58 protein-coding genes and 2 tRNA genes (1 of these 60 cut by a window edge) are annotated in these 56668 nt (G+C 36.1%); 33 read left to right on the forward strand and 27 right to left on the reverse strand.

The features are described from left to right. Position 1: 1 nt before the first annotated feature. The 5 genes from ACLMCG_RS20765 to ACLMCG_RS20785 all read right to left on the reverse strand — a co-directional run bounded on the left by ACLMCG_RS20765 (position 2) and on the right by ACLMCG_RS20785 (position 2517). Positions 2-73: transfer RNA gene (locus tag ACLMCG_RS20765), tRNA-Glu, on the reverse strand. Positions 74-83: 10 nt separating this feature from the next. Continuing rightward, a complete protein-coding gene (gene rpsT / locus ACLMCG_RS20770) occupies positions 84-338 on the reverse strand; it encodes a 30S ribosomal protein S20 (RefSeq protein ID WP_002983073.1) in 255 nt (84 codons plus the stop codon). Positions 339-404: 66 nt separating this feature from the next. Beyond that, positions 405-725 (reverse strand): hypothetical protein, encoded by a 321-nt coding sequence (locus ACLMCG_RS20775; RefSeq protein ID WP_047380487.1) that lies wholly within the window; start codon positions 723-725, stop codon positions 405-407. 374 nt (positions 726-1099) lie between these two features. Then, positions 1100-1171 (reverse strand) — tRNA-Glu (locus ACLMCG_RS20780). Between the two features lie 59 nt (positions 1172-1230). Next, positions 1231-2517, reverse strand: a complete 1287-nt coding sequence (locus ACLMCG_RS20785; protein ID WP_223598510.1) for an N-acetylmuramoyl-L-alanine amidase family protein — start codon at positions 2515-2517, stop codon at positions 1231-1233. A 53-nt stretch (positions 2518-2570) separates the two neighbouring features. Between ACLMCG_RS20785 and ACLMCG_RS20790 the strand changes: the two genes are divergently transcribed. The 3 genes from ACLMCG_RS20790 (at position 2571) to ACLMCG_RS20800 (ending at position 6125) form a co-directional block, all read left to right on the forward strand. Next, positions 2571-5156, forward strand: a complete 2586-nt coding sequence (locus ACLMCG_RS20790; protein WP_223598511.1) for a putative LPS assembly protein LptD — start codon at positions 2571-2573, stop codon at positions 5154-5156. Positions 5157-5289: 133 nt separating this feature from the next. Next, positions 5290-5670 (forward strand): RidA family protein, encoded by a 381-nt coding sequence (locus ACLMCG_RS20795; RefSeq protein WP_034694591.1) that lies wholly within the window; start codon positions 5290-5292, stop codon positions 5668-5670. Continuing rightward, positions 5670-6125 carry a hypothetical protein gene (locus ACLMCG_RS20800; RefSeq protein ID WP_047376540.1) on the forward strand — a complete coding sequence of 152 codons (456 nt, stop codon included), beginning with the start codon at positions 5670-5672 and terminating at the stop codon, positions 6123-6125. The genes ACLMCG_RS20795 and ACLMCG_RS20800 overlap by 1 nt, the downstream gene beginning before the upstream one ends. A 71-nt stretch (positions 6126-6196) precedes the next feature. Here ACLMCG_RS20800 and ACLMCG_RS20805 read toward each other — a convergent pair whose 3' ends face one another. Next, positions 6197-7732 carry a trypsin-like peptidase domain-containing protein gene (locus ACLMCG_RS20805; protein ID WP_223598512.1) on the reverse strand — a complete coding sequence of 512 codons (1536 nt, stop codon included), beginning with the start codon at positions 7730-7732 and terminating at the stop codon, positions 6197-6199. A gap of 363 nt (positions 7733-8095) precedes the next feature. On the opposite strand from ACLMCG_RS20805, the gene ACLMCG_RS20810 reads away from it, so the two are divergent. Together ACLMCG_RS20810 and ACLMCG_RS20815 are read left to right on the forward strand one after the other, a co-directional pair. Next, the gene (locus tag ACLMCG_RS20810; protein WP_223598513.1) at positions 8096-9457 is read left to right on the forward strand and encodes a rhodanese-related sulfurtransferase; all 1362 of its coding nucleotides are present in this window, start codon (positions 8096-8098) and stop codon (positions 9455-9457) included. 62 nt (positions 9458-9519) lie between these two features. Continuing rightward, entirely contained in the window at positions 9520-10095 is a 576-nt protein-coding gene (locus ACLMCG_RS20815; protein ID WP_413961128.1) for a 5-formyltetrahydrofolate cyclo-ligase, read from the forward strand. On the opposite strand, the gene ACLMCG_RS20820 is transcribed toward ACLMCG_RS20815, so the two are convergent. Both ACLMCG_RS20820 and ACLMCG_RS20825 read right to left on the reverse strand, forming a co-directional pair. Further along, on the reverse strand, positions 10044-10625 hold the full coding sequence (locus ACLMCG_RS20820) for a hypothetical protein (protein ID WP_413961129.1): 582 nt from the start codon (positions 10623-10625) through the stop codon (positions 10044-10046). The genes ACLMCG_RS20815 and ACLMCG_RS20820 overlap by 52 nt on opposite strands. After that, entirely contained in the window at positions 10609-11790 is a 1182-nt protein-coding gene (locus tag ACLMCG_RS20825; protein ID WP_413961130.1) for a hypothetical protein, read from the reverse strand. The genes ACLMCG_RS20820 and ACLMCG_RS20825 overlap by 17 nt, the downstream gene beginning before the upstream one ends. A 183-nt stretch (positions 11791-11973) precedes the next feature. On the opposite strand from ACLMCG_RS20825, the gene ACLMCG_RS20830 reads away from it, so the two are divergent. Beyond that, positions 11974-12315: a hypothetical protein gene (locus ACLMCG_RS20830; protein ID WP_047376546.1), complete on the forward strand. Its 342-nt coding sequence runs from the start codon at positions 11974-11976 to the stop codon at positions 12313-12315. A 129-nt stretch (positions 12316-12444) separates the two neighbouring features. Here ACLMCG_RS20830 and ACLMCG_RS20835 read toward each other — a convergent pair whose 3' ends face one another. The 4 genes from ACLMCG_RS20835 to rmuC all read right to left on the reverse strand — a co-directional run bounded on the left by ACLMCG_RS20835 (position 12445) and on the right by rmuC (position 16469). Next, entirely contained in the window at positions 12445-13212 is a 768-nt protein-coding gene (locus tag ACLMCG_RS20835) for a TrmH family RNA methyltransferase (RefSeq protein WP_413961131.1), read from the reverse strand. Between the two features lie 23 nt (positions 13213-13235). Beyond that, a complete protein-coding gene (locus ACLMCG_RS20840; protein WP_413961132.1) occupies positions 13236-14024 on the reverse strand; it encodes a lysostaphin resistance A-like protein in 789 nt (262 codons plus the stop codon). 90 nt (positions 14025-14114) lie between these two features. Further along, on the reverse strand, positions 14115-14951 hold the full coding sequence (locus tag ACLMCG_RS20845; protein WP_413961133.1) for a LytTR family transcriptional regulator DNA-binding domain-containing protein: 837 nt from the start codon (positions 14949-14951) through the stop codon (positions 14115-14117). A 12-nt stretch (positions 14952-14963) separates the two neighbouring features. After that, on the reverse strand, positions 14964-16469 hold the full coding sequence (gene rmuC, locus ACLMCG_RS20850; RefSeq protein WP_413961134.1) for a DNA recombination protein RmuC: 1506 nt from the start codon (positions 16467-16469) through the stop codon (positions 14964-14966). A 184-nt stretch (positions 16470-16653) separates the two neighbouring features. Between rmuC and ACLMCG_RS20855 the strand changes: the two genes are divergently transcribed. From ACLMCG_RS20855 to ACLMCG_RS20875, 5 genes are all read left to right on the forward strand, one after another. Further along, positions 16654-17328 carry a response regulator transcription factor gene (locus ACLMCG_RS20855; protein WP_309434704.1) on the forward strand — a complete coding sequence of 225 codons (675 nt, stop codon included), beginning with the start codon at positions 16654-16656 and terminating at the stop codon, positions 17326-17328. A gap of 2 nt (positions 17329-17330) precedes the next feature. Then, positions 17331-18692, forward strand: a complete 1362-nt coding sequence (locus ACLMCG_RS20860) for an ATP-binding protein (RefSeq protein ID WP_413961135.1) — start codon at positions 17331-17333, stop codon at positions 18690-18692. 145 nt (positions 18693-18837) lie between these two features. After that, entirely contained in the window at positions 18838-20112 is a 1275-nt protein-coding gene (locus ACLMCG_RS20865) for a TolC family protein (RefSeq protein ID WP_413961136.1), read from the forward strand. A 12-nt stretch (positions 20113-20124) separates the two neighbouring features. Beyond that, the gene (locus tag ACLMCG_RS20870) at positions 20125-21231 is read left to right on the forward strand and encodes an efflux RND transporter periplasmic adaptor subunit (RefSeq protein ID WP_413961137.1); all 1107 of its coding nucleotides are present in this window, start codon (positions 20125-20127) and stop codon (positions 21229-21231) included. Beyond that, positions 21231-24329 (forward strand): efflux RND transporter permease subunit, encoded by a 3099-nt coding sequence (locus ACLMCG_RS20875; RefSeq protein ID WP_413961138.1) that lies wholly within the window; start codon positions 21231-21233, stop codon positions 24327-24329. Before ACLMCG_RS20870 ends, ACLMCG_RS20875 begins: the two co-directional genes overlap by 1 nt. 55 nt (positions 24330-24384) lie before the next feature. Here ACLMCG_RS20875 and ACLMCG_RS20880 read toward each other — a convergent pair whose 3' ends face one another. From ACLMCG_RS20880 to ACLMCG_RS20905, 6 genes are all read right to left on the reverse strand, one after another. Beyond that, on the reverse strand, positions 24385-25140 hold the full coding sequence (locus tag ACLMCG_RS20880) for a DUF5995 family protein (RefSeq protein ID WP_413961139.1): 756 nt from the start codon (positions 25138-25140) through the stop codon (positions 24385-24387). A 72-nt stretch (positions 25141-25212) separates the two neighbouring features. After that, positions 25213-25446: a hypothetical protein gene (locus ACLMCG_RS20885; protein WP_077413577.1), complete on the reverse strand. Its 234-nt coding sequence runs from the start codon at positions 25444-25446 to the stop codon at positions 25213-25215. 230 nt (positions 25447-25676) lie between these two features. After that, a complete protein-coding gene (locus tag ACLMCG_RS20890) occupies positions 25677-26651 on the reverse strand; it encodes a DUF6624 domain-containing protein (protein WP_413961140.1) in 975 nt (324 codons plus the stop codon). A 147-nt stretch (positions 26652-26798) separates the two neighbouring features. Beyond that, a complete protein-coding gene (locus ACLMCG_RS20895) occupies positions 26799-27269 on the reverse strand; it encodes a YciI family protein (RefSeq protein WP_223598528.1) in 471 nt (156 codons plus the stop codon). A gap of 129 nt (positions 27270-27398) precedes the next feature. After that, positions 27399-28577, reverse strand: a complete 1179-nt coding sequence (pncB, locus tag ACLMCG_RS20900) for a nicotinate phosphoribosyltransferase (protein ID WP_413961141.1) — start codon at positions 28575-28577, stop codon at positions 27399-27401. Positions 28578-28672: 95 nt separating this feature from the next. Beyond that, complete coding sequence (locus tag ACLMCG_RS20905) at positions 28673-29149, reverse strand: Dps family protein (RefSeq protein WP_047380538.1); 477 nt, start codon at positions 29147-29149, stop codon at positions 28673-28675. 229 nt (positions 29150-29378) lie between these two features. Between ACLMCG_RS20905 and ACLMCG_RS20910 the strand changes: the two genes are divergently transcribed. From ACLMCG_RS20910 to ACLMCG_RS20950, 9 genes are all read left to right on the forward strand, one after another. Then, positions 29379-30515, forward strand: coding sequence for a hypothetical protein (locus ACLMCG_RS20910; RefSeq protein WP_413961142.1), 1137 nt, complete (start codon positions 29379-29381; stop codon positions 30513-30515). A gap of 228 nt (positions 30516-30743) precedes the next feature. Further along, a complete protein-coding gene (gene rpsL, locus ACLMCG_RS20915; protein WP_002983146.1) occupies positions 30744-31157 on the forward strand; it encodes a 30S ribosomal protein S12 in 414 nt (137 codons plus the stop codon). Between the two features lie 23 nt (positions 31158-31180). After that, the gene (gene rpsG, locus ACLMCG_RS20920) at positions 31181-31657 is read left to right on the forward strand and encodes a 30S ribosomal protein S7 (protein WP_034694654.1); all 477 of its coding nucleotides are present in this window, start codon (positions 31181-31183) and stop codon (positions 31655-31657) included. A 6-nt stretch (positions 31658-31663) separates the two neighbouring features. Beyond that, positions 31664-33781, forward strand: coding sequence for an elongation factor G (fusA, locus tag ACLMCG_RS20925; protein ID WP_047376558.1), 2118 nt, complete (start codon positions 31664-31666; stop codon positions 33779-33781). A 16-nt stretch (positions 33782-33797) separates the two neighbouring features. Continuing rightward, positions 33798-34103 carry a 30S ribosomal protein S10 gene (rpsJ, locus tag ACLMCG_RS20930; protein WP_002661363.1) on the forward strand — a complete coding sequence of 102 codons (306 nt, stop codon included), beginning with the start codon at positions 33798-33800 and terminating at the stop codon, positions 34101-34103. A 304-nt stretch (positions 34104-34407) separates the two neighbouring features. Continuing rightward, a complete protein-coding gene (locus tag ACLMCG_RS20935; RefSeq protein WP_413961143.1) occupies positions 34408-36579 on the forward strand; it encodes a TonB-dependent siderophore receptor in 2172 nt (723 codons plus the stop codon). An 18-nt stretch (positions 36580-36597) separates the two neighbouring features. After that, on the forward strand, positions 36598-37215 hold the full coding sequence (locus ACLMCG_RS20940) for a hypothetical protein (RefSeq protein ID WP_413961144.1): 618 nt from the start codon (positions 36598-36600) through the stop codon (positions 37213-37215). Between the two features lie 269 nt (positions 37216-37484). Continuing rightward, positions 37485-38681, forward strand: coding sequence for a PepSY-associated TM helix domain-containing protein (locus ACLMCG_RS20945; RefSeq protein ID WP_413961145.1), 1197 nt, complete (start codon positions 37485-37487; stop codon positions 38679-38681). A gap of 95 nt (positions 38682-38776) precedes the next feature. Then, entirely contained in the window at positions 38777-39277 is a 501-nt protein-coding gene (locus tag ACLMCG_RS20950) for a low affinity iron permease family protein (protein WP_413961146.1), read from the forward strand. A gap of 25 nt (positions 39278-39302) precedes the next feature. Here ACLMCG_RS20950 and ACLMCG_RS20955 read toward each other — a convergent pair whose 3' ends face one another. The 7 genes from ACLMCG_RS20955 to ACLMCG_RS20985 form a co-directional block, all read right to left on the reverse strand. Further along, the gene (locus ACLMCG_RS20955) at positions 39303-42029 is read right to left on the reverse strand and encodes a hypothetical protein (RefSeq protein ID WP_413961147.1); all 2727 of its coding nucleotides are present in this window, start codon (positions 42027-42029) and stop codon (positions 39303-39305) included. A 79-nt stretch (positions 42030-42108) separates the two neighbouring features. Next, positions 42109-43086, reverse strand: a complete 978-nt coding sequence (locus tag ACLMCG_RS20960; protein ID WP_413961148.1) for a hypothetical protein — start codon at positions 43084-43086, stop codon at positions 42109-42111. Between the two features lie 170 nt (positions 43087-43256). After that, the gene (locus tag ACLMCG_RS20965; protein ID WP_413961149.1) at positions 43257-43679 is read right to left on the reverse strand and encodes a hypothetical protein; all 423 of its coding nucleotides are present in this window, start codon (positions 43677-43679) and stop codon (positions 43257-43259) included. A 176-nt stretch (positions 43680-43855) separates the two neighbouring features. Continuing rightward, positions 43856-44668, reverse strand: a complete 813-nt coding sequence (locus ACLMCG_RS20970; protein ID WP_374200530.1) for a hypothetical protein — start codon at positions 44666-44668, stop codon at positions 43856-43858. Between the two features lie 5 nt (positions 44669-44673). Beyond that, positions 44674-45405 carry an MIP/aquaporin family protein gene (locus ACLMCG_RS20975; RefSeq protein WP_413961150.1) on the reverse strand — a complete coding sequence of 244 codons (732 nt, stop codon included), beginning with the start codon at positions 45403-45405 and terminating at the stop codon, positions 44674-44676. A gap of 21 nt (positions 45406-45426) precedes the next feature. Beyond that, on the reverse strand, positions 45427-46923 hold the full coding sequence (gene glpK / locus ACLMCG_RS20980; RefSeq protein ID WP_223598540.1) for a glycerol kinase GlpK: 1497 nt from the start codon (positions 46921-46923) through the stop codon (positions 45427-45429). A 10-nt stretch (positions 46924-46933) separates the two neighbouring features. Next, positions 46934-48532, reverse strand: coding sequence for a glycerol-3-phosphate dehydrogenase/oxidase (locus ACLMCG_RS20985; protein ID WP_413961151.1), 1599 nt, complete (start codon positions 48530-48532; stop codon positions 46934-46936). A gap of 116 nt (positions 48533-48648) precedes the next feature. Between ACLMCG_RS20985 and ACLMCG_RS20990 the strand changes: the two genes are divergently transcribed. Further along, the gene (locus tag ACLMCG_RS20990; protein WP_223598542.1) at positions 48649-49413 is read left to right on the forward strand and encodes a DeoR/GlpR family DNA-binding transcription regulator; all 765 of its coding nucleotides are present in this window, start codon (positions 48649-48651) and stop codon (positions 49411-49413) included. 89 nt (positions 49414-49502) lie between these two features. Here ACLMCG_RS20990 and ACLMCG_RS20995 read toward each other — a convergent pair whose 3' ends face one another. Next, a complete protein-coding gene (locus ACLMCG_RS20995) occupies positions 49503-49946 on the reverse strand; it encodes an N-acetyltransferase family protein (RefSeq protein WP_413961152.1) in 444 nt (147 codons plus the stop codon). Between the two features lie 16 nt (positions 49947-49962). Then, positions 49963-50355, reverse strand: a complete 393-nt coding sequence (locus tag ACLMCG_RS21000) for a rhodanese-like domain-containing protein (RefSeq protein ID WP_413961153.1) — start codon at positions 50353-50355, stop codon at positions 49963-49965. A gap of 132 nt (positions 50356-50487) precedes the next feature. Between ACLMCG_RS21000 and ACLMCG_RS21005 the strand changes: the two genes are divergently transcribed. From ACLMCG_RS21005 to rplN, 12 genes are all read left to right on the forward strand, one after another. Further along, complete coding sequence (locus ACLMCG_RS21005) at positions 50488-51384, forward strand: LysR family transcriptional regulator (protein WP_413961154.1); 897 nt, start codon at positions 50488-50490, stop codon at positions 51382-51384. A gap of 191 nt (positions 51385-51575) precedes the next feature. Beyond that, the gene (gene rplC, locus ACLMCG_RS21010; RefSeq protein ID WP_047422405.1) at positions 51576-52199 is read left to right on the forward strand and encodes a 50S ribosomal protein L3; all 624 of its coding nucleotides are present in this window, start codon (positions 51576-51578) and stop codon (positions 52197-52199) included. Continuing rightward, a complete protein-coding gene (gene rplD, locus ACLMCG_RS21015; protein ID WP_047422406.1) occupies positions 52190-52819 on the forward strand; it encodes a 50S ribosomal protein L4 in 630 nt (209 codons plus the stop codon). Before rplC ends, rplD begins: the two co-directional genes overlap by 10 nt. Positions 52820-52822: 3 nt before the next feature. Then, positions 52823-53113 (forward strand): 50S ribosomal protein L23, encoded by a 291-nt coding sequence (rplW, locus tag ACLMCG_RS21020; protein WP_047376571.1) that lies wholly within the window; start codon positions 52823-52825, stop codon positions 53111-53113. A 22-nt stretch (positions 53114-53135) separates the two neighbouring features. Then, on the forward strand, positions 53136-53957 hold the full coding sequence (gene rplB, locus ACLMCG_RS21025) for a 50S ribosomal protein L2 (RefSeq protein ID WP_123909155.1): 822 nt from the start codon (positions 53136-53138) through the stop codon (positions 53955-53957). Positions 53958-53959: 2 nt separating this feature from the next. Then, entirely contained in the window at positions 53960-54238 is a 279-nt protein-coding gene (rpsS, locus tag ACLMCG_RS21030; RefSeq protein ID WP_034678015.1) for a 30S ribosomal protein S19, read from the forward strand. A gap of 2 nt (positions 54239-54240) precedes the next feature. Then, the gene (gene rplV, locus ACLMCG_RS21035; RefSeq protein WP_034694674.1) at positions 54241-54639 is read left to right on the forward strand and encodes a 50S ribosomal protein L22; all 399 of its coding nucleotides are present in this window, start codon (positions 54241-54243) and stop codon (positions 54637-54639) included. 7 nt (positions 54640-54646) lie between these two features. Next, positions 54647-55396: a 30S ribosomal protein S3 gene (gene rpsC / locus ACLMCG_RS21040; protein ID WP_034694675.1), complete on the forward strand. Its 750-nt coding sequence runs from the start codon at positions 54647-54649 to the stop codon at positions 55394-55396. 98 nt (positions 55397-55494) lie between these two features. Further along, complete coding sequence (gene rplP, locus ACLMCG_RS21045; RefSeq protein WP_029297776.1) at positions 55495-55920, forward strand: 50S ribosomal protein L16; 426 nt, start codon at positions 55495-55497, stop codon at positions 55918-55920. Between the two features lie 12 nt (positions 55921-55932). Beyond that, complete coding sequence (gene rpmC / locus ACLMCG_RS21050) at positions 55933-56118, forward strand: 50S ribosomal protein L29 (protein WP_034694678.1); 186 nt, start codon at positions 55933-55935, stop codon at positions 56116-56118. Positions 56119-56130: 12 nt separating this feature from the next. Continuing rightward, positions 56131-56385, forward strand: coding sequence for a 30S ribosomal protein S17 (gene rpsQ / locus ACLMCG_RS21055; protein ID WP_027371715.1), 255 nt, complete (start codon positions 56131-56133; stop codon positions 56383-56385). A 2-nt stretch (positions 56386-56387) separates the two neighbouring features. Next, on the forward strand, positions 56388-56668 hold the 5' portion of the coding sequence (gene rplN / locus ACLMCG_RS21060; protein ID WP_002983226.1) for a 50S ribosomal protein L14. The gene runs 88 nt beyond the window's last position; 281 of the gene's 369 nt are visible here — the first part of the coding sequence; it begins with the start codon at positions 56388-56390; its stop codon lies beyond the right edge, outside the window.

Below are 56668 nucleotides of genomic sequence, written 5' to 3' on the forward strand. Positions count from 1 at the left end.
GTAGCCCGTAGGGGAATCGAACCCCTCTTACCAGAATGAAAATCTGAGGTCCTAACCGATAGACGAACGGGCCAGCTATATTTTTACGCTAATTTGTTAACGTGCTTTGTCAATTTGCTTTTCAAGTTAGCTGCTTTGTTCTTGTGGATAATATTTTTCTTAGCTAATTTATCCAATAAAGCGATAACTTTTGGCAGTTGTTCTGTAGCAGCAGCTTTGTTCTCTTCATTTCTTAAAGCTTTTAAAGCTGTTCTAGCAGTCTTGTGGTAATATCTGTTACGAAGTCTTCTAGTTTCGTTTTGTCTGATTCTCTTTAGTGCTGATTTATGATTTGCCATATCGTTTAAATGTGAGTGCAAAACTATAAACTTTTTTTAAAACTACCAAATTTATTTTCAAAAATTTTAATTTTCTTCTGAAAGGTACTTTCTTAGTTTATTTATTGCTTGTTCTATTTTTAAATTTTCTTGTTCTTTTTCTAATTTTTTGATCGTATTTCCCAGCATGATCAATGCATTATTCCATTCTCCAGTCGTGTTGGTGAAAGTGAGTCCGTCAATTGTTACTTCAAAAGCAACCCTCTCTCCAGTCCTGTAAAGTCTGAAACTGATTTTATCATCTCTGCCTGTAATCCCGTCTTCATTGATTTGTAAATCGTAACTTTTTGGGTTAGAGTGGATTTTCTTAAAAAGCAATTTTGCTTCTTGTATTTTTAAATCCGGCATGATATAAAATTTGGTAGCTTGTAGAAAACTACAAACAATGATTTATCAATATTATTTTTCATCAGTGCTGCCATATTTGGGTGACCAACCATGGCTAAAATTTTTGCAAATATAATGCTTTTGTGACATATAACATAAATGGAATGAATTTTTACGATAAAAGTAAAGGTTCTATATTATAATGATAGTAATTTTCAGGTTGTTAGAATGTCCCAATTTCTAATAATTCTGTCAGAACATTGTAAAAGTCCTGAGAATTTTAACCTTAAAAGAGTTGTTAAAAAATATCCGGGGTTAATTTTTGAAAGTAAAATACAACGAAAAATAAGCCATAAAAAAACCTTTAACGAGTCCGTTAAAGGTTTGTAAATTTGTAGCCTATAGGGGAATCGAACCCCTGTTGCAAGAATGAAAATCTTGAGTCCTGACCACTAGACGAATAGGCCAAATTTTGAGGTTGCAAAAGTAATCATTAACTTTTTAACTTCAAAATTATTTTTTTTAATTATTTATACACTTTTTGTATCACCGTGTTTTTGATACCTTTAGCTTCAAGTTCCTTTTGAAGTTTGGCTGCATCTTCTAACGTGTATACTTTTCCATAGGTATAATAAAAAACGCCATTGTCTTTCTCTCTTTCTACGTCTTTCAGGTTCTGAAGGATATAAGAATTACCATTCAGCTTATCCCCGGAGTATACCTCTATGGTGTAATATCCCATATTAATCCTTTGATTAGGCATAAATCCTACGGCAAAAGCATTTCTAAAGCCTGCATCCTTGGCTGTTTTAAGATTAATATCTTTTACGGAAGCCATATTGGTTACAGCATAGTAATACTTGTATTGTCCGTTCTCCTTAAGAGTAAGAATATAGTTCAGTCCTTTCAGGGCGGGATCATTTTCATTGTATTTCGTAGGAGAACTCATCAATAGAATTCTGAAATCATTTTTTAAAGGAACTTCTGCCGGTTTTTCAGGCTCTGGCTTTCTGACAGCAATAGAACCGCCGGATTTTCTGTCAACTGCTTTTTTATAATCAATAATCGCATTGTAAATACTTTCTGCAATTTCAGTCTGTCCTTTGTCTGAAGCTATGTAGTGGCTTTCTTCCGGATGGTTAATGAAACCTGTTTCTATCAGTACAGATGGCATGGCATTCATACGGAGAACGTGAAGGTTTTTCTGGAAAACTCCTCTTGAAGAACGCTTATCTTTATTCACGAAGTTATCCTCTACCAATCCTCCCAAAAGAAGACTTGACTCGAGATACTTGTTCTGCTGAAGTTTTAAGGCAATCAATGACTCCGGAGAATCAGGGTTATAGGATCCGAAGGTCTGCTTATCTTTTTCATCCAGGAAGATCACGTCATTTTCCCTTTTGGCTACTTCAAGATTTTCATTGTTCTGGTTAGGTCCCTGTACATATGTTTCTGTACCATAAGCTGTAGGCCTTTGTGAAGAATTACAGTGAATTGATACGAAAAGATCTGCTTTGCTCCTGTTGGCCAGATTGGTTCTGTCAGATAAAGAAGGATACTCGTCAATCTTACGGGTATATATGACTTTGAAATCTCTGTTTTTCTCTAACATTGCGCCTACTTTTAATGTAATGGCAAGTGTAATGTCTTTTTCCGCGACTCTTCCGATATCAGAATAGGTCCTGTTGGCCCCATGATCACTTCCTCCGTGTCCCGCATCCAGAACGATAGTAAACTTCTTCTGAGAGAAAATAAAGTTGCTGGTAAGGATAAGGAGAAATGATAAAATTATTTTAAAATTTTGTTTGTGCATCTTACAGTTATAAAAATTATATTAATTTTGGGCCTTAATTATATATAATAAAATTGGCCAAAACCGTCCTCAAAAATATATTACAAATTTTAATTATCCTAATTTTTAACAATTTTTTAGCACAGAAAACTCCTGAAAAATTGCCTAAAAATGCGGTTAATGATACTATTTCCAAAAAGGATACCATAGTTGTAAAAAAAGAAACTTTGGATGATGTTCTTCGCACAAAAGCTGATGATCAGAGAAGAGACATCCCAAAAAAAATGACTTTTCTGAACAAAAATGCGCAGGTGAAGTATCAGGATATGCAGATTGATGCAGACTATATTTCAATAGATGATAATAAAAATCTGATCTACGCCAGAGGAAAGCAAGACTCTTTAGGAAAAATTATAGAACCTGTAATCACCACACAGGCCGGGAAAAAATACGAAACCAACGAATTCAGCTATAACACAAAAACCAAACAGGCCATCGCCTTCAATGCAAGAACAGAAGAAAGCGAAGGAGTAATTATAGCTCAGAAGACCAAAAAATATAACGACTCCGTATTCGCAATGAGAAAAGCGGATTATACCACGGATGATTATTTCATTAAGAAAAAAGATACGGCTGCGGATTATTTTATGAGAGCTTATAATATCAAGCTGATTAAAACTAAAACAAAATCCCAGATTGTAACAGGACCTATCCAAATGTTTATCGAGCAGGTTCCTACACCTCTTTACCTTCCGTTTGCTATTTTACCGTTTTCAGATAAAAGAGCAGCAGGTATCCTGATTCCAAGTTTCGGGGAAAGGGAAGATGTAGGGTTTTTCCTTAACGGAATAGGGTATTACCAGCCCATTGGAGAACATTTTGACGTAAAGGTTCTTGCTGATATCTATACAAAAGGAAGCTGGAACTTACGTCCTCAGGTAAATTATCAGAAGAAGTACCGTTACTCCGGAAACTTTACAGCGGATGTCGGAACCATGGTAAGAGGTATCAAAGGTCTGGACGATTATACTAAAAACAGTACCTATAGAATCAACTGGACGCATTCTCAGGATTCTAAAGCGAACCCTTTCCTGACATTCAGTGCCTCTGTAGATATCGTAAGTACAAAGTTTTATAACAACCCGCTTAACAACAACTATATTTTCAACCAGAATGTATTGAATACCCAGCAGAATTCTACGGTAACCCTTACCAAAAGATTTCTGAAACTTCCGGCAACAATTACAGGGACGGCTTCTTATTCACAGAACTTTGCAACAGGGCTGGCAGACCTTCGTCTTCCACAGATGAACGTAGCAATCAATCAGTTTTACCTGTTTAAATCAAGAACGGGAATAAGACAGGGACTTCTTGAAAATATTACAGTGAATACAGGTTTCAATCTTACCAATTTTGTTAATACTCAGGAGAACGAACTGTTTAAAAAAGAAATGTGGGACAAAATGCAGACGGGACTTAAAAATAATATCGCGTTGGCTACCAATACCACCGTGGCAAAATATTTCACGTTCAGTTTAAGTGCGAATATCGATAATGCATTGACTACAAAAACACTGAACAGATTCTATGACCCGGTAAAGAATGTAACAGTGGATGAGATCAATAAGAACTTTACAGGATATTCTACATTCTCTACTTCTGCCAGTCTTCAGACTACGCTTTTCGGAATGATGAAATTCAAAAAAGGGTCTGCAATAGAAGCGGTACGACATATGATGACACCAAGTGTCAGCTTTACATACTCTCCGGATTTTTCAAGTCCAAATTTCGGATATTATAAAAATTATTACAATGCAACCGGAGCGTTGACTCCTTATTCTATTTTCGAGAAAGGAATCATAGGAAGTCCGTCAAGTGGAATGCAGGGAGCTTTAGGTTTCAATATCGGTAACAATATCGAGATGAAAGTAAAATCTAAAAGTGATTCTACAGGAGTTAAAAAAATCAAGATATTTGAATCTTTAAACCTTTCAGGAAGCTACAATTTTGCAGCGAATGATCATCCTTGGTCTGTGTTCTCAATCAACGGGCAGTCTTCATTCTTTAATAATAAACTTACGGTAAATACCAGCCTTGCACTGGAACCTTATAAAATCGATTTCTCTTCCGGCCAGGATACTGGGGTAAGAACAGAGCAGTTCGGGCACTTCAGTGTACAGGGATTCAATGTTCAGCTGTCTTATCCTTTAAGCAGCGAAATTTTTGGAGAGAAAACAGATTATGCTAAAAAATATTCTTCAAAAGGAGAGGTCCGAAATGAAAATTATTATTTTGATGATGATCATTATGCTCATTTTGACCAGGCATGGACTTTAAATATCAGTGCAAACTATGCCTATTCAAAAGGACTGAGCAGATTTGCCAATAAGATTGCTTCCATAGGATTAGACGGAAGCCTTAAGCTGACTCCTTTCTGGAATATCACAGGAAGTACGCATTATGATATGGTGACTAAAGAATTGGCGTATACAAGAATTGGTTTCTCAAGAGATCAGCGAAGTTTTACGATCAATTTCAACTGGGTTCCTTTCGGGCAGTATAAAGTGTATGACTTCTTTATTGGTATCAAAGCCAATATCTTAAGTGATGCATTAAAGTACAAAGACAGAAGCTTTACCCAGCCTAATGCACCTTTCTAATATCAGATTGGCATTTGAGAATATAAATTTTATATTTGCAACCAAAATAAATTCTAATGAAATCACTACAGCTGAAATTTTATTGCCGGCAAAAGTGATGACATATGACCTTAGAAAAAAATAAATATCCGCTATGAAACAAATAATCAACACAGTTAATGCACCTGCAGCAATCGGCCCTTATTCACAAGCTAATATGGCAAACGGAGTTTTGTATATCTCCGGACAGATTCCTGTAGATCCTGCAACTGGTAAACTGGTAGAAGGAATTGAAAAAGAAACGCATCAGGTAATGAAAAACCTTGAGGCAATTCTTACTGAAGCTGGCATGACTTTCAAAAACGTTGTAAAAGCGACAATCTTCCTTAAGAGTATGGATGATTTTGCTGTAATGAATGATATCTATGCTTCTTACTTAGATTCAGAAAGTTATCCTGCCCGTGAAACAGTACAGGTTTCTTGCCTGCCTAAAAATGTGGATATCGAAATTTCTATGATCGCACATCAGGATTAATGAATTTTATAAGAAATACAATTGCGGTTCTGGTAGGTCTTGGTATTGCAGGACTTATTATTACTCTTGGTATAAGGGTTTTTCCGCAATGGGTTACTTTTGAGGCTTTTGCTCCGTTTGAGCACTGGCAGAGGTTTCTTTTCAGTATGAAAGATGATCAGGCGTTCTTTGGCTTCCTGTTGTTTATTTCCGGATTGGGAACTACTATTGGTGGCGTTGCAACAGCTATCATCGTTAAATATGCTAAAGTAGCTTATGCCATCCTGATCGGTTTTATTATGCTATTTATCGCGATGCTGGATGTAATTATATTTCCTTACCATCCTACATTTTATAAGATCTCTATTTTCCTTACGTTCTTTCCGTTTTCATGGATTGGGGGTAAGATTGTAGAAGTTATTTATGAGCGGAATAAGCAGAAAAGAATTGCTGAAAAAATGAATAAGCCTAAATAAATAATAAAAAAACGCTGCAGATCTTTGCAGCGTTTTTTTGTTGATATGAAGAACTAATTTTGTTTTTCTGATTAAGGCATTTTAAATCCTTTTGTATAGATTCTTCCGTAGTCATCTACAAATTTTACCTGTACATTTCCTTGGTATTTATCCAGGATCTTTTCTACATCTTTCTGAGAATTTACAGGCTTGCCGTTTACTTCAATGATGATGTAGTTGTCTACAATTCCAATTTTAGCCATTTCACTGCCTTCAGATACGCTTTTGGCAACAACACCACTGTTCAGCCCGTATTCTGTTTTGAAACGCTCTGTAAGAGGCTCAAATTCAGCTCCGATTTTTTCAGTGACGCTCAGGTCAGCTTTAGTTCTCGTAGAAGTACCTCCTTTCTGGTCTCTAAGTGTTACAGTAGCAGTACCGTCTTTACCGTTTCTTGAATACGTTACCTGAACTTTATCGCCAGGACGCTTGCTTCCGATTGACATTGAAAGATCAGCAAAATCTGTTATATCGTAGTTATCTACTTTAGTAATAATATCTCCTTTTTTCAATCCTGCATCTTCAGCACCGCTGTTGTCACCGAATCCTGTAATATAAATTCCTGAACCAACTTTCAGACTCGTCTTGAACTGTTTGTTGTATGAAGTTACCAACTGATCGTTTGAAAGGTCTAAAGACTGAACACCTAAGAATCCTCTCTGTACAATTCCGAATTTCTTGATATCCTCAACAATTTTTCTGGCTAAGTTAGAAGGAACCGCAAATCCGTATCCCTGATAATATCCTGTAGTAGACTGGATGGCAGAGTTGATCCCGATAAGTTCCCCATTTGTATTCACCAAAGCTCCTCCTGAGTTACCCGGGTTGATTGCAGCATCCGTCTGGATAAAACTTTCAATAGGATTAGCTGCTTTCCCCTGGCTGCTTAAAATTCCGATCCCTCTTCCTTTAGCTGAAACAATACCTGCTGTTACCGTTGAGTTTAATCCAAGTGGATTTCCTACTGCAAGCACCCATTGTCCTACATCGATATTGTCTGAATTCGCAAAATTTAAATAAGGAAGACCTTTTTCTTCAATCTTTAATAGAGAAATATCTGTATTTGGGTCAGTCCCTACCAAAGTAGCGATATATGATTTTTTGTTGCTCAATACTACTTCCAGTTTATTGGCACCTGCAACCACGTGGTTATTGGAAATGATGTAACCGTCCGGAGAGATGATAACACCTGAACCCATTCCCGATGGCATATTGTCAGGAGCCTGTTGTTGCTTCTGTCTCTGCTGGCCCTGGCCTCTTCCCCCGAAAGGATCCCCGAAGAAAAAGTCAAATAAATCCTGCTCTGAAGCTCTGCTTGCTGTTCTGCTTTGGTAATTTTTGATGGTAACTACAGCCGGAACGGTTGTTTTGGCTGCTTTCACAAAATCGTCGCCTACTGCTCCTGTATTCATTCCTGCGAATGAAGTATTAGGTGCGGACGTTGTGAAGTAAGATTGATCTCCATTGTTGGAGTTGTGTCCTAAATATTGTATGGCTCCAACGGTAGTAGCTCCGGAAATTACTCCTACTACTGCAAATGGTAATAGTTTTTTTAAAGTACTCTTCATTGTATATCTTTCTTGTTTATTAATTAATTTCTTTTTTATGTTTTTGAGTAAACAAATTTAATGTTAAATAAGTAAGCAATTAGTATGCTATGTTTCAATTTTAACTAAAATTTAACGGCTATTATGTCATTTTATGCCTTATGTCATAATTGTTAATGCCAAGGTTAACAAAACTTAAAAAAATATTAAAGAAAATATGTCAGGTTATAGGGTATAAAATACATTCTGTTTTCCATTATTTATTGCCAATTATTCAATGTTGGCCGTTCATTATTCATTACCTGTGATTTGTGTCATAAATATACTTAATTCAAAAATTATTATCTTTGCAAAAATTTTATTCTCACTTAAAACGTTTATAGCATGCAACTGTATAACACCTTAAGCGCAGAAGAAAGAGCTCAACTTATTGATGAAGCCGGTAAAGACCGTCTTACTTTGTCTTTCTATGCGTATGCCAAAATTGAAGATCCCAAAAAATTTCGCGACGAATTATTTATAGCCTGGAACGCACTGGATGCGCTTGGCCGTATTTATGTAGCAAAAGAAGGAATTAATGCTCAGATGAGTGTTCCTGCAGATCAGTTTGAGGCTTTCCGAAATACGCTGGAAGTTTATGATTTTATGAAAGGAATCCGTTTGAATGTCGCTGTTGACCAGGATAACTATTCTTTTTTAAAATTGACAATTAAGGTTAGAAATAAAATTGTTGCAGACGGTTTGAACGATGAAACTTTTGATGTTACCAATAAAGGAATTCACTTAAAGGCTCAGGAGTTCAATAATTTACTTGAAGATCCAAATACAATTGTCGTAGACTTCAGAAACCACTATGAAAGTGAAGTAGGCCACTTTGAAGGGGCGATTACTCCTGATGTGGAAAATTTCAGAGAGAGTTTACCCATTATCAACGAACAGTTACAAGACTTTAAAGAAGATAAAAATCTTTTGATGTACTGTACCGGAGGAATCCGTTGCGAAAAAGCCAGTGCTTACTTCAAACATCAGGGCTTTAAAAATGTTTACCAATTGGAAGGGGGAATCATTGAGTATACCCGCCAGATCAAAGAAGAAGGAATAGAAAGTAAGTTTATTGGTAAAAACTTCGTATTTGACCACCGTTTAGGGGAAAGAATTACAGACGATATTATTTCACAATGCCACCAGTGTGGAAAACCATGTGATAACCATACCAACTGTGCTAATGATGCATGTCACCTTTTATTTATACAATGTGATGAATGTAAAGCGGCAATGGAAAACTGCTGTTCTACAGAATGCCTGGATACAATACATCTGCCTTGGGATGAACAGGTGAAACTAAGAAAAGGACTGCAGGTTGGGAATAAAGTATTCAGAAAAGGAAAATCTGATGCCTTGAAATTCAAAAATTCAGGCGATTTATCTGATAAACCTTTGGCAAAAGCTGAAACAAAGAATATCCGCCAAAAGATTGCTGTTAAAAAGGAATTGATTGGAAAGGCAGAACATTATTTCTCAAAATCAAAAATTGCACAGTTCTTAATTGAACAAAAAGATTTGTCAGTTGGAGATAAAGTATTAATTTCCGGTCCTACAACAGGAGAACAGGAAGTTACCATTACTGAAATCTATGCCAATGGCGGTCCTTGTGAAACTGCAAATATAGGAGATCAGATTACTTTCGAACTTCCATTCAGAGTTCGTTTATCTGATAAACTGTACAGAATTGTGCAAAACGCATAATCAATAATAGAACTTTAAAGCCTGTCGGTAACAATTATTTCAGTCAAAACAACTTAATAATTATGCTAAAAGCTGAGCTTAGAAAAAAATATACTCAAAAAAGAAAAGCCTTGTCTCCAGATGAGGCTTTCTTGTTATCTGAGAAAATTTTTGAAAATTTCATTCATCATTTTAACCCTCAGGAAGGAGAGAAGGTGCATATTTTCATCCCGATTCCGGCAAGAAAAGAAATTGATACCCAAATCTTCATTCGGTATTTTTTAGATAAGAATATCCGTGTGTATGTTCCTAAAATTGTTGGTGATAAGCTTATTAGTATTGAAATCTTTGAAGATACTGTTTTTGAAACCAACAGCTGGGGGATTTCAGAACCTGTTTCCAATGAAAATTCGGGTGAGAATAACTTTCAATATGTGATTACTCCATTGCTGTATTGTGACAGAAAAGGAAACAGAGTAGGGTATGGGAAAGGTTTTTATGATGGGTTATTCCAGGATATCCTAGTAAAGACCAAAAAAATCGGAGTCAATTACTTTGACCCCGAAGAATATGTTGATGATGTCTGGGAAAATGATATTCCCGTCGATTATTTAGTTACTCCTACTGAAGTACTGTCTTTCTTAAGCGGTTGGGAATAGAAATCTAAAAAGTAGAATTTAAATTCCTTTTTGAGCTTGGAAGTAGACAGCAATATGTATTGTGCATTCTTTTCAAAGCTTCCCAAAGATTTGTTTTTACTATCAAAATATTCCACATTAAACTTGGCATAGTCTAATGTATCTTTTTTATAGAATTCTTTATAAACATTCAGGTTACTCACCTTTGCTGTTTTCACTTTCATGCTATCCAGTTCCTTCAGTAATTTTTTAAAGGTCACAGAATCCGGTTTGTGAAAATAGCTTTCCATTTGTGAATAAATAACGGTGTCTATTTCTGTATTTCTGTTTCCGGATAGGTAAAGGGTAGACAGGTCAAAAAGTTCCTGAACTTTCTGTTTGGTAATGGAATTAATCGCCTGCATGCTGTCCATCTGTACTGCAGGATAACTCTTTTCATTGTTGCTGTTTCGTAGCTTATCTAGGTCGCTTACCTCTGAAGTTTTATTATTACAGGCAATAAATAATGCCAGAAGTACGGTAAAAATTAAAAAATTACTTATTCTTTTCATTTGTGGTAGCAATTTTAAATTTGATGGATACAATCTTACCTTTGTTATCCTTTTTCATTTCTATTACATTCAGGTTTTTCAGTGAAGTCGTTGGAGTGGTTACCAGAGTAATGTATTTCTGTTTATCCAGTCTTTCTATTCCGTAGGTATCATTGTCATATACCTGGTAGATCACTGCACTGCTGCTGATCAGATTCTCCAGCTGACTTCTTTTCTGCTTAATAAGAGCAACTTGTTCGTCCGGATTTCCTCCTTTGATATCTTTTATCGAGAAATAATACACTGCCATCTTATAATCATCCGGCTTTAGTTCTATTTTTTCCTCTTCAGGCGCATTTTCAAGGTTTCTATTGACTTCCAGGGGCTCATAGAAAGGAGCGCTGATACGCATTTTTAAATTTTTATCCTTAGTAGAATAATAAAAACACTCACCAGGTTTTATTTTATACATCAATGGAGATTCGTTTTCCTTCACCACCATTATTTCTAAAGTGTTGATTACAGAAACTCCTCTGTCCTTGTCAATGAAACAATATTTATAAGTTTTAGAAAAAAGAACGTCTTTAAATCCTAAAAGACCAGTGATTGTAATTAAAACGGAAGTAACCAATGCCCAGGCGTTCTTTTTAAAGAAATTTTTCTTAGGCTGTGCAGATGAAATTTCAATTTCCTGAGTAGTATTTTTATTTTGGTTAACTTGTTGATTTTCAGTAATTGATTTTTGTAAATCAGTGTTTTCTGGGGTGGTGTTTTCGGTTTTTTTAGGCTGAAATTCAGTTTTTGGAATTTCAGGGGCTGTAGAAACTGTTTTCTCAAGTTCATTGATTTCTTCCTCCTCCAGATTTTCATTTTCCTGCAGCAGTTCACCCGCAAAAAGGTGCAGTTTCTTAAACTCATACCAAGAGTCGTAACCTGCATAAATACTCAATAAATTGAGCATGTCTATCCTTGGTAATTTAGTAACCGGTGAACTTTTGAAATAGGTATAAAATGACTTTTCACTAATGTTACCTTTTGCTTTTTTGCGCAGGTCTTCCTGAAAATATATTATATCAATACCCTTCCACTTGGATATATCATCCTGCGAAGGGGTATGTTCTTTTAAGTATTGACCCTGAACATCCTTTTTTAGCTGCTCAAAGTGTAATAGATCTAAATCTGTCAATTTTTCAAAAAATAATTAAATTGTTGATTATCAGTTATGTTTTTTTGTAAAACTATTTTACAAAGGTATTACAATTATTTTTCATAAACAAATTTTCTAACTGCTATACCTTTGTCTTGTTCAAATAACAGAACAGAAGAAAATTTTATAAAACAATATTAACAAAATTAAATTTAATTTATTATGAAAAAGTCATTATTCGTAGCTGCTATCGCTGCAATCTCTCTAGTTGCTTGTAAAAAAACTGAAGCTACTTCTACTGAAGGAGCAACTGATTCTGCTGCTGCTACTGTAGCTGATTCTGCTGCTGTAGTTTCTGATTCAGCTGCTAAAGTTGTTGATTCTGCTGCAACTACTGCTGTAGAAGCTACTAAAGATGCTGCTGCTGCTACTACTGCTGCTGGTGCTGAAGTTGCTAAAGATGCTGCTAAAGGAGCTGGAGAAGCTGCTAAAGGAGCTGCTGATGCTGCTAAAGGAGCTGCTGACGCTGCTAAAGATGCTGCAAAAGACGCTGCTAAGAAATAATTCTAGCATACGCTTAACAATAAAAGAACCGTTTCACTCAGTGAGACGGTTTTTTTATGCTTAGTCATTGCGAGCCGAAGGCGAAGCAATATCATTATAATAAAGTCAGAAGGACTAATCAAATATTATTTATCCTTTCTTTTGTTTTAAAGATTCATAGCAGGTAATCGCTACTGCATTGCTCAGATTTAAAGAATCAATGCTTCCGGCCATCGGGATCAATGTGTTTTTTCCTTTTCCGATCCAGAAATCACTCAATCCAGAATGTTCAGTACCGAATAATACTGCTGAACGCTGTGTGAAATCTCTCTTATAAAGATCTTCTGCACTTTCATCCATCAACGTAGTATAAATATTGAAGCTGTTTTTTTGCAGAAATTCTAATGTTCCTTCATTTTCAGCCTGATATACTTCCATCCCGAAAAGACAGCCTACACTAGATCTGATCACATTAGGGTTATAAAAATCTGTTTTTCCATCAGCAACAATCAGAGCATCTACTCCAAATGCTTCGCAGCTTCTTAAAATAGCTCCCAGGTTTCCTGGTTTTTCTACTCCTTCAACAACAATTACCGTAGAATTTTCTTTAGGTACAAATGATGAAAGAGGTGTTTCTTTTGCCTGATAGATCCCGATAATGCCTTCGGAACTGCCTCTGTATGCTATTTTTTCATATACCTTTTCACTTACATAATGGATTTTCCCCTTAGGAAGGACTCCTTTAAAGATATTTTCGCAAATAAAGAATTCCAGCGGTTCAAAATGATACTGCATCGCTCTTTCATTTTCCTGCTGGCCCTCTACTACAAAAACTTTTGATTTTTTACGAAACCTGTTGTCAGTAAGGAGCTTAGTGACATTTTTTATTTTTTCGTTTTGAAAACTTTCTATCAACATTCCGCAAAATTATGCAAAATTTATCATTGAACTTCTCTGGTTTTGATAAAAAGGCTTTTCCATGTAACTTCAAATGCGATTTTATTTTTTCTTTTTAAATAAATAACAATGGTTATAATAGCAGCAATGGAAAAGAATTTGTAGAGATTTCCATAAAAATTGCCTGAAACATTCTCTGAAACAGTAAAGATTTCCCAGTACAGGTTCATAAAGAAATGAAGAAATATAGCAGTCCAAAGATTATATTCCGATTCAAAATATACCCAGACAAAGAATAAAGACCCAAGAAATGTAATAGTGAATATTTCTATAAGCTCTGTTATATCCTGACTTTGGTATAAATGGACCTGTGCAAACAATAGAGATCCGAACAGGGCTGATGATAAGAAACCCAGTCTGGTAAACCTATATAATATTCCTATAAGAAAAGCTCTGAAAATAATTTCTTCAAAAAAGGCTGAAGATAATGTGTTGATAAACAGGGATTCAAAATCTATTTTTCCAGCTGTTTTAAAATGAATCAGATATCCGATAAGCATGGGAAGGGTTCCTGTGAAAGCTAAGCTAAATCCCTTGATAATGGATTTGTTTAGAGAAAAAAGATCCGAAGTACTTCTTTTAGGTAACAGAATTTTTAAAGTGATTATCAATGGAATTAAGGTCATTGAATAAGCTATCACATGGGCGATTGATTTGCTGTGAAATACGTTTTTTGAAAAGACCTGAATGCTTTTGAAACAGAATTGATCAAAGAAATAATAGGCTGTAAAACCCAGAATAAAGATTGAAAAGAAGCTGATGTTTTTACTCATATCATTAAATTTTGAGCAAAAATGTAGCTTTAGATCAGTACGTTCAAGTTAATGTGATGAATGACAAAGAATAGTGACGAATGACAAAATTTATGAATTTTGTCTTTGCAGCTGTGGGATAATTTTGGAAATAAAACTTCTTGAAACAGGGATTTCAAAATCAATTTCCGGGAGAATTAATTTATATCCCTGAGCATTTCCTTTAAGGTTCTTGACCTTTTCAAGATTGACAATATAAGAACGATGGCATTTTTTAATGGAATTGGTTTCGATCTGCTGTAAAGCGTTGGATAAACTGATTCTGACCAGTAATTTTTTTACAATATTATTTTCTAAAAAGTAAAATGTACAATAGTTTTCCATTGACTGAACGCATAGAAAATAGTTTTCATTAATGCTCAATTCGATATTCTGTGCTGATATCTGTAATATATTTTCCTGTAATTTAGGAACAGAAACCGGAAGATGCTGAGAAATATTCCGGGCAGTATTTTCATGAATATTTTTTAAATAGATATACCGCGATAAAATATATATGATAGAAATTGGGATGCCGACTGCCAGAGAATAAAGCAACATATAAAAATAATTACCGAGATCAAGTTGTACGTGACTTACGAACAATGAATTGTAAAAGTAGGATAGAATTGATCCTAAGAATAAAATGAAAATTATTTTTAAAAGCTCTGCCCCAATATTCCAGTTACTAAAACGGGAAGTCATAAGATTAGCTATGAAAAATGCGGTTCCGAAAATAATGCAATAGGGAAAAAGTAATAAAAACTTATAGGGATGATGAAAGGTTTCCGTACCGAAAGGTTGAAAAATAATCAAAAACAGATACACCAAAATTCCTGCTCCCAGAGAAGAAACGAAAATTTCTTTGAAAGATTCGGATTTTGGATAAGGGTATGTAAATGAAAACATAAAATCGGAGATTTAGCTTTCTGATGGATCAATGAGATTGCTGTTGTCAATAAGACTTTGAGGTAGATCTTTTTTATTTTTAATTCCCAGCGATTTCAATTTTTGAGTCTGGATCACAAGGTTGTCGTTTCCGGTATGAAGCTGTTTGTAAGCATCGTTATAGACGTTTTTTGCCTGGTCAAGATTTCGTCCTACTTTTTCCAGGTTCTCTACAAAACCTACAAACTTGTCATACAGTCTGGCACCGCGTTCTGCAATTTCTATGGAGTTTCGGTTTTGATACTCGCGTTTCCAAAGATCAGCAATCAGTTTAAGCGAAGTGATAAGATTACTTGGATTCAGTAACAAAATTCTTCTTTCATATGCATAGTTCCAGAGATTCTGATCTGCCTGCATCGCTGCAATATAAGCGGGTTCACTAGGAATGAACATCATCACGAAATCCAATGATTTTCCATAGTCATCATATGCTTTTTGACTTAGCTGATTAATGTGGTTTTTAATTGAACCAAGATGCTGGCTCACTTTTATAGCATAAATATCAGCATCAGTTTCGTCTACCAGTTCTGTGAAAGCTGTAAGTGAGACTTTAGAATCGATGATGACATTTCTTTCATCAGGATATTTTACAACAGCATCCGGACGCATTTTTTTACCGGAAAATTCTGAGAATAAAGCCTTATTGTCTTCATCACGTAATTCATGTTCAAGGAAATATTCCCTTCCTTTTACCAAGCCTGATTTTTCAAGAATACTTTCCAGGATCATCTCGCCCCAATTTCCCTGGGTTTTGCTTTCTCCCTTCAGAGCGCGGGTTAGTTTTTTTGCATCATCAGAAATCTGTTGGTTCAGTTCTGCCAGTTCTTTTACTTTTTCAGCAAGAGAGAAACGTTCTTTATTTTCCTTTTCGTAAGCTTCATTGACTTTATTTTTTAAATCAGCTATTTTTTCCTGGAAAGGCTCAAGGATATTTTTTAAGTTATTTTGATTTAAAGCAGTAAACTTTTCTGTTTTTTCTTCTAAAATTTTATTGGCAAGATTTTCAAACTGAAGTTTAGAATCTTCCTGGATTTTAATAATTTCTTCTTTTTGGGTATCAAGAGATTTTTGCAGGCCTTCATTCTTAGCAGAAAGCTCAGAGTTTTTAGCAAAAAGAGTCTGCTTTTCAATAAGGTGAGTTTCTATTTGAGATACCTGTCGCTGATTGATTTGCTTCAAATCCTGAAATTGGATGTTTAAAGAAGAATATTCTGCGGAGATTTTAGAAAATTCATTTTTCAGATCGTCCAGAAGATCCTGTTGCAGCATATTGGCTTCTTTCTCTTTACTGATGTTTTGGTTAAGTTCCTGAATTTTCAGGTTTGAATTTTCAAGATCAGATTGATTTTTAATGGATAAGGTTTTCAATTCGTCATAAGAACTTCTTGAAACCATAGATGATTTCAATGCAAAATATAATATAACAGCGCCCAATATACCACCGGCAACAAATCCAATAATTAAATATATCATCTCCATTTTCCAAAATTATGAAAAAAGGCTGGAAGCTGCATGTGCAATAATCGTTGTTTGTTCTACTATTTTTAAAGGAGAAATAAACGTCTGGTAATTGTTTTATTGCATTCAATTATTTCCCTCTTCCATTATCTCAGGTTCCTTTCTGAACAAGAATGCCTATATTTATGGGAAATTTCAGTGACTTATGAATATTTTGTTGGTAGAAGATGATCAAAGAATCAGCAATTTTCTGATAAAAGGCCTTTCTGAGGCTGGATACAATCTGACCCTTGCCGACTCAGGAGAAAAGGCTCGTGAACTTCTTCATACCTATGATTTTGATATTATTTTAATGGACATCATGCTTCCCGGTTTGGATGGGATGCAGCTTACGCAGATCATACGATTTAAAGGAAATTATACTCCGATTTTAGTTTTAAGTGCATTGAACAGTCCGGATGATAAGATCAAAATGCTTGATATGGGTGCTGATGATTATCTCTCAAAACCCTTCCATTTTGAAGAACTGATTTCAAGAATTAAAGCGTTAACCAGAAGAAATAAATTAAGCTATCAGAAGGAAGATCAATATTTGTCGTGCGGAAATATTGTCATTGATACGGACCTTCACAAGGTAACGCAGAATGATAAGGAAATAGAATTTTCCCCTACAGAATATAAACTTTTTACTTTCCTGATGGAGAATAAAAATAAGGTATTGAGCAGGACTCAGATTTTGCATAAAGTATGGGGGATTGATTTTGATAACACCACCAATGTTGTGGATGTTTATATTTCTTATGTCCGAAATAAGATTGATGAAACAGAACAGAAAATTATTCATACCGTAAAAGGAACCGGATATTTAATTAAAGACTGAAAATGACGCTCAGAAATAGATTTACCCTTATTTCAAGCCTTTCATTCGGCATCGTTTCTATCATCACATCTGCGGTGATATTTTTTGCTTATTATGACAGTACTAAGATCTTTTATTTCGAAAAGCTAAGGAATACAGCTCTTATTTCTGCTATTTATTATCTTGAAAAAGATGAACTTCCAAAAGACAGACATGCCCAGATCAAGAAAGAGTACAATCATCTGATTCAGAATAACAGGGTAGCGGTTTACAATCAGAATAACGAAGTTACTTTTGGGCATAACCTTAATGATAAGAATATAAAGCTTTCCCATTTGCAGTCAGTTCGGACTAATAAAGGAATCCAGTTTATGTCTGATAACCAATTCTACTATGGAATTTTTTATCCGGACAATCAGGGGGATTTCGTAGTTTTTGTAAAATCATCAAATGATTCGTTTCAATCCCAGATATTGAGGCTTGCCATTATTATGCTTTCTGTATTGCTGATTGGTTTGCTGGCCATTTATTTTCTAAGCCGGTATCTTTCAAAGGTGGTTTATAAGCCTATTTCAAATGTTGTAGAGCTTATCAATAAAGTGGAGTACAACAATATTTCTACAGCAATTACTTCTACCAATACCAATGATGAGATTGAAGATCTTATTAAATCGTACAATAAACTGTTGGGAAGGATCTCAGAAAATGTGCTTTTACAGCAGAATTTTATCAATTATGTTTCTCATGAATTTAAAACTCCTTTGGCTGCAATCTCCGGGAATCTGGAAGTTTTCGCCCAAAGAGACAGAACTCCGGAAGAGTACAGGGAAGTAGCGAAAGAATCATTAGAAAATGTGTACGAGATTGAAAATATTCTCAACAATCTTTTGCTGATGTCCGGAATGACAAAGCTTGAGTCTTCTCATAAACAAATGAGGGTGGATGAACTCATCTGGAAAATTTATGAGAAATTGGAACCTAAGGCAAAAGAAAATAATTCATCCATTAAAATACAGCTTCAGGTAACAAAACCTGCTTTGTTGGAATTTCCGGGAAACGAAACACTGCTTTATCTTGCTATGTATAATATTGTTGAAAATGCGATTAAGTATTCTTACGATAAACCCGTAGTGCTTACTTTGTCTGAAAAAGAAAATCAACTGTATATTGAAGTTCGGGACGAAGGACGAGGAATTCCTACTGAAGATCTTGCTAAAATATCCGAAACTTTCTACAGGGGAAAAAATGTAGATACGGTGAAAGGAAGCGGAATTGGTTTATCCCTTTCAAAAAGTATCTTCGATCATCATCATATTGTTATGAAGATTGATTCTGTTGTCAACACCGGAACTACTGTCCTTCTTCAATTTCCGGTTCACTCATAATCGTGTTATTGGTGAAATTATTCGTGTTTTTTGTGTTTTAAAAAGTTCTAATCAAACTCTAATGTTGAACTAACCGAATTTTAATTTTCTTTAAAATTCCCTCTAATATTAGACGAATAGCTTTGTGGTCTTAAAATAAAAGATCTTGAAGAAGCTATTTTTAACCCTATTTTATATTCACTGTTTCAGTTTCTTTTCAGCGCAGATTTCAGATACTATGAAAATCAGCAGAAAGGAAGCTGAAACTATTTTTCTGGCTAAAAACCTTGACCTTATTGCACAGAAGCTTGAAATTTCACAAGCTGAAGCAAGAACTGTTCAGGCTAAATACTGGCCAAATCCCAAATTAAGCATCAGCGAAGTCAATCTATGGAGAACCTATGACATAGAAGAACAGCCGGCATTAATAGGAAACTGGGGAAAAAATACACAGATCTCTGCTGAAATAGAACAGGTGATTCAGACTGCGGGAAAGAGAAGAAAAAATATTGAGCTTCAGAAAATAGAAGTGGAAGGAGAGAAGTATGAACTGCAGGAAGTATTGCGTGAGCTTAAGAAAACACTGAGAAATACAATCACCGAAATTCTTTACAATCAGGAACAGCAGAAAATCTACCAGGGACAAATTGCTTCCATTGAGAAATTAACAAAATCCTATAACAATCAGTTAACGCTGGGAAATATCAGCAAAGCCGAATATGTCAGGCTGAAAGCACAGGAAATTGAATTCAAGAAAAAACTGATTTCATTAAAACAGGAAATTGAAGATCAGCAGGTAGAGCTGAAGGCTTTATTGATGCTGCCTTCTCAAACATATCTGGTGATTTCAGATTCATTTGTCATGCCGGAAAAACAACTTTCAGAGCTGGAAGTGAACCAATGGATGGAAAAGGCAAAAGAAAACCGCCCCGATATCATGATTGCAAAAAATAAAGAAAAACACGCTGTCAAAAATCTGGAGATTCAAAATGCGATGAAAACACCGGACGTAGCTGTTTCTATTGGATACGACCGTGGGGGAAATATCATGAAAGACTTTATAGGACTGGGAATTTCTATGGATTTGCCCATTTTCGACAGAAACAAAGGGAATATCCAGGAAGCGAAACTTGAAATCGAGAAAAGTAAGCTTGAGACCCGTAAAAATATGCTCAAATCAGAAAATGAAATTGTCTCTGTTTTCAGAAACTATATCAGAACACAGCAGGTTTCAGAAGAAATCGATGAAAGCTATGAATCTACATTGGATGGTTTGCTGGTAAGTCATGAGAAAAATTTCAGACTAAGAAATATCAGCATGCTGGAATACATGGATTTTCTGGATACCTACATCGGAAACAAAATGATCATACTGGATACAAAAAAAGAACTTAATCAATACTACGAAAACCTGCAGTATTTTGTGGGACAAGACTTATAAGATATGAACAAAATGATTACAAAATACATTGCTACGGCCTACCTGTCTGCCCTCATTATTTTTACAGGCTGTGCCGGAAAAGAAGAAAATAAGGAAGCTGAAAAAAGTTATTGCATCAGTAAAGAGCTTAAAAAAGATATTAAACTCGTTAAAGCAGAAATGCTTCCCATAGAAGAAAGTATCACGCTCACCGGAGAAGTGGAAAGCAATTCGGATAAAACAGTTCCTTTTGTAAGTCTTGTAGACGGAGTTGTGATAGATACTTATTTTTCCCTTGGAGATTATGTAAAAAAAGGACAGACGCTGGCCAGTGTAAAAAGTACGGCTGTCAACGAAATGCAGGATGATACCCAAACTTTGCAGGCTCAGCTGGCAGTAGCGAAGAGAAAACTGTCTTCTGTAGAAGCTATGTATAAAGATGATATTGCCTCTCAGAAAGATTTACAGGAAGCAAAATCAGAAGTAGCCATTTTGCAGTCTAATATTTCCAAGACACAGAAAAATATGCAGCTGTATTCAGCGGGTGGAAATACTATTCAGATCAAAGCGCCTGCGGACGGATATGTTATCTCCAAAAATATTTCTAAAGGAATGCCGGTTACAGCAGGTGGAGACCAGCTTTTTACCATTTCCAATCTGGATAAGGTATGGGTAATGGCGAATGTGTACGCAACCAATATGAGACACGTTTATGTAGATCAACCCGTAGTGGTGAAGACTCTTGCCTATCCGGATGACAGCTTCTCAGGAAAGATTGATAATATCTCTCAGGTTTTCAATGAAAATGAAAGAGTACTCAAAGCGAAAATCATTATGGATAATAATGGGATGAAGCTAAGACCGGGAATGTCCGCAGATGTTGTATTGCCGGTGAATTCACAAAATAAAAGTGCATTGGCTATTCCTGCCAAAGCTTTAATCTTTGATAATAACCAAAGCTATGTCGTAGTCTACAAAAAAGACTGCGAGCTTGAGATAAGACCCGTGACAGAGATTGCTTCCAATAGCCAGTATATTTATGTAGAAGGCAATTTAAAACCAGGTGAAAATGTCATTGCTTCCAACGGACTGCTGATCTATGAGAACCTGAAAAACCAATTAAATAATTCCACGAAGTAATGCGAAAATTTGTACAGAATATAGTTTCCTTCTCTTTAAAAAACTCATTGATTGTTCTTTTGGGAACTTTTCTATTGCTTGCCGGAGGAATCTATTCCTATATACATACTGCTATTGAAGCATTTCCGGATGTTACCAATACCAGAGTAAGAGTCATTACCCAATGGCCGGGAAGAAGTGCTGAAGAGATAGAAAAATTTGTCACCTTACCCATTTCAAAGGAAATGAATGCCATCCCGAATAAAACATCGGTGCGTTCTATTTCCCTTTTCGGATTATCTGTGGTCACTGTGATTTTTGATGATCATGTCAATGATTTTTATGCCCAGCAATATGCGTCAAATAAACTGGGAAATGTAAATCTTCCCGCAGGAGCCGAATACAGTATTGAGCCTCCTTCCGGGGCGACCGGTGAAATTTACCGGTATATCATTAAAAGTAAACTTCCGATCAAAGAAGTTACCTCTATTCAGGATTGGGTAGTAGAAAGAGAATTGCTGGCCGTTCCCGGTGTAGCAGATGTAGTGAGCTTTGGTGGAGAAGAAAAAACATATGAGATAAAAATTAATCCTACGGAATTACACAATTACGACCTTTCCCCTCTGGATGTGTATGAAGCAGTTTCGAAGAGTAATATCAATGTAGGAGGAGATGTAGTGGCAAAAGGAGATCAGGCTTATGTAGTGAGGGGGATTGGTCTTTTAGAGAAAAAAGAAGATATTGAGAATATTCAGATCGAGGTGAAAGGTTCTACGCCAATTCTGGTAAAGCACGTTGCTGAAGTAAAAGTTTCCGCAAAACCAAGATTGGGACAGGTAGGATATAACAAGGAAAATGATGTTGTAGAAGGAATTGTCATCATGCTTCGAGGTGAAAACCCAAGCGAAGTCATAGCAAGACTGAAAGACAGAATAGAACAGCTGAATGGAGGAGAACTGCCGGGAGATGTTCAGATTGTTCCGATCATTGACCGTACGGAACTGGTCAATACAACTGTTCATACCGTTTCCAAAAACCTTATTGAGGGTGTGATTCTTGTTTCCATCATTGTGTTTATTTTCCTTTATAACTGGAGAACAACCTTTATTGTAGCATCGGTCATTCCTTTGGCTTTCCTGTTTGCTATAATTATGCTGAAAATTCAGGGATTGCCGGCCAACCTGATTTCAATGGGAGCGCTGGACTTTGGGCTGCTCCTGGAAGGAACACTCGTCATTGTTGAACACGTCTTTGTTGCCCTCGAGGTTAAGGCCAAGAAAATAGGGCTGAAGAGATTCAACAAAATATCAAAACTGGGAATCATAAAGAAAAGCGCAGGAAGCGTAGCAAGTTATATTTTCTTTGCCCTGTTGATTCTTATCGTTGCCCTGATGCCGATTTTCTCTTTCCAGAAAGTAGAAGGTAAAATGTTTTCTCCTTTGGCATTTACACTTGGATATGCTTTATTAGGATCGTTGATATTAAGTTTAACGTATGTTCCGGCAATGTGTAAACTTTTACTGACGAAAAATATTGAAGAAAAAGAAAACTTTATTTCAAGATTCTTCAGAGTCAATATCTATAGAATTTACGAATTCAGTGACCGTCACAAAAAAGGATTTATCATTGGTTTTGTTGCTTTGCTTGCAGTCTGTGGATGGAGATTCTCCAATTATGGATCTGAATTTTTACCTAAACTGAATGAAGGTGCCATCTATGTAAGAGCAACCCTTCCAAACAGTGTCAATCTGGATGAATCTGTGCGGTTAACCAAAGAAATGAAAGAAATTCTCATGAAATATGATGAAGTGAAATTTGTCATGACTCAGACAGGCCGCCCGAATGATGGTACCGACCCTACAGGTTTCTTTAATATCGAATTTAATATTCAGCTGAAACCGGAAAATGAATGGAAGAAAAAAATATCCAAAGATGAACTTCTCGAAGAAATGAGAGTTTCCCTGGAAAAATATCCGGGAATCAACTTTGGATTTAGTCAGCCAATTCAGGATAATGTGGAAGAATATGTAGCAGGAGTAAAAGCTCCGTTGGTCATTAAAATTTTCGGGAATGATTTATTTGAGCTAGAAAATTACGCCAATAAAGTAGCCAATTCCATCAGAACGGTTCCGGGAATATCGGACGTGAATGTTTTCAAAAATATCGGGCTTCCGGAATTGAGAATACAGCTCCATGATTCTAAAATGGCAAAATATGGTGTTTCCACAGCAGATGCACAGGCCGTGATTGAAATGACGATCGGAGGACAGGCAGCAACCAAATTTTATGAAGAAGAAAGAATGTTTGACGTCATGCTTAGGTTTGAAAAGCAATACCGTGATACACCGGAAAAAATGGGAGATATTCTCATCCCAACTCAGGATAATAAAAAAGTGCCGTTGAAAGAAATTGCCACCATAGATTATCATACCGGACCGTCATTCATTTACCGTGAAGGAAACAGCAGATATATCGGAGTCGGATTTAATATTGAAGGACGTGACCTTGGAAGTACCATTAAAGAAGCCAAAGCCAAAGTAGATAAAGAAGTAAAGCTTCCGAAAAATCATAAAATGACGTGGGCCGGAGAATTTGAAAGTAAGGAAAGAGCTGCAAAACAGCTGGCAATGGTAGTTCCAATCTCTTTAGTTCTGATTCTGATGTTATTGTATTTCAACTTTGGGAACGTAAAAGATACGCTGATCTCTTCCATTACCCTTGCATTTGCATTTATCGGAGGATTTTTATCCCTTTGGTTTACGGGAACCATTTTTGGAATTTCAGCAGGAATAGGTTTCATCATCCTTTTTGGAGTGGCTACCATAGATGGTATTGTTCTTATCGGAGTAATGAAAGAGAATCTGCAAAACAGGTTATCTCTTAAAGAATCCATTGCAGAGGGGGTGAGAAGTAGAATCCGTCCGGTAGTAATGATCGCTTTGATGGGATCTATGGGACTTCTTCCGGCAGCAATGTCCAATGGAATGGGATCGGAAATTCAGAAACCTTTAGCCATTATGATTGTCGGAGGATTGATTATCTGTATGCTGCTGTCATTTACTGTGTTACCAATTATTTTCCATTATGCTTATCGTAAAAAGCATAAGGAAGCAATATAGTTTCTTTTATTTTGTTCATTATGAGCCGGGATCCGTGAGGAAGATCCCGGCTTTTTTATGAGTTTTTTGTAGATTCTAAAATTTCAATATTTTTCACTACATCACTGCTTTCACATTTTTTTAATTCTTTTAAAAGGGAAGGAGTGAGTATTTTTGGATTCAGTATTTGTGTAGCGACTTTTGCTGCTGCATAATCTACAATGTCTATCACGGATTCTCTTAAGAAATTGGGAGTATTGGATGCAATGACTGCAGTTGCCCAGGAAGTATCCCTTGCTTTGGAAATGGCAAAATCAAGTACGGCATTGTCTTTCCCATTGGATAGTTTATCAATAAGATCTACTGGATAACAAATTTTGTTTAAAGAGTTTTGTACATTCTGATTAATGGAAGCAATGATAGTATTGATGTTTTCAAAATCTTTTTTCAAAGGATTTATTTTCCGGTAAGGCATGATTGAAGCTGCAGAAATACCAAGGTCGAGATTGATGTGTGCATTCATTCCCAAAAATATATGCTGTAGGATCAACAGGTTTTTATTTTTGCTGGCTTCAAAGGCAATATACCATGAATTTGTACATTTCTCTTCTTTACTGTAACTCTCCCATGCCTGAATATATCTCTGTGCAAAAGCGAGATCCAGTAATGTCATTCTTGGATTGTCTTCAAATTTTTTTTGTTGAATACCTTTCAGAACCTGTGCCGTCATAATTCTATAGGTACATGCAAAATATCCTGCCGGACTTTGATTTTCTTTACACCAAATGATAATTTCATCCAGTTTTTTAAGAACTTCTTCAATGGTTTTCATGGTGGGTTTTATTTATTTAAAGATACTAAAAAAGTGAGCCGAAAAGCTCACTTTATGTATTGTTCGTTCAGATTATGGGGTGATTATAATCGGATCTGGAAAAGGTTCAAGAACCAATGGTTTACACATTGCTGCCGGTTGGCAGGTTCCTCCCATGCATATAAAATTTGTCATGGTGGTAGTGCCGTCAGGACATCTGATCATGCCTTCACCGTGGCATCCTCCGGGACATTCTGCCGGATAGAGTGTTCCTCCAAATACATCTTTCAAATCTGTTCTCAAAAGTTTTGTTAAGTTCTTTTTCATGGTTTAATTTTTTTTGTTTAGTAAATTAATTTATTAACACTCTTATAATTAAATAAATAGGTTTAAAATTATTGAACTAAAATAGTAAATTATTCTATGATGTTTGAATTAATTGATGATAAATGTTAAAATGGAGGTTAGATTTTTTAAAATGCCAAATAAGTTTAAAATAAAAGAATGTCAATTAGATTTGAAATTTGGCTATGAATAGTATAGCGATGAATTTCTGTTTATTTCTGCTTTATTTTTGCCTCCAGTTTAGGCAAGTCTTTTTTATATTGTTCAGGATCCCATTTCATTTGCCAATTCTTTACATACTCTGCCAATGGAGGAAGTCCAACATCTGCGCGTCTTTTATCTACATTTTCAGGATCTTCCAGTGGAGATACATAATATACTTGTGTTTCAGGATCACGTCCAATCTGACTGCCGTAAATTTGTCTTTTGCCTTGCCTCAGAGCGACCCTGTCTTCGAGAAGGGCCAGACTGCCGCTTTGTGCTTTACCATTTTTTACAGCATCTCTCATCATAGGTAAATATTTTTCCTGTGTTGCCTGATCTGCATGTTGGATAACAAGAAATAATGTAACGCTTCCCTGTCCGCCCACAACATCAGGACCCAGCCAGCCATATTTATCAAGAATGGCTTTTACCTCAATAAGATTTAGTGAATCTTTTTTATTGATAAGCCGCCAGTGCTTGTCCATCTCTTTTGAACTCCCACCGTATTTTTTTTCAATGCTATCGATTTGTCGTCTGTACTTTTGATCTTCATTATAAATGTTACCAAGCTTTGCGACCAAGGGTTTATTCAGATTTGCTTCTGCTTTTTCCTGATTTTGTTTGATTTTTTCGATGAGAGGCTTCCATCGTTTATCATTATGTAAAGAGCTAAGGTCTGTATCCTTAGTTATATGGTTGTAATTACTGAATTTTGCTGCAATCCTGTCAAGTTGGGAAAATGCGCTGTCTGGCCCTGATGCCATTGCCCAGGAGCATGCTGCGTTATACCTGTCATTTAGAGATGCTTTCCAGCCGTTAGATTTAAATGCTTCTGAATAGTTGCTGGCAGAGTTTTTGAAATCCTTGGCTTGGTAAAATGATTCAGCTGCTTTTACTTTATCAGTGTATTCTTTGGGAACAGCTTGTCCGAAGAGTAGTTTTGTTGATGCTAGACACAGCAAAACGAATAGTCTTATTTTCATGGTTATTATTTTTTTTGAGTTTGGTAATTTCTGGTTTTGTTGGAAGAAGTATTGAAATAGTTATTTTTTGTCTTCCTTTAGTCTTTTAATTTCTTCTTTTAATAAAGTCATATGTTCTTAAAGATTATCATTTTTTTTAAGGTGATATCACGGGTTTTCCTTTGTAATCTCTTCGTGATGCTTTAAATACAATGGTAAAGCAGCAGAACCATACCATGGGAAAATTTCATAACTAAAGACTCCGGCTTGTACAGCGGGATCTGTTTTTACCCATTGCTCAGCTTCTTCTTTAGATTTGGTATTGAAAATAAACATTCCGCGGTAGTTTTCTTTATTCTTTTCAAGGAAAGGACCGGCTACTATAATTTTGCCTTCATCTGCCAGTTTCCCAATATTTGCCATATGACCTTTCATGAGTTCGCCCATTTTGGCTTTGTCTTCAATCTTAACTGAACCTGTTGTCAGCATGACAATAGTATAGGGTTTCATCCCATATTGATCAGCTCCTAATGAAGTTGCCAGTTCCTGATTATATTTAGGTTTTTCTGCTTTCTTTTCCTGTGCAAATGACAATGCTGATATGAGCAGGCATGCGGTTAATAATGGTTTTGATTTCATCTTGTTTTATTTTGATAAATATAATAAAAAACCTTAAAGATTTCTGAGCACTGAATTTCAAAAATGATATGATACAAAAAAACCTCGATGGTTACGAGGTTATATATAATTTTTTCAGATGGGTTTATTTTAATCTTTTATTCTTAGAAATTCTTTGGCCAGTTCAATCATCTTGGGATCACCTGTATACTTTCCATGTTCATCGGAAAGTTTTACCGTAGGAATCCATTCTTTATTTGGAGCCTGTACACCAATAAGTTTCATTACAATGTTCATTGGTTTTAATCCTACATCATTGGTAAGATTGGTTCCTATCCCGAATGAAATACCAATTTTCCCTCTGCAGTAATTGGTAATTTCTTCTACCTTTTCAAGATTTAAAGCATCCGAAAAAATAATATATTTAAACATAGGATTGATGCCATTTTTTTGATAGTGAGCAATAGTTTTATCTGCAAATTCTAATGCATCTCCACTGTCATGACGAACACCGTCAAAAAGTTTTGCAAATTTTTTGTCAAATTGCTGGAAGAAAACATCCGTAGTATAAGTGTCTGAAAGAGCCACTCCAAGATCCCCTCTGTATACATCTACCCAATGTTCCAGAGCCATTTCGTTGGCCATTTTGAATCCGTATTCAGCAGCATGGAACATAAACCATTCATGTGCATGGGTTCCGATAGGTTTTACACCGTATTTCATCGCAAAATGTACATTAGAGCTTCCGATAAAGGTTGAGTCTCTTTTTTGAGTTAATGCTTCCATTACCAGATTCTGTACCTTATAAGAATGTCTTCTTCTGGTCCCGAATTCTGCAAAAGTTACTCCAAGTCTGCCTAATGAATCTGCTTTTTCAATCGTTTTACTCATCACCACCTCATTGGAATCTCTTTCCATATGGTTCATCTCATAGTGAAGCTCACTGATCAGGGCCAGTAAAGGAACTTCCCATAGAATTGTTCTGTACCAAAGTCCTTCTACAACAACGGAAAGATCGCCTCCTTCCTGGTGTATTTTTACTTCAGACGGGTCATAATGATACCCTTCCAAAAAATCCAGATAAGGAAGATCAATATAAGGACATGTTCTTGCCATGAACTTTTTCTCGTCTTTCGTAAGTTTAAGTTCAGCCATTTTATTAACAGCTTCTCTTAAAGCAGCGTCAAATCCTTCCGGAAAGTGGTGCTTTCCCCTGTTGATAAATTCGTATTTTACAATAGAACCAGGGAATAGTTTTACCACTGCATTCTGCATGGTTATTTTATAAAAATCATTATCTAGGATAGAGTTCAGTCTTACGTCATTCATAATATGTGTAATTTTAACGCAAATATAAAAATAAATAATAAAATCGCCTAAATGTAAGGCGATTTTTTTGAAATATTTCAATGCATTTTATGGAGTTATTTTCCAAGATAAGAATTGTACATCCAAACTTCTTTCTCCTGTTCTGTAATATAATCGCTCATTTGCGAATTGGTACCTTCATCTCCTGCTTCATCTGTAATATCTAAAAGTTCTCTCTGCAGATCAATTACTACTTTGAAAGAGCTTAAAATCAGCTCAACACTTTTGGTGCCATCAGTTACTTCTTTGCTTTCTTTGATGGTTGCTACCTTTAAATAATCTGAGTAATTGTGTGCAGGAATAGCTCCCAATGTCAGGATTCTTTCCGCAATTTCATCAATCTTTAAAACAAGACTGTTGTACAACTCCTCAAATTTTGGATGAAGGGTAAAGAACTGCTCTCCTTTGATGTTCCAGTGAGAACCTCTTGTATTCTGGTAAAACACAGAATAATTGGCTAACAGTACATTTAATTTTTCTGAAATCTTTTTACAATCGGCTTCTTTAAGGCCAATGATACTAGCATTTTTCATATGTATATATTTATTTTTTTAGGATTATATACAATCACCGCTTCTATAAAATATAACGAAGCTTTATTGTTGTGATTGATAGTCTATCATTTTGTATATCCCAAATTTACGAAATATCGTGCCGAACTCCCTGAATTATTAATAGATGATAACTATAAGAAAATTTTTTAAAATAGTTTGGAAGTATTAATATTGCGTTGAAAGAATCGACAGCGGAAATTTTATACATATGTTTTTTGACAACCTTATCAATATATCTGAAAATAAAAGAATATCACTGGTTAAATATTTCAGTATTGGAATTGTATTGATTTATATTGGTGTTTTTATAGCGTTATATCTTAAAGCAGAAGAACCGTTTTCAGCCTGGACTATTTCTGACTGGCTGATAAATTACACGGATGGCGGTTTTAAAAGAAGAGGTCTTTTGGGGGATGTGTTTTTTTATATACAGGATGTAACGGGAGTGAAGTTACAGCTTCAAATCCTGATTTTTCAGATCATTGGTCTTTCAGGAATTGTGTATGGGACGTTTCTATACATAAAGAAATATAAAGTTGATCTTTTTTATCTGTGTATTATGGCCTCTCCTTATATTCTGCTATTTCCTGCACTAACTGTCAGAAATGCCGGCAGAAGAGAAATAATATTGATTCTTATAATGCTTTGGTATTCTTTTGCAAAAAAATCGAAGCTTAATGATACTTTATTGTGTTTTTTTTATATCACTTTTCTCTTCATCCATGAGGCGGGATTTTTTTTCTTACCCTTTTTAATATGGATTAATTATTCGAAGTGGCAGAAAATTAACCTTAAATATATGCTGTCTATAACAGTAGCTGCTTTTGCAGGTATTGGTATTATATATTTTTTTGGTGGAAATGTTAACGAAGGAGAAAGTCTATCTATTTTGAAAAGCAGGGGAGTAGTTTTTCAGAAAGAGAATATTTTCGATCTGGAATATTATTTTGATTTTAATTATGTCCTTCAGTATAAATTATCATTTCTGGTTCATGCTATAGAACTCCTCATCATGATATTTCAAATGGGGTTTTATGTTTACCTGTTTAAAAGAAGATCATTCTATACCTATGTTTTCTGTAATATAATCTGCCTTCTTTGGGTTGCCCCTTTATACTATCTTGGTATTGATTGGATGAGATGGAATTATATTTACTCTACATTATTATTTATTGTCTTTACATTCCAGTTAAATACGAATGATTCTGAAGCGATATCATTTAATAATAACCCAATACAATATTCGTATCTTCTCTTTTCCTGTGTCTTTTATATATTGGTTCTCTTACATCTTCAGCATGACACCATGATTGAATGGATTCAAAACTATCTTATTCGGAGTTAAAAGTGAAATCGTCAGAATTATAAATTTCATAATTATTTAATACTCATTTTTTCATATGGGAAATTTCTGTTTTTCTGTTCCTTTTCCGCATGTTTATTATGCTTCTCTGATTATCATATAGAAACGTGTTCGATTTCGGATGTAAGTATTTGATTTTAATTTTTATATAAGTGTTTGCAGATTAAAAAAATATTACTATTTTTGCACCCTAAAATAAAAAGCAATTAAATGCCTACTATTCAACAATTAGTAAGAAAAGGAAGAGCCACGCTTGCCAAGAAGAGCAAATCGGCTGCCCTTGATTCTTGTCCACAAAGACGTGGTGTATGTACGAGAGTATATACAACTACACCTAAGAAACCTAACTCTGCACTTAGAAAAGTAGCAAGGGTAAGACTTTCTAACGGTAAAGAAGTGAATGCCTATATCCCGGGCGAAGGACATAATCTACAGGAGCACTCGATAGTATTGGTTAGAGGCGGAAGGGTGAAAGACCTACCGGGAGTACGTTACCACATCGTAAGAGGTGCATTAGACACAGCTGGTGTAAATGGAAGAACTCAGAGAAGATCTAAGTACGGAGCTAAGAGACCTAAACCAGGACAAGCAGCTGCTGCTCCTGCAAAAGGAAAGAAAAAATAATCATTAAATAAGGTACAAAAGCAATGAGAAAGACAAAAGCGAAAAAAAGACCGTTGTTACCAGATCCGAAATTTAATGATCAATTGGTAACGAGATTCGTAAACAACTTAATGCTTGACGGTAAGAAGTCAATCGCATTCAAAATTTTCTATGATGCATTAGAGATCGTAGAAACTAAAAAAGGAGATAACGAAAAAACTGCACTTGAAATCTGGAAAGATGCACTTACAAATGTAATGCCTCACGTAGAAGTACGTTCTAGAAGAGTAGGTGGAGCTAACTTCCAAATCCCTATGCCAATCAGAGCTGATAGAAAAATTTCTATGGCAATGAAATGGTTAATCAAGTATTCTAAAGCTAGAAATGATAAGTCTATGGCTTTGAAATTAGCTAACGAAGTTGTAGCTGCTTCAAGAGAAGAAGGTGCTGCTTTCAAAAAGAAATCTGATACTCACAAAATGGCGGAAGCTAACAAGGCTTTCTCACACTTCAAATTCTAATCTGAAATGGGAAGAGATCTTAAATTTACAAGAAATATTGGTATCGCTGCTCACATTGATGCAGGTAAGACTACCACTACAGAAAGGATTCTATTCTATACAGGGGTAAACCACAAAATTGGAGAAGTTCACGATGGTGCTTCTACAATGGACTGGATGGAGCAGGAAGCAGAAAGAGGTATTACTATTACTTCTGCAGCTACCACTTGTTCTTGGAACTTTCCAACAGATCAAGGAAAAGCTTTACCTGAAACTAAGCCTTACCACTTCAACATCATTGATACACCGGGACACGTTGACTTCACAGTAGAAGTAAACAGATCTTTAAGAGTATTGGATGGATTGGTATTCTTATTTTCTGCAGTAGATGGAGTAGAGCCTCAGTCTGAAACAAACTGGAGACTTGCTGACAACTACAAAGTTGCAAGAATGGGATTCGTAAACAAAATGGACAGACAAGGTGCTGACTTCCTTAACGTGGTAAACCAGGTTAAAGAAATGTTAGGATCTAACGCAGTTCCAATCGTTTTACCAATCGGTGCTGAAGAAGATTTCAAAGGTGTTGTTGACTTAATTAAAAACAGAGCTATCATCTGGGATGAAGCAGGACAAGGAGCTACTTTCGAAGTAGTGCCAATTCCTGAAGATATGAAAGATGAAGTTCTTGAATATAGAGAGAAACTAGTAGAAGCTGTTTCTGAATATGACGAAACTTTGATGGAGAAATTCTTCGAAGATCCGGATTCAATTACAGAAGAAGAAATCAATGCTGCATTGAGAGCTGCTACTATCGATTTATCTATTATCCCAATGACTTGTGGTTCTTCATTCAAGAATAAAGGAGTACAGTTTATGTTGGATGCAGTATGTAAATACTTGCCTTCTCCATTGGATAAAGATGATATTAAAGGTACAGATCCAAGAACTGACGCTGAAATCACAAGAAAACCATCTGTAGATGAGCCTTTCTCTGCATTAGCATTTAAGATTGCTACTGACCCGTTCGTGGGAAGACTAGCATTCTTCAGAGCATACTCTGGAAGACTAGATGCAGGTTCTTATATCTTGAACACTCGTTCAGGAGATAAAGAAAGAATCTCCAGAATCTATCAGATGCACGCTAACAAGCAAAACCCAGTAGAATATATTGAAGCTGGTGATATTGGTGCAGCGGTAGGATTCAAATCTATCAAAACAGGTGATACAATGTGTGACGAGAAAAACCCAATCGTTCTTGAATCGATGGTTTTCCCTGATCCGGTAATTGGTATCGCTGTTGAGCCTAAAACTAAAGCTGACCAGGATAAAATGGGTAACGCTTTAGCTAAATTGGCTGAAGAAGATCCTACGTTCACGGTTAGAACTGACGAAGCATCTGGACAAACGATTATCTCTGGTATGGGTGAGCTTCACTTAGATATCATCGTAGATCGTATGAAGAGAGAATTCAAAGTTGAAGTTAACCAAGGACAGCCTCAGGTAGAATACAAAGAAAACTTAACAAAAGTTGCTCAACACAGAGAAGTTTACAAAAAACAATCTGGTGGTAAAGGTAAATTTGCTGATATTGTATTTGAATTAGGACCTGCTGAAGAAGGTAAAATTGGTTTAGAATTCATCAATGAGATCAAAGGTGGTAACGTTCCTAGAGAATTTGTTCCTGCAATTGAAAAAGGCTTTAAAGCTGCAATGAAGAACGGTCCTTTGGCTGGTTTCGAAGTTGAAGGTATTAAAGTTGTTCTTAAAGACGGATCTTTCCACGCGGTGGATTCTGATGCTCTTTCATTTGAAATGGCTGCTAAATTAGGATTTAAAGAAGCGGGACGTGCTGCTAAGCCAGTAATTATGGAGCCAATTATGAAACTGGAAGTTGTAACTCCGGAAGAATATATGGGTAACATCATTGGTGACCTTAACAAAAGAAGAGGTACTATCAGTGGTCAGGAAGAGAAAAACGGTGCTGTTGTAATCAAGGGTTCTGTTCCACTTTCTGAAATGTTTGGATACGTAACTACTCTAAGAACACTTTCATCAGGAAGAGCTACTTCTTCTATGGAATTAGAGAAGTACCAGGCTACTCCACAAAACGTTGCTGAAGAAATCATAGCTAAAGCAAAAGGTTAATTTTTAAATTAAAGAAATGTCACAAAGAATCAGAATAAAACTAAAATCTTACGATTACAACTTGGTAGACAAGTCTGCTGAGAAAATCGTAAAAACGGTAAAGGCTACTGGTGCTGTTGTAAACGGTCCAATTCCATTGCCAACGAATAAGAGAATCTTCACAGTGTTGAGATCTCCGCACGTAAACAAAAAAGCAAGAGAGCAGTTCCAATTATCAGCTCACAAGAGACTAATGGATATCTACTCTTCTTCTTCTAAAACTGTTGATGCTCTAATGAAATTAGAACTTCCTTCAGGTGTAGACGTTGAAATTAAAGTGTGATAAATGCATACTTTGCAATGATTATACAAACCGTTCCTTTTTAAGGGACGGTTTTTTTATATTACTTTAAAATCAGATTTGATACATTATCAAATCTGATTTTTTTTGAATTGAACTTTCTACAACCATAAAAACCCTTCAGAGAATTACTCTTAATGATAGTGTACATCTGTTTAGGGATTATAAAGAGTCTTTCGCAGGGATTAATGATCTGATATTAATACTTCTTTTTCAGGTGACATATGTCACTCTTGTTTATTTATTTAGAATTAATAAAAATAATAATTTTGCTAAAAATTATCAGATGAATAAAGTAGTATCCTTTTCTCTGCTGTTGTTAGGTGGGGTTTTTGTAAATGCACAGAAAGTTAATGATTCTATTAAAAAGTCGAAAGAAATTGACGAAGTAGAATTATTCGGTGAAAGAAAAAAACAACCGCAAGGTTTGGAAGCAATCACAAGATTGCCTTTGAAAACCAGAGATCAGATTCAGAGTATTTCAGTAATCTCCCATAAAGTAATTGAGGATCTAGGAGGGTTAACAGTTACAGATGTAGCAAAGAATGTTCCCGGAGTAACTCAATTCGGTAGTTATGGAGGAACCAGAGAAAGCATGTCTATCAGAGGATATAGAGGGGTTCCGGTTTTAAAGAATGGGGTTCAGATGGATTCTGATTTCCGTACCGCAGGAATGCTTACTGATATGCAGGGAATAGAAAGTATTCAGATAATTAAAGGATCTGCTGCTGTTACACAGGGAATAGGTGACGGTTTAGGTTCTGCAGGTGGAGTAATCAATGTGGTCACTAAAGTTCCTAAATTTATCAATCAGACTAATGTTGGTTTCAGATATGGAAGCTGGGATTTCTATAGACCAACAGTTGACTTCCAGAGAGTATTAGATTCTCAGGGGAAAGTTGCTGTCAGACTAAATGCAGCTTACCAAAATAATAATAGCTTCAGAAGATTTATTAATACAGAACGTATTTACGTAAATCCATCCATTGCCATCCGTCCGGACGATAAAACTGAGATTGTTGTGGAAATGGATTATATGCATAACAATACTACACCAGACAGAGGTACTGTAAATCTTGCTAAAGGAGATACCGAGGCAATATACAGAATGCCGGGAAGAAAATTCCTTGGGTTTTCTACAGATAAGGCAAAGACTGAAACATTCAACTTCTCGACAACTGTGACACGAAAGCTGACTGAGAAATTGAAATTAAGAGCTGCTTATATGAGCTCATCTTATCAGACTGAAATTGTAGGTGCGGCTCTGGCTCCTTTAAAGAGAGATAATCCGACAGAGTTCCGTAACAGAACATTGACGAGATCTGAAAGAGAGGATTTAAATAAAGTATTTCAATTCGATTTTATCGGAGCTGATGTAATGACAGGGTTCATGAAACACACTTTTCAGGTAGGTTTTGACTGGAAAGAATCTAATGTTACAACGACTTCGTATAAAGCTAAAGATGTTGACCAGATCAATGTCCTGAATGAAATCAACAATATTCTTCCTGCAGGAGTTAATATAGACTTATCAACAGCTAACGCTATTAATACAGTAGCACCTACAATGGGTCTAATGGCACAGGATGTCATTACTTTTAATAAGTATATTAAAGCTCATTTGGGAGTTCGTTACAGTAGATTAATTGGTTCAGATAAAGAAAAAGACTACGCTTGGAACCCTTCATTGGGAATTATGATCTCACCGATTGAAAATATGAACATATTTGGTTCCTATACAAGTACTACAGCGCTTAGAAGTTCAAATAATGTATTATTCAGCGGAGGAACTGTAGGAGCATCTACTACAAAACAATGGGAGGCTGGAATTAAATCAGACTGGCTGAATGAAAGATTAAGATTTAATGTAACTCTCTTTGATATCAAAACAGATAATTTGTCATATGAACTTCTTGATGGCGGAAATCCTACGGGAAAATACGCATTTGCGGGTAACTTAAAAAGACAAGGTGTTGAAGTTGAATTGATAGGTAAAATTCTTCCAAACCTGCAAGTGATGACAGGATGGGCCTATGTGGATGCACAGTATCAGGATAGTCCTTCATTTGTAAATGGTTCAGCGCCTATTAATACACCTAAGCATTCTGCTAATGCATGGCTGAATTATAAATTCGACACAGGGATGTTGACAGGTCTTGACATAGGAGCCGGAATCTATTTTGTTGGAGAAAGACCAGTGGATGACTATAAACAAATATATACCAATACAGAAAACGGTCATGTGAATGGAACTCAACCAGGTGAAAAGCCTTTCTTTATGCCACAATATACAACGGTAGATGCCCAGATAGGATATTCCTTCAAAAATGGACTAGGATTAAGAGGGTTCTTCAATAACATCTTTGATTCAGTAGGATATAATTCTTATTTCAGGGGAGGATATATCGATCAGATTCAGCCTAGAAACTTTGCTGTACAGGTAAACTATAAATTCTAATCAACAAAACCATTCATTATGAAAAGTATTAAAACAATATTCTTCGCATTGGCACTTGGTGCAGCGGCTGTCTCGTGCTCCGGAGACAAAAAGAAAGGAATAGATTACAACCAGTTTAAAACAGAAGTGAAACTTACTGCTGAACAGGAGAAAAACTTTAATGAAATTACTGCAAAATATCAGCAGCTTCAGGAACAGAACTTCCAGGCAGCAAAAGCTCAGGGTGGTAATATGGACCGCGTAGCTTTAGGAATTAAAAATGAAGAACTGAGAGCACAGCAGTCTATCGAAATGGCTACAGTTTTAGACGGTCCACAGATGGAGAAGTTCAATAAGTTTGTAGACGAAAATTCCAGAAAAAGACCAAGATATGACAATGCATTACTAGAAAGAATCAAGACAGAAGCACAGCTTTCCGAGGATGAGTTTAAAGTAGTAAATGCAGCTAATGATGCCTTTGAAAAAGCATTCAATGATGCACACGATGTATATCACGGAAACAACGATCTGGCCAAAGAATACTGGGAGAAATTTGATGCCCAGAGAAAAGCTGCTATTCAGAAAGCACTAAGTCCTGAACACTATACGAAATTTGAAGTAATCGTAAAAGATGTTCAGTTTAGAGGAAGAAAATAAACGACATTGATACCAGTAAGGGCTGGAAGCAGGAAGTGGGAGATGGATATGATATTGGGCTAAAAGTTCTTACTACTTTTAAGAAAACATATTCAATTTGGTGAATGTAGATTAAAGTTCAGTGGTAATCTTTTAGACTAAGATAATTCCATTAAAATCTTCATGCTTCCTTACCCGAATTTGTATTAACTTTTTTTAATTTATTCATATCAATTTTAATTTAAAACATTAAGACAGTACTACTGTCTTAATGTTTTTGCTGTTAAACAATGAGACTATTATTCAAAAGCCTTTACAGAAAAAGAAGAAAAAACGAATCGGTTACAAAATACCTGATGTGGATTACTCATCTCTGGTTGGGACTTGTATCAAGTGTCATTGTTTTTATCATGTGTCTTACCGGTTGTTTGTATGCATTCAAAAATCAGATTATTGATTTCAGCAACAGAGATAAAGTATACATAAGCCCGGGATCAGGAAAAACGATGAATCCTGATCTGATCCAGGCAGAATTATTAAAGCACAATAAAGAGCTTACCTCTTTGATGATTCCCGATAATAAAGGGAAAAGTTATGTGATTGGTTACCGTGAGAATAATCTGGATAAAAGTACCTACTATAACCAATATACAGGAGAAATTCTCGGACAGCCGGATGTTGGCTCGGGGAGATTCTTTGAAACTGTTCTGGATCTTCATAGAAACCTGATGATGGGAAATGCAGGAAGGCAGATTGTTGGAGCTTCAGTTCTTATGTTTTGTATTCTGTTGATTTCTGGATTTATTCTCTGGCTCCCGAAGAAACTGAAGTTTTTGAAACAAGGCCTCACTGTTATGTTCAAAGCAAAATTTCAAAGGGTCAATTATGATCTGCACAATACACTGGGATTTTATACTTTTCTGATGCTCTTCTTTATTGCCGTTACAGGATTGTATGTGACCTACCCATGGGTGAAGAATGCTCTTATTATAAGTCTGGGAGGATCGTCAATAGATAACATTTCAAAAGAAGAAGATAATGGAGATGATGCCTTCGGAGGACTTCTGGAAGATATGCTTCAGAAACAGGACGAAAAGAAAAATCTGAAAGATGTTACTTCTGCTTCAGTGGATCAAATTGTAAAGCTGGCAGATCACCACCTTCCTTACACTGCTGTTACTAGTATAGAACTTCCCAATAAAGAAAATCCGCGGTATGTTGTTATCAAAACCAACAGGCAAAACTTCCTTGGAATGATGTTCCCGGATGAAGTGACATTTGATAAAACCGGAGTCTTTAAAACAAAAGAATTGTTTTCAGACAAACCTTTGAACAAACAGTTTACATCTTTAGCAAAACCCTTACATACAGGAGAGATCATGGGACTGCCCAGCATTATTCTCTATTTTGTAGTTTCTCTTATCGGCTGTTCATTGCCGGTGACAGGGTTTGTGATCTGGTGGCATAGATTCAGAAAAATGAAATAGAAACACCCCCAAAGTATTTAGATACCTCATATTCTAAACCCTTTCATGATTTCAGATTAATTTTTATACATTTATTATATATAAAAAAAGAAGCTATGAGTCATAAAGGTCATCATATTTTTGAACAATTTTCAAATTGGGCTGTGAAGTTTACCGGAAGTCCCATTGCTTTTATCGGAGCTTTCCTGATCGTGGTAATATGGGCAGTTACAGGTCCTTTTTTTGACTATTCAGAAACATGGCAGCTTGTTATCAATACCGGAACTACAATTATTACTTTTTTGATGGTATTCCTTATTCAGAAAGCTCAGAATAAAGATTCAAAAGCAATACAGATCAAACTGAACGAAATTATTGCCGCCCACGAAAAAGCAAGCAACCGAATTGTAGATATTGAAGATCTTACGGAAGTAGAGCTTGACCAGCTTCATCTTTATTACGAAAGACTGGCTCAGCTTGCTAAAAAAGATGCGGATATTCATACTTCCCATTCCATTGACGCTGCACAGAGAAATCAGGATTACAAATATGAATTCTTCAAAAGAAAACATGAAGAATGGATGCAGAAGCAGGAACAAAAAAAGGAATCAAATTGATTCCCTTTTTTATTTAATTAAGCTGTTACTTCATAAAATAGCTGAAATAACTACAGCTTCCCATCAGGTTTTTCGTTGTTTCCGTATCAGAATACTGTGCTTTCAACTGAGCAAAATAAGTTCTGTATTTTTGATTTTTAAGATTGTCCATTTCCTTTTGGCGGGCATCTTCTTTCTCAGACCATTTCGGATCAGAATAATCAAAATCTTTTGGAGCCTTCGCTTCGTACTGGTAATATTTACCCTGTTCAGCACTTGCCATCTGGAATAAGATTCTTGCTTTTTCTTCCTTATTATTGGAAAACTTAAGTGCCTTTTGATAATAGTTAATTGATAGATCAAAATTATCAGGCTCAATATAAGAAGTGTCCAGGAAGTTTTTATAATAATACTTGTAAGGATTCTTTCTGTCCGTATTCCAGAAGTCATATTTACCTCCATTACTGTTGTCAATATCCATTACAAATAATTGGCGGTAATATCCTAAAATAGAGGTATTGTACAATAGGTTTCCAATAAGCTGATTGGCTTTTGCTGCTTTTTCACCCGTTCCGTTTCCGATTTTTTTAAGCTGAATCAATACATCTGCTAACTCAAGCTTGTCCATGCTGGTTTTAATGAATGGGAAATCGGTATAGTTTTCTGCTTTCATACTTTCTGTATCCGCACTTCCGAAACTTTCCCAAACATTATGTCCGAATACAAGGTTTGAAATATTTTTGAATCCGTCGTATTCAGTAGGTGTGTATTGTTTGGTAGTAATGGTTTGGCCATTCTTTTCTGTCCATTCGTAATTCTGTCTTGGGATACCGGCAAAGCTTTTTGCTTTTTCATAATAAGTTTTTGCTTTGTCAAAATCGGCAAGTCTCATTGCTCTGTCCCCATATATGTTATTGAAGAAAGCATCAATATTGCCTACGCTATCCATGTTTTTAGCAATAATCTGTTGCTCAAACTGGGTCTTATCAGGCTTTCTGTAAAACTCTTCCACGCTCTTTACAAGGGTAGAATTCGGGTTGTACTGAAGATCCGAAAGCTTATTGTTCATCAGGAAGGATTTTCCGTCTTCACCCTGAAGGAAATAACGGTTTGCCATAACATCCTTAAGGAAATCAGCAGTAGACGGCACTTCACCATAATAATCAAAATTATCTGTAGTGGCTGTGTCTTTCTCTACCTTTTTCTCAACGAAATATTCAGCATAATCTTTCATCAGATGATCTTCATACTCGGCATCAATCCTTGGTTGGGAAACAATGTCATTCAGAACTTTCATTCTTTTGATCTCTTCCAGATATTCAGGATTCGTTGTTTTTATATCTTCCAGGATTTCCGTACTTCCTTTGTAATCTTTTTTCAGGAATTTAAGATAGGCATCTGCAATCTGCCAATATTCATCCTTTGACTTTTCTTTCGTTTTGTCTGTGAATTTTTGAAGGTCATCAAGATAGTCCTTCATTTTATCATCGTACCCATAGCCGGAAGTAGTATAGAATGGAATTCTGTTTGGATTGTCCAGCAACTCATCATCGCTTTGATCTGTTTTCTTCCCATCAGCAGATTCTTTAGATTTTGAACCTCCGAACAGGTTTTTAAAAAATCTTACAATTTTTTGCCAGAAAGAAAGCTTTTCCTCCTTTACTTCAGTGGTGGTAGCGGTTTTAGTATCTTTTGCAGGAGTATTGTTATCAGCTTTTCCTCTTTGTATATACGGACTATTGGCAGCGTCTGAAGTGTAGTAATACGTAGGCAGATAGCTTCTTTCCAGTTCATTAATACTTCTTGCAGCCATTACTTTCAGAATTTCAGAATCAGGATTGATTTCGTACATCTTTTCCATAGTTGGAATCGGATTGTTGAAGTCTTCATACCCTAAAAGGAAATAAGCCATATTCTTTTCTTCGTTCGTATTGGCTCTCTTCATGATGTTGCTGAAAGATGCCGTATCGGAAAGCTTCATAGAAACAAATGCAGACTCTTTACGGTCTTTGCTGTTCATGAATACCTGAAAGAAATTCCAGTTGGCATCACTGTTCATTTCCAATCCTCTCTGTGCTCCGGCTAATTGGTCCAGAGACATGAAGTAAACAGCTCCTTTCAATTTGATCGGAGCAACATAAGTTTTGAACGCCTGCACTGCAGAATCATAGTTTCTTGTATAATGATTCAGACGTACAAGTTGATAACCGTAACGTTGCTTGATCTCAGGGTTTTTTGCCGCATTGTACAAAGACGTTAAAGCAGCAATTGTTTTGTTATAATCAAGAGCCGTTGCATTTTTCCTATTTGCATCTCTGTCGTAATAAAATGAATTTTCATTTTCAACATAATTAATGCTCATATAAGGTTCCAGATACTTGGCTTCAATCAGATAATCAAGACCTTCCTTATATTTTTGGTAGAATCCAGTCCCTAGTTTTTGTAGAATAGGGTTTGTCGGACTTCCATTCTTTAAGGCATTCAGGTCGTTCATACTCATCTTATACACCAGATTCTGAGTCTCGGTATAACTAAGCTGATTGTTGAAGAATTTTTTCCAGGTTTCAATATTGTCATCAGGAATCAATGCAGGATTGTATCCTCCATAAAATCTGCTCGAATAATTGTGCAAAAAAGGAAGATAAGCCTTATCCTTGATGATGGTTTGCGTAAAAAGGTTGAAATAATCATAATCAGGATCTGACCATGCACAGGCGTCAGATTTTGTATAGAAAAGTGATACAACCGCAAGTGAAAGAATATACTTTTTCATAGGGTTCGTAGTGTTTTTTTAATTTTTGTGTAATAGTTTATGGTTTGGTCTTGACAGGTATGTCTCTATCTCTGGGAGATTAAAATTTCCGATCTAACACAAATTTACTATCTAATTGATAATAAATAATATTAAAATGCGGGATTTTTTTCTCTAAAAATGCGATTACCTCTTTAAGCTGTTCTTCAGAAATTTCTTCTGCCTTTATTTTGAAGCCTTTGTTTAAATAACTTCCAAAATAGAATCCATCTTTCAACACCTGAATTTCATGTTCGGATATCTTTTTGAAATTTGGGTTTTCAAGATCTCTTTTAGATAAGGCATTGATTAGTTTATGTTTGCCCAAATGATTGGTGACAATTCCCCAGGAATAAATAGGAAGCGCTACTTCGATTTTTTTGATAGGGTAGTCTTCCATTTTTGAAAGATAGCTTTTTAGAATGTTGATATCCAGAATGGAATTCTTGTCAGAATTTTCCAGTGGTGATGAAGTGGAGTAGCACATCAGGTACACTTTTTCAACAGGAGGAATTCCGGTCTGCTTCTTATCTTTTACCTGATGAAGACGAAGGGTGCAGGTCACTTCTTTTCCGGAGATCTTTTTGAGCTCTTTCAGAAATTTAAAATAATCATTTCGTGTTCCCGCTGTCCAGTCACAGTCGATCTGAATTTCATTATTGGTTTTCAGATGATACTCTTCCGCCTTTTTCTGAATTAAAAGATGAACACTTTCCGCAAGGAATTTGATCTCTTCTGCAGAAATGCCCAACAAAGTCTGATTGGTAATAAAAACAGTGGGAACAATCTGTTTATTGGTCTGAAAACTTTTGTCTTTTGTAATAACAGCTACCGGCTGAAATTTTCCGTTCACTTTGTCTACATCAAAAAATCTCGTGTACAGGTAAGGAACGGTTGCCTGATCTAATGCTTTCTTTTCTTCGTGATCCAGCTTCAGATTGGTTTTCCAGTAATAGAATGTGTATGGATGATCTTCTTTCTTATTGCATGATACTACAAGAAAGAGAAGAAATACGAATAAAATTTTAAAATGTCTCATTGATACAAATCACTCTTGAAGCCACAATTCATTATAGCTATATGTTTTTCAAAAATAAAGATATTTAAGCAAAATATAAACCGTAAAATCCCGGTGATTAATTTGGCGGGATCGCTTTTCACAACAAGAAAGCCGCCCCGATGGAGCGACTCTCTCTATATACTGTTTTACTACTTGTAAAGTTCACTTTCGCACTTACAGTTTTCCTTATCAATGCTCTCTCTGGAAGAGCAGCATCCATCAAGATGTAGAATATTTCCCCTTTCATCGGTAAGGTAAATCTTGTCTTTGTCGAATTTCACCAGAAATGTCTCCTCATATTCTTTGAAAGCTACTTTCATGACTTTATTAGGAGCATATTTTCCGGCATTGATTTCCTCTGTTGTTTCTTTTCCGTCTGCCTGATTCACCTGAACGTATCCAAAATGAACATCACCATTCGATTTTATATCCAGATAATAGTGGGGAGTACCGGTGCCGCTATATCCTTTCATGATATCAAAACTTCTGTGTCCGGTAAAAGGAACCTTTGCCTGCTGTGCCAACGTAAAAATACTGATAAACAGGATCATTAAACTGAAAATCTTTTTCATTACTCTTTTTTCCAAAATTAAAGATATTTAAACAAAATATTCTCCGTAAAAACCCGGTTATTGATGGGATTTTTACCCTATTTTAAATTCACATAATCCTTCTTCTTTTAGGAAGAGCATGTAACAAAAAACCACCCCAAAAGGAGTGGCTTTTCTATAATTTAGTTTCATTCAGATTAAAAAACGGTTGCTGCAAGCTGAATTCTGGCGTATTTATTAGACGGATTCCACATCGCCATCATAGTTACAGGAAGGCTGTAGTGATCTGTGATCTTAACCACTTTTCCTGCTTTTACCCCTACATTTACAATGTCGAAGCTGTTTTTGCCATTACCATACAAAAAGGTTTTGTCGTTGAGAGCAAATCCGGCCCCTACAAAAGCATCCAGGTTTACTTTCTGTCCACTGATGACAGGATAGCTTGCCTGAACATACGTAGAATATCTATTTTTCTTATAACTTCCGTCAGCTTCCAGAATGACTTCTCCTGCATTGGCTCCTCCATACAACATAATGTCTGCTTCAATATTAATTGGGAATGAAGGTCCGAAAGTATAATTTGTTCTTAAATCAATAATATGAGCTGTTCTTCTCTGTGAATAGCTGAAGATATCATCAGCGGCTACTGCAGTATTGATATTTCTGGAGTTATAAAGATCCCATAATCCAATATAAAAACGTCCGTCAGAATACTGAACATAATAATTGATTTCCTTATAATGAGTATTGTCTTTATCATCCGCTAATGCAGAAGCTCCCCAGATTCCCACTTTCCATTTCTTTTCCGCATCCAAAGCGTAGGAAAGATTTCCCATCACAACAGGCTTGTCTGTAATAATAAGCCCTCTCCATAAGTGATTGTTCTGAATGTTGGCTGTAAAATCAAGCCTGCCTTCTTTGGTTTCCTTGGTTTCACCAGTTTCCTGTGAAAATAACCTTCCTGTGCCCAAGGCAAGAAGAAAGATTCCCTTTAAGATTTTTTTCATCATTTGTTTTATTTTAAAAATCCATATATAACTGCTGCGATTATAGCCCCTGTAATTGGGCCTATAACAGGAATCCAGGCATATCCCCAATCACTGCTTCCTTTTACAGGTAAGATGGCATGCATGATTCTTGGGGCAAGGTCTCTTGCGGGGTTAATTGCATATCCTGTTGTTCCTCCTAGCGATAAGCCAATTGCCCACACCACAAACGTAACAGGAATAGCCCCGATAGTACCTAATCCTACTTTAGCGGTTGGATCTGCCTGTAAAGAAATACTGGGCTCTGCAAAATAGAAAACACAGAATACCAATACAAATGTTCCGATAATTTCACTAATCAGGTTAGAGGATGTCTTTCTGATAGCCGGACCAGTACTGAAGCAGGCCAGTTTAGCTCCTTCATCTTCCGTGATGGCAAAATGATCTTTATGGAACAGCCACACCAAAAATGCACCCAACATTCCTCCAATCATTTGAGCTGCGATATAAGACGGAACGAGATCCCAGGAAAATTTTCCTGCAATGGCCAGTCCAATGGTTACAGCTGGATTCAGATGGGCACCACTTATTGGCCCTGCAACGGTTACTCCCACAAAAACGGCCAATGCCCATGCGGTAGTAATAACGATCCACCCGGAATTATTTCCTTTCGTATCTTTTAAGACAACATTGGCTACAACACCGTTGCCTAACAATATTAGAAGCATCGTCCCGATAACTTCTGCGATAAATGGGGTCATATAAGTTTTTTTATGAGTGAGTTAATCTTCTATCCAGCTTTGAGCGCTTTTTACAGCTTTCTTCCAGAAGTGGGTCATTTTATCCACTTGTTCTCTGTCCAATTGAGGGTGGAAATCTTTGTCCACAATCCACTGTTCCTGAATTTCGTCTACATTTTTCCAGTATCCCACTGCAAGTCCTGCCAGATAGGCTGCACCAAGAGCTGTAGTTTCCAGTGTTTTGGGTCTTGTAATTTTAAATCCGAAAAGGTCAGACTGTATCTGCATCAAAAGATCGCTGGCAGATGCACCGCCATCTACTCTTAATTCAAGACTGGCTGTTCCAGAATCGGCTTCCATAGCTTTCACAATATCATACACCTGAAATGCAATTCCTTCCAGTGTGGCTCTTGCAATATGTGCATCAGTGGTACCTCTGGTAATTCCTACAATTGTTCCACGGGCATACTGATCCCAATAAGGAGCACCAAGACCCGTCAATGCAGGAACGAAATACACACCGCCATTATCTTCTACAGAAGCTGCCAATTCATTTACCTGTTCAGATGAATGAATAAGCTTAAGCCCATCTCTTAACCATTGAATGGCTGCGCCTCCTACAAATACACTTCCTTCAAGCGCATAGTTCACTTCTCCATTGATTTTCCAGGCTACAGTTGTAAGAAGATTGTTTTTGGAAGAAACAGCTTCTGTTCCTGTATTCATTAATAAGAAACATCCTGTCCCATAAGTATTTTTTACCATTCCCGGAGTGGTGCACATCTGACCAAATAATGCAGCCTGCTGGTCTCCTGCAATTCCTGCGATCGGAATTTTGGTAGAGAACAGAGTAGTGGCAGTTTCACCATATATCTCACTGCTTTGTTTTACTTCCGGAAGAATAGCTTTTGGAATGTCAAATAATTCTAATAAATCATTATCCCATTCTAAAGTATGAATATTCAGAAGCATTGTTCTGCTGGCATTGGAAACATCCGTGATAAACATTTTTCCGCGGGTAAGTTTCCACACAAGCCATGTGTCAACCGTTCCGAAACATAATTTCCCTTCTTCTGCTTTTTGTCTTGCTCCTTCCGTATTATCGAGAATCCATTTTAGCTTGGTTGCTGAGAAGTAAGCATCCAGAACAAGTCCTGTTTTTTCTTTGATTGTTTCTGTGTGCCCTTGTTCTTTCAGTTCGTCGCAGTATTTTGAAGTTCTGCGGTCCTGCCATACAATTGCGTTGTAAATAGGTTCACCGGTTTCTTTGTCCCAAACGATGGTAGTTTCACGCTGGTTCGTAATACCAATAGCGGCAACTTCCAGTCCGGAAATACCTGCTTTCGCGATAACTTCTGCAGCTACGGAGATCTGTGAAGACCATATTTCATTAGGATCATGTTCTACCCATCCCGGAGTAGGGAAGATCTGTCTGAAATCTTTCTGAGATACATATTTTATTTCTCCACTATGATTGAAGAGAATCGCTCTGGAGGAAGTCGTCCCCTGGTCTAGAGCGAGGATAAGTTTTTCATTCATGTATATAGTGCTAATTTAGGTTGATAACTTTAGGTGAATAAGGAGTTAATAAATACCCTCTTGCTAATTCAATGAATTCATTTTCCTGCTGCTGAGCCCATTCTTCAGAATATCCTTTTTCCTCAGCAATGATTCTTGCTACGTTATGTGCGCTGTCTATAGCGGCTCTTGCATCAAGAAAAAGTAAACGTACCCTTCTTGCCAGGATATCCTCAATAGTTTCCGCCATTTCCGTTCTTACAGCCCAAACTATTTCTGCTACAGTAAAAGGATGCTCCGGATGAATTTTTTGGGCATAACGAGGGTTGCTCTCCTGCAGTGCCTTGATAGAAGGGATATCAGATCCGTAAACGTACAGGTGATTCGTTCTGTCTACCTGTTCTGGTTTTACATTTCCATGGATGGAAAGATGTTCGGTCTTAGATGGGCTATTTCCCAACCTGTGAACTTTCATTGCTTCATCTACGGTATCTTCCGCCATTTTACGGTAGGTGGTCCATTTTCCTCCGATAATAGAAACCAATCCTGTTTCTGATGTAATCACTTTATGGCTTCTGGAAACTTCTTTTGTACTTTTGCTTCCGTCTTTAGGAGCGGCAAGAGGACGAAGCCCGGCGAAAACAGATTTTACGTCTTCACGGGTTGGTTTTTTAGCTAAATATTGTCTGGCAGTATTTAAAACAAAGTTGATTTCTTCTTCCAAAGCACGAGGTTCGAAACTTTCGTCCTTTAAAAGAGTATCTGTAGTTCCTACTAATGCTCTGTCATGCCATGGAACAACAAATAAAACTCTGCCATCTGAAGTTTTTGGAATCATGATCGCATCATCACTTTTCAGGAAAGATTTATCTAATACAAGGTGAATTCCCTGGCTTGGTACTACAAGTTTACCATGCTTAGGATTGTTCATATTAAGAATGTCATTCGTAAAGACACCGGTTGCATTGATGACTACTTTACCATGAATCTGATATTGCTGTTTAGAAAACTGATCTTCTGCCACAACCCCGATTACTTTATCGGAAGCATCTTTTAAAAGATTGATGACTTTTACATAATTGACTGCACTTCCACCTTTTTCAATGATAGTCTGGGTAAGATTAATCGCAAGTCTGGCATCGTCAAATTGTCCGTCCTGGTAAACAACACCACTCATCAGGTGATTTTGTTCAATAGTAGGAAGCTTTTCAACAGTTTTTGATTTGCTGATGTATTTTGTTTTTCCCAAACTTAATTTTCCGGCAAGGAAATCATAAACGGAGAGTCCTATTTTATAGTAGATTCCTCCCCACCATGTATAGTTCGGAATAATGAAAGACTGATTTTTCACGATATGTGCTGCATTTTTTGCCAGAAGTCCTCTTTCTTTCAATGCTTCTTTTACCAATCCGACATCTCCCTGGGCAAGATATCTAACTCCGCCGTGTACCAATTTGGTGCTTCTGCTGGATGTTGCTTTTGCAAAATCATGAGATTCAATCAATAAAGTTTTGAATCCTCTGCTTACTGCGTCTAATGCTGAACCTAAACCACTGGCTCCTCCTCCTATGACAATAAAGTCCCATTCTTTTACATTGGTTAACTTACTGAGTTCTTCGTTTCGTTTCATAAATGTTTCGTTTATGTTTCGTTTTCAAATATATAAATTAAAAATGAAAGCAAAAAGAAAATAAATGAAATTTTAAGAAGTGAAAAAAAAACGGTATTTTTGATGAAACGAATAAAATGGAAAAGCTAATACCAAGACAGGATGAAATATTGAAAGAGCTTGATGAAAAAGGACATGTTCTCGTTCAGGATCTGTGTGAAAAACTCAATGTTTCCTCGGTTACGATCCGAAAGGATTTGAACTATCTTGAAAGTCTGGGGCTTCTTTTCAGAAATCATGGAGGGGCAAGTAAGCAGGTAAGATATGCTTATGAAAAAAATGTAGTGGAGAAAGAAAGTATCAATGTGGACGCAAAGCAGGCGATTGCCAGAGCTGCTCTACCATTGATTCAAGAGAATGACTGTATTATATTGGCGTCTGGAACGACGATGCATTATCTGGCCAGGATGTTAATGAGCTTTGGTTCACTTACGGTATTGACATCTTCACTCAGGGTAGCAATCGAACTTTGTAATAATCCTAATATTAATGTGATCCAGTTAGGTGGTGAGGTGAGAAAAAGTTCTACTTCTATCGTTGGATCTATTTCAGAAGCAATTCTTAAGCAGTTTTCCTGTAATAAACTTTTTCTTGGGGTAGATGGAATTGATCTGGAGTTTGGGATCAGTACTTCTAATGCTGCAGAAGCGCATCTAAATCAGGTGATGATTGAATGTGCAGATAAAACAGTAGTTCTTGCAGATTCTTCCAAATTGAACAAGAAAGGTTTCGGTAAAATAGCTTCGTTGGATGAAGTGGATTATTTGATTACCGATGAAGGTATCGGTAAAGAAGATAGGTCTGCATTGGAGGAAAGAGGAGTTACAGTTATTGTAAAATAGGCTGTATTTAACCTATTCAATTATTTAAAATTAAAACAGAGACAGTCTGATTTCAGAAAGTCTCTATTTTAAATTAAAAATGAGGTAATTTATACCTTCCAGAAAAATCTTTCTTTGCTTTTTCTTTCCGCTCCAAGCTGTGAGTAGAACTTAATGGCTCTTGTATTAAAGTTTGGGGTTTGCCATTGAATTACCGAGCAGCCTTCTTCTTTTGAAAAAACTCTTATTAATTCCATTATTTGCTTTCCCGTTCCTTTTCCTCTTGCGCTATCCTTGAGGAATAAGCAATCAACATAAATATAATAACCGACATCCCAAGTTGAAAACTGTTTGAAAAAAGTTGCATATCCTATTATTTCAGTATCGGATTCAGCAATGAGACATTTTATATTTGAATCCGGATTGAGAATATGCTTAGAGAGTAATTCTTTCTTGTTTTCTTCTTTAAAGGAACTCCTTTCGTACTGGGCATGAGCTTTACATAGTTCAATAATTGAGGTAAGGTCTTTTTCCTCAGCAAATCTTATTTTCATATTGCTTATTAGTGATTTAACATGCACATACAAATGTAGATCCTTGGGTGGGATTTGTTCCTTCCGTGGCATAGCCGTCAAACTTCCACCATTCAATTCCTCCCATTAATTCAATGACCTTAAATCCTAATTGAGTCATTTTTAAAGCTCCTTTTGTAGAGGCATTACAGCCGATACCGTCACAATAGCAAACGTATATTTTCGATTTGTCAAGATGTTGGGTTTTCTCTTCTGTCATTTCCCGATGAGGAAGGTTAATTGCGGATGGAATATGTTCTTTGTTGTAGCCGATTGGTTTTCGGGTATCAACTGCTATATAATCTGTACTATTTTGAAACACATCATATAAATCTGAAGGGTCCATTTCATACGATAATTTTTTTTGATAGAATTCAATTTGTTCTTGCATAATTTTAGAATGTTTATAATGCAAAGCTATGCTCGGGCATCTTTTTTTTTCAAGATTTAAATTGAATGCTCTGCAGTTGTAAATGAAATATTTTCAGACATTATTTTTTTGTTATATTGTTAACTTTGCATGATGGAAATCAAGTTTTTAAAACTTATTAAAACAATTGCGGAAGAAGGAAGTATTGCTAGTTCTTCTGAAAAACTATTTTTGACACAATCTGCCTTAAGTCATCAGCTTAAGGATCTTGAAATTCAGCTTGGTTTTAAAGTATTCTACAGAACACGGAACAAATGGGAGTTAACTGAAGAGGGGAATGTGCTCTATAAAACTGCGTGTACGGTAATGGATAGTATTGGGAGCGGTCTGAATGCAATTCAGCAAATAAGGTCAGGAGCGGCAGGTACAATAAAAATCAGCACAGAATGCTACTCATTCTATCAAGGGTTGCCGCTATTTATTCAGAAAATGAAAGTACTGTATCCTGGAATTGATGTAGATCTGGTGTTGGAAGCAACCCATAAGCCGGTTGTAAAAGTTATATCGAATGAAATAGATATTGCTGTTGTTACCTCAAAGCCTTCTGGTAATAAAGAATTGGTAAGTGTTGAAATTTTTGAAGATGAAATTTTTGCCGTCATGCATCAGGAAAATATTTTGAATGATTCGGAATACTTGATTGCTGATGATTTCCTGCAAACCCATCTAATTATTCATTCTTTTCCTTTAAAAACAGTTTCTGTTTACGAAGAATTTCTAAATCCGAACGGGATATTGCCACTGAAGATTTCTGCAGTTCCCTTAACGGAAGTCACTTTGGAAATGGTACAGGCTAACATAGGGATTACCTGTATGCCGAAATGGGCATTGAAGTCTTTCAAATTATCTGATGAACTGAAGTTTAAAAAAATCGGAAGTAACGGTTTGAAAAGAAAACACTATCTGATCGTAAGGAAATCTGACATTGGAAAAAAGTATGTTAATGACTTTCTTTTGAACTTCAAAGAGTATTTTCAAAATTTCGGATAGTTTTTTGTCTGAGATCGCTAAATGATTAAAAATCAAAATATTTTACTCAAAATATTTGTCAGTTATAAAATAATTCATAAATTTGCACACTCATTTTAGGAGCGTAGTATGCCTATATCAAAAGTAGAAATTACTTCAGACTTCCGAAAAATGGTGATAAATAAAGGATAAATTTTATTATAATATAAACAATGTCAGGTATTATTGGTAAAAAAATCGGTATGACGTCTTTGTTTAACGAAGAAGGAAAAAACATTCCTTGTACAGTTATTCAAGCTGGTCCATGCTCGATTTTACAGGTCAGAACCTTAGAAAAAGACGGTTATACAGCTGTTCAATTAGGTTTCGATGACAAGAGTGAGAAGAACGTTGGTAAAGCGTTAGCTGGTCATTTTAAAAAGGCTGGTTCTGCTCCTAAAGCTAAATTAGTAGAATTCCATGATGGATTTACTGAAGCAAAAGTAGGAGAGGTAGTAAGTGTTGATCTATTCATCGAAGGTGAATATGTAGATGTAACAGGAACTTCAAAAGGTAAAGGCTTCCAGGGTGTTGTTAAAAGACACGGATTTGGAGGTGTAATGCAGGCAACTCATGGTCAGCACAACAGACTTAGAGCTCCAGGTTCTATCGGTGCTGGTTCAGACCCTTCAAGAGTATTCAAAGGGATGAGAATGGCTGGAAGAATGGGAGGTGAGCAGGTAACTGTTCAAAACCTTCAAGTGTTAAAAGTTGATCAAGAACAAAATCTTTTAGTAGTAAAAGGTGCTGTTCCGGGAGCTAAAAATTCTTATGTAATTATCAGAAAATGGAACTAGTAGTATTAAATACATCAGGAAAAGAGACCGGAAGAAAAGTAACTCTAGACGAAACAGTATTCGGAATTGAGCCAAATCAGCACGCGGTTTACTTAGAAGTTAAACAGTATCTTGCTGCACAAAGACAGGGTACTCATAAAGCGAAAGAAAGAAGCGAAATTACTGCTTCTACTAAGAAGCTTAAGAAGCAAAAAGGATCTGGATCTGCTAGATACGGGGATATCAAATCTCCAACTTTCAGAGGTGGAGGTAGAGTATTCGGACCAAAACCAAGAGACTACAGATTCAAATTGAACAAAGCTCTTAAGAGATTAGCTAAAAAATCTGTTTTATCTCAGAAAATGAGAGACAACAGCATTAAAGTTTTAGAAGATGTGAGCTTTGCTGCTCCTAAGACTAAAGATTTCATCAATGTATTAAATGCATTGGAACTTAACGGTAAAAAATCTTTATTCGTTCTTCCTGAAGCTAACAAGAATGTGTATTTATCTTCAAGAAACTTGCCTAAAACTAAAGTAATGAACTTCAACGAGATCAGTTCTTACGATTTAGTAAATGCAGGTGAGATTATTTTCTTCGAAGGTGCAGTTGAAAAATTCCAGGAAAATTTAAAGAAATAAGTCATGTCTATTATTATTAAACCAGTTATTTCAGAAAAGGCTAATTACCTTACAGATTTAAGAGGTTCTTATTCTTTCTTAGTTGATCCTAAGGCGAATAAAATCCAGATTAAAAAAGCTGTTGAAGCAGCTTACGGTGTAAAAGTAGCAGACGTTAACACAATGATTTATGCTCCGAAGGTTTCTTCAAAGTACACTAAAAAAGGTCTTCAAGTAGGAAAGACAAACAAATTGAAAAAAGCGGTAATCAAACTTGCTGAAGGTGAGGTTATCGATATTTTTGCTGTAAATTAATTATTAATTATAAATAATAGTAATGTCTGTTAGAAAATTAAAACCTATCACCCCGGGACAGAGATTCAGAATTGTAAACAATTTTGAGGAAATTACTACCAACAAACCAGAGAAGTCTCTAACAGTTGGTATTAAAAAGTCAGGTGGACGTAACCAAACAGGTAAAATGACCATGCGTTACACCGGAGGTGGACACAAAAAGAAATACAGAATTATTGACTTCAAAAGAAACAAAGCAAACGTTGAAGCAACTGTAAAATCTGTAGAATACGATCCAAACAGAACTGCATTTATCGCTTTATTAGAGTACGCAGACGGAGAGAAGAGATATATCATCGCTCCAAACGGTATCAAAGTTGATCAGAAAGTAATTTCTGGAGAAAGCGTAGAGCCAAATGTAGGAAACGCAATGAAGTTGAAAAACATTCCTTTAGGTACTGTTATTTCTTGTGTTGAAATGAAGCCTGGTCAAGGTGCTATTTTAGCAAGAAGTGCTGGTTCTTCAGCTCAATTGACTTCAAGAGACGGAAAATATGCAATCATCAAATTGCCTTCAGGAGAATCAAGAATGATCCTTACTGAATGTTATGCAATGATTGGATCTGTTTCTAACTCTGACCACCAGTTAACTGTATCAGGTAAGGCTGGTAGAAGCAGATGGTTAGGTAGAAGACCAAGAACTAGAGCAGTTGTAATGAACCCGGTTGATCACCCAATGGGAGGTGGTGAAGGACGTTCTTCTGGAGGTCACCCAAGATCTAGAAACGGTATGCCGTCTAAAGGTTACAAAACTAGAAAGAAAAACAAAGTGTCTAACCGTTACATCGTATCTAAAAGAAAATAATTATGGCAAGATCACTTAAAAAAGGACCGTTCATTCATCATACTTTAGATAAGAAGGTTCAGGCAAATATAGAAGCTAACAAGAAAACTGTTATCAAAACTTGGTCTAGAGCATCAATGATCTCTCCAGACTTCGTAGGACAAACTATTGCAGTACACAACGGGAAATCTTTTATCCCAGTTTATGTTACAGAAAACATGGTTGGTCACAAGCTAGGCGAATTTTCTCCAACAAGATCTTTCAGAGGTCATGGTGGTAACAAAAACAAAGGAAGCAGATAATCATGGGATCAAGAAAAAGAGAAAGTGCATTAGCACGTAAATTGACAAACCAAGACGTAGTAAAAGCAATACACAATGATTGCCCGTCTTCTCCAAGAAAAATGAGATTAGTAGCTGATATCATTAGAGGAGAGCAGGTAGACAAAGCTTTATACATTCTAAAATATTCTAAAAAAGACGCATCTAACAAGTTAGAAAAAGTATTGCTTTCAGCAATGGCTAACTGGCAGACTAAAAACGAAGGTGCTGATATTGAAGAAGCAAATCTTATCGTTAAAGAAATTTTTGTAGACAGTGCTAGACAATTGAAGAGACTAAGACCAGCTCCACAAGGTAGAGGGTACAGAATCAGAAAAAGATCAAACCACATTACATTAATCTTAGGTAAAAAAGAAAATTAATCAAGGTATGGGACAGAAGACAAATCCAATTGGTAATAGATTAGGTATCATCAGAGGATGGGATTCTAACTGGTTTGGTGGAAACGATTATGGAGACAGAATCGCTGAAGACTACAAAATCAGAAGATACCTTGAGGCTAGATTATCTAAAGGTGGTATTTCAAAAATTTATATCGAAAGAACACTTAAATTAGTAACAGTTACAATCACTACTGCTAGACCGGGACTTATCATCGGTAAAGGAGGTCAGGAAGTTGATAAATTGAAAGAAGAATTGAAGAAACTTACAGGTAAGGATATTCAAATCAACATTTTCGAAATCAAAAGACCTGAATTAGATGCTGTATTAGTTGCTGATAGTATTTCTAAGCAAATTGAAAACAGAATTTCTTACAGAAGAGCTGTTAAAATGGCAATGGCAAGTACTATGAGAATGGGTGCTGAAGGTATCAAAGTTCAAATCTCTGGTAGATTGAACGGAGCTGAAATGGCAAGATCAGAATCTTTCAAAGAAGGAAGAATTCCATTGTCAACTTTCAGAGCTGATATTGATTACCACTGGGCAGAAGCTCACACTACTTACGGTAGACTAGGTGTAAAAGTTTGGATCATGAAAGGTGAAGTTTACGGTAAAAGAGAACTTTCTCCACTAGTGGGACAACAGAAAAAAGGAGGTCAGTCAGACAGAGGAAACAGAGGAGGAGACAGAGACAACAGAAGACCTAGAAAAAACAACAACAATAACAATAATAATTAAAATTTTAGATTAGAAATTTTGAATTTTAAATTACCGTTACTTTTTTAAAATTAAAAAAAATCTAAAATCTAAAATCTAAAATCTAAAATTTAGAAATTATGTTACAACCAAAAAGAACCAAATTCCGTAGAGTTCACAAGATGAAGATGAAGGGGAATGCCCAAAGAGGTAGTCAACTTGCTTACGGAACTTTTGGGATCAAAGCAACGGAAGGAGCTTGGATCACTGCAAGACAGATTGAAGCAGCTCGTATCGCTGCGACAAGATATATGAAGAGAGAAGGTCAACTATGGATCAAAATCTTCCCAGATAAGCCAATTACTAAGAAACCAGCGGAAGTACGTATGGGTAAAGGTAAGGGTGCTGTTGAATATTGGGTAGCTGTAGTAAAACCAGGTAAAATTATGTTCGAAATCGGAGGTGTACCTTACGATATCGCTAAGGAAGCTTTAAGACTTGCTGCGCAAAAATTACCAGTAGTTACTAAATTCATCGTTGCTAACGATTTTGTTAAACCTCTATAATCTTTGAATACAATGAAAAATGCTGATATTAAAAATTTAAGCGCGGGTGATATTCAAGCTCAATTAACTGAAGCAAAAGCTCAATATTCTAAATTGAAATTAGCTCATGCAATCAGCCCAATTGAAAACCCGATTCAAATCAGAGATTTGAGAAAAACAATCGCAAGACTAAACACTGAGTTAACTAACAAACAATAATTTCATTTTACAATGGATAGAAATTTAAGAAAAGAAAGAATCGGAGTGGTTTCCAGCAATAAAATGGAAAAAACTATTGTTGTTAGTGAAACTACAAGAGTAAAGCACCCGATGTACGGTAAATTCGTTTTGAAAACGAAAAAGTATACTGCACACGACGAGAACAACGAATGCACAGAAGGTGATACAGTTTTGATCCAAGAAACTAGACCTTTGAGCAAGAGCAAGAGATGGAGATTAGTAAGAATCATTGAAAAAGCTAAGTAATAATGTTACAAACAGAATCAAGATTAAAAGTTGCTGATAACACAGGTGCTAAAGAAGTACTAGTTATTAGAGTTCTGGGAGGAACCAGAAGAAGATATGCTTCAGTTGGTGATAAAATCGTTGTTACTATCAAGGATTCTACACCATCAGGAAACGCTAAAAAAGGTCAGGTATCTAAAGCTGTAGTAGTAAGAACTAAAAAAGCAGTAAGAAGAAAAGATGGTTCATACATCAAATTCGACGACAATGCTTGTGTATTACTAAACGCAGCGGGAGAAATGAG

Source organism: Chryseobacterium sp. S90, from assembly GCF_047444895.1.
Lineage (GTDB): Bacteria > Bacteroidota > Bacteroidia > Flavobacteriales > Weeksellaceae > Chryseobacterium.

What these genes read in the sequence shown, in the direction of transcription:
- ACLMCG_RS20845 (WP_413961133.1), bottom strand. Translation starts at nt 14,951, where the DNA reads ATGTTTTCATTTACATACCCTTATCCAAAATCCGAATCTTTCAAAGAA.
- rplP (WP_029297776.1), top strand. Translation starts at nt 55,495, where the DNA reads ATGTTACAACCAAAAAGAACCAAATTCCGTAGAGTTCACAAGATGAAG.
- ACLMCG_RS20840 (WP_413961132.1), bottom strand. Translation starts at nt 14,024, where the DNA reads ATGAGTAAAAACATCAGCTTCTTTTCAATCTTTATTCTGGGTTTTACA.
- ACLMCG_RS20910 (WP_413961142.1), top strand. Translation starts at nt 29,379, where the DNA reads ATGTTTTTTGACAACCTTATCAATATATCTGAAAATAAAAGAATATCA.
- ACLMCG_RS20820 (WP_413961129.1), bottom strand. Translation starts at nt 10,625, where the DNA reads ATGAAAAGAATAAGTAATTTTTTAATTTTTACCGTACTTCTGGCATTA.
- ACLMCG_RS20945 (WP_413961145.1), top strand. Translation starts at nt 37,485, where the DNA reads ATGAGACTATTATTCAAAAGCCTTTACAGAAAAAGAAGAAAAAACGAA.
- ACLMCG_RS20995 (WP_413961152.1), bottom strand. Translation starts at nt 49,946, where the DNA reads ATGAAAATAAGATTTGCTGAGGAAAAAGACCTTACCTCAATTATTGAA.
- pncB (WP_413961141.1), bottom strand. Translation starts at nt 28,577, where the DNA reads ATGAATGACGTAAGACTGAACTCTATCCTAGATAATGATTTTTATAAA.
- ACLMCG_RS20965 (WP_413961149.1), bottom strand. Translation starts at nt 43,679, where the DNA reads ATGAAAAAGATTTTCAGTTTAATGATCCTGTTTATCAGTATTTTTACG.
- ACLMCG_RS20835 (WP_413961131.1), bottom strand. Translation starts at nt 13,212, where the DNA reads ATGTTGATAGAAAGTTTTCAAAACGAAAAAATAAAAAATGTCACTAAG.
- ACLMCG_RS20955 (WP_413961147.1), bottom strand. Translation starts at nt 42,029, where the DNA reads ATGAAAAAGTATATTCTTTCACTTGCGGTTGTATCACTTTTCTATACA.
- ACLMCG_RS20805 (WP_223598512.1), bottom strand. Translation starts at nt 7,732, where the DNA reads ATGAAGAGTACTTTAAAAAAACTATTACCATTTGCAGTAGTAGGAGTA.
- ACLMCG_RS20795 (WP_034694591.1), top strand. Translation starts at nt 5,290, where the DNA reads ATGAAACAAATAATCAACACAGTTAATGCACCTGCAGCAATCGGCCCT.
- ACLMCG_RS20885 (WP_077413577.1), bottom strand. Translation starts at nt 25,446, where the DNA reads ATGAAAAAGAACTTAACAAAACTTTTGAGAACAGATTTGAAAGATGTA.
- ACLMCG_RS20775 (WP_047380487.1), bottom strand. Translation starts at nt 725, where the DNA reads ATGCCGGATTTAAAAATACAAGAAGCAAAATTGCTTTTTAAGAAAATC.
- ACLMCG_RS20890 (WP_413961140.1), bottom strand. Translation starts at nt 26,651, where the DNA reads ATGAAAATAAGACTATTCGTTTTGCTGTGTCTAGCATCAACAAAACTA.
- glpK (WP_223598540.1), bottom strand. Translation starts at nt 46,923, where the DNA reads ATGAATGAAAAACTTATCCTCGCTCTAGACCAGGGGACGACTTCCTCC.
- ACLMCG_RS20970 (WP_374200530.1), bottom strand. Translation starts at nt 44,668, where the DNA reads ATGATGAAAAAAATCTTAAAGGGAATCTTTCTTCTTGCCTTGGGCACA.
- ACLMCG_RS20990 (WP_223598542.1), top strand. Translation starts at nt 48,649, where the DNA reads ATGGAAAAGCTAATACCAAGACAGGATGAAATATTGAAAGAGCTTGAT.
- rplD (WP_047422406.1), top strand. Translation starts at nt 52,190, where the DNA reads ATGGAACTAGTAGTATTAAATACATCAGGAAAAGAGACCGGAAGAAAA.
- ACLMCG_RS20960 (WP_413961148.1), bottom strand. Translation starts at nt 43,086, where the DNA reads ATGAGACATTTTAAAATTTTATTCGTATTTCTTCTCTTTCTTGTAGTA.
- rpsS (WP_034678015.1), top strand. Translation starts at nt 53,960, where the DNA reads ATGGCAAGATCACTTAAAAAAGGACCGTTCATTCATCATACTTTAGAT.
- ACLMCG_RS20785 (WP_223598510.1), bottom strand. Translation starts at nt 2,517, where the DNA reads ATGCACAAACAAAATTTTAAAATAATTTTATCATTTCTCCTTATCCTT.
- rpsL (WP_002983146.1), top strand. Translation starts at nt 30,744, where the DNA reads ATGCCTACTATTCAACAATTAGTAAGAAAAGGAAGAGCCACGCTTGCC.
- rpsQ (WP_027371715.1), top strand. Translation starts at nt 56,131, where the DNA reads ATGGATAGAAATTTAAGAAAAGAAAGAATCGGAGTGGTTTCCAGCAAT.
- ACLMCG_RS20810 (WP_223598513.1), top strand. Translation starts at nt 8,096, where the DNA reads ATGCAACTGTATAACACCTTAAGCGCAGAAGAAAGAGCTCAACTTATT.
- ACLMCG_RS20800 (WP_047376540.1), top strand. Translation starts at nt 5,670, where the DNA reads ATGAATTTTATAAGAAATACAATTGCGGTTCTGGTAGGTCTTGGTATT.
- ACLMCG_RS20905 (WP_047380538.1), bottom strand. Translation starts at nt 29,149, where the DNA reads ATGAAAAATGCTAGTATCATTGGCCTTAAAGAAGCCGATTGTAAAAAG.
- rplW (WP_047376571.1), top strand. Translation starts at nt 52,823, where the DNA reads ATGTCTATTATTATTAAACCAGTTATTTCAGAAAAGGCTAATTACCTT.
- rplC (WP_047422405.1), top strand. Translation starts at nt 51,576, where the DNA reads ATGTCAGGTATTATTGGTAAAAAAATCGGTATGACGTCTTTGTTTAAC.
- ACLMCG_RS20985 (WP_413961151.1), bottom strand. Translation starts at nt 48,532, where the DNA reads ATGAAACGAAACGAAGAACTCAGTAAGTTAACCAATGTAAAAGAATGG.
- ACLMCG_RS20880 (WP_413961139.1), bottom strand. Translation starts at nt 25,140, where the DNA reads ATGAAAACCATTGAAGAAGTTCTTAAAAAACTGGATGAAATTATCATT.
- ACLMCG_RS20855 (WP_309434704.1), top strand. Translation starts at nt 16,654, where the DNA reads ATGAATATTTTGTTGGTAGAAGATGATCAAAGAATCAGCAATTTTCTG.
- ACLMCG_RS20950 (WP_413961146.1), top strand. Translation starts at nt 38,777, where the DNA reads ATGAGTCATAAAGGTCATCATATTTTTGAACAATTTTCAAATTGGGCT.
- rpsG (WP_034694654.1), top strand. Translation starts at nt 31,181, where the DNA reads ATGAGAAAGACAAAAGCGAAAAAAAGACCGTTGTTACCAGATCCGAAA.
- rmuC (WP_413961134.1), bottom strand. Translation starts at nt 16,469, where the DNA reads ATGGAGATGATATATTTAATTATTGGATTTGTTGCCGGTGGTATATTG.
- ACLMCG_RS20895 (WP_223598528.1), bottom strand. Translation starts at nt 27,269, where the DNA reads ATGAAATCAAAACCATTATTAACCGCATGCCTGCTCATATCAGCATTG.
- rplV (WP_034694674.1), top strand. Translation starts at nt 54,241, where the DNA reads ATGGGATCAAGAAAAAGAGAAAGTGCATTAGCACGTAAATTGACAAAC.
- rpsT (WP_002983073.1), bottom strand. Translation starts at nt 338, where the DNA reads ATGGCAAATCATAAATCAGCACTAAAGAGAATCAGACAAAACGAAACT.
- ACLMCG_RS21000 (WP_413961153.1), bottom strand. Translation starts at nt 50,355, where the DNA reads ATGCAAGAACAAATTGAATTCTATCAAAAAAAATTATCGTATGAAATG.
- rpmC (WP_034694678.1), top strand. Translation starts at nt 55,933, where the DNA reads ATGAAAAATGCTGATATTAAAAATTTAAGCGCGGGTGATATTCAAGCT.
- ACLMCG_RS20870 (WP_413961137.1), top strand. Translation starts at nt 20,125, where the DNA reads ATGATTACAAAATACATTGCTACGGCCTACCTGTCTGCCCTCATTATT.
- ACLMCG_RS21005 (WP_413961154.1), top strand. Translation starts at nt 50,488, where the DNA reads ATGGAAATCAAGTTTTTAAAACTTATTAAAACAATTGCGGAAGAAGGA.
- rpsC (WP_034694675.1), top strand. Translation starts at nt 54,647, where the DNA reads ATGGGACAGAAGACAAATCCAATTGGTAATAGATTAGGTATCATCAGA.
- ACLMCG_RS20875 (WP_413961138.1), top strand. Translation starts at nt 21,231, where the DNA reads ATGCGAAAATTTGTACAGAATATAGTTTCCTTCTCTTTAAAAAACTCA.
- ACLMCG_RS20830 (WP_047376546.1), top strand. Translation starts at nt 11,974, where the DNA reads ATGAAAAAGTCATTATTCGTAGCTGCTATCGCTGCAATCTCTCTAGTT.
- rpsJ (WP_002661363.1), top strand. Translation starts at nt 33,798, where the DNA reads ATGTCACAAAGAATCAGAATAAAACTAAAATCTTACGATTACAACTTG.
- ACLMCG_RS20860 (WP_413961135.1), top strand. Translation starts at nt 17,331, where the DNA reads ATGACGCTCAGAAATAGATTTACCCTTATTTCAAGCCTTTCATTCGGC.
- ACLMCG_RS20940 (WP_413961144.1), top strand. Translation starts at nt 36,598, where the DNA reads ATGAAAAGTATTAAAACAATATTCTTCGCATTGGCACTTGGTGCAGCG.
- ACLMCG_RS20815 (WP_413961128.1), top strand. Translation starts at nt 9,520, where the DNA reads ATGCTAAAAGCTGAGCTTAGAAAAAAATATACTCAAAAAAGAAAAGCC.
- ACLMCG_RS20975 (WP_413961150.1), bottom strand. Translation starts at nt 45,405, where the DNA reads ATGACCCCATTTATCGCAGAAGTTATCGGGACGATGCTTCTAATATTG.
- fusA (WP_047376558.1), top strand. Translation starts at nt 31,664, where the DNA reads ATGGGAAGAGATCTTAAATTTACAAGAAATATTGGTATCGCTGCTCAC.
- ACLMCG_RS20935 (WP_413961143.1), top strand. Translation starts at nt 34,408, where the DNA reads ATGAATAAAGTAGTATCCTTTTCTCTGCTGTTGTTAGGTGGGGTTTTT.
- rplB (WP_123909155.1), top strand. Translation starts at nt 53,136, where the DNA reads ATGTCTGTTAGAAAATTAAAACCTATCACCCCGGGACAGAGATTCAGA.